General features: G+C 70.7%; 49 protein-coding genes, 2 tRNA genes and 2 pseudogenes (1 of these 53 running past the window's edge). 31 read left to right on the plus strand and 22 right to left on the minus strand.

Annotated features, from left to right (window positions below):
* The first annotated feature begins 80 nt into the window (after nt 1-80).
* A complete protein-coding gene (locus tag J7E89_RS05700) occupies nt 81-527 on the plus strand; it encodes a CBS domain-containing protein (protein WP_214969076.1) in 447 nt (148 codons plus the stop codon).
* 97 nt (nt 528-624) lie between these two features.
* Here J7E89_RS05700 and J7E89_RS05705 read toward each other — a convergent pair whose 3' ends face one another.
* The 4 genes from J7E89_RS05705 to J7E89_RS05720 form a co-directional block, all read right to left on the minus strand.
* Nucleotides 625-924 (minus strand): DUF3303 family protein, encoded by a 300-nt coding sequence (locus tag J7E89_RS05705; protein ID WP_214969078.1) that lies wholly within the window; start codon nt 922-924, stop codon nt 625-627.
* A 210-nt stretch (nt 925-1,134) separates the two neighbouring features.
* On the minus strand, nt 1,135-2,652 hold the full coding sequence (locus tag J7E89_RS05710) for a cellulose binding domain-containing protein (protein WP_214969080.1): 1,518 nt from the start codon (nt 2,650-2,652) through the stop codon (nt 1,135-1,137).
* A 219-nt stretch (nt 2,653-2,871) separates the two neighbouring features.
* Nucleotides 2,872-4,305 (minus strand): HAMP domain-containing sensor histidine kinase, encoded by a 1,434-nt coding sequence (locus J7E89_RS05715; protein ID WP_214969082.1) that lies wholly within the window; start codon nt 4,303-4,305, stop codon nt 2,872-2,874.
* On the minus strand, nt 4,302-4,991 hold the full coding sequence (locus J7E89_RS05720) for a response regulator transcription factor (RefSeq protein ID WP_214969084.1): 690 nt from the start codon (nt 4,989-4,991) through the stop codon (nt 4,302-4,304). The genes J7E89_RS05715 and J7E89_RS05720 overlap by 4 nt, the downstream gene beginning before the upstream one ends.
* Nucleotides 4,992-5,059: 68 nt before the next feature.
* Here J7E89_RS05720 and J7E89_RS05725 point away from each other — a divergent pair, with 68 nt between their 5' ends.
* Nucleotides 5,060-5,656, plus strand: coding sequence for a hypothetical protein (locus tag J7E89_RS05725; protein ID WP_214969086.1), 597 nt, complete (start codon nt 5,060-5,062; stop codon nt 5,654-5,656).
* A 47-nt stretch (nt 5,657-5,703) separates the two neighbouring features.
* Here J7E89_RS05725 and J7E89_RS05730 read toward each other — a convergent pair whose 3' ends face one another.
* On the minus strand, nt 5,704-6,576 hold the full coding sequence (locus tag J7E89_RS05730; RefSeq protein WP_214969088.1) for a spermidine synthase: 873 nt from the start codon (nt 6,574-6,576) through the stop codon (nt 5,704-5,706).
* A 60-nt stretch (nt 6,577-6,636) separates the two neighbouring features.
* The gene (locus J7E89_RS05735; RefSeq protein WP_214969474.1) at nt 6,637-7,152 is read right to left on the minus strand and encodes a hypothetical protein; all 516 of its coding nucleotides are present in this window, start codon (nt 7,150-7,152) and stop codon (nt 6,637-6,639) included.
* Nucleotides 7,153-7,390: 238 nt separating this feature from the next.
* On the opposite strand from J7E89_RS05735, the gene J7E89_RS05740 reads away from it, so the two are divergent.
* Nucleotides 7,391-8,764 (plus strand): hypothetical protein, encoded by a 1,374-nt coding sequence (locus J7E89_RS05740; protein ID WP_214969090.1) that lies wholly within the window; start codon nt 7,391-7,393, stop codon nt 8,762-8,764.
* An 85-nt stretch (nt 8,765-8,849) separates the two neighbouring features.
* Here the strand turns inward: J7E89_RS05740 and J7E89_RS05745 are convergent, their stop codons facing one another.
* Together J7E89_RS05745 and J7E89_RS40605 are read right to left on the minus strand one after the other, a co-directional pair.
* Entirely contained in the window at nt 8,850-9,299 is a 450-nt protein-coding gene (locus J7E89_RS05745) for an AfsR/SARP family transcriptional regulator (protein WP_251060149.1), read from the minus strand.
* A gap of 134 nt (nt 9,300-9,433) precedes the next feature.
* Nucleotides 9,434-9,760, minus strand: a pseudogene (locus J7E89_RS40605) (winged helix-turn-helix domain-containing protein); the annotation flags it as partial.
* Between the two features lie 259 nt (nt 9,761-10,019).
* Between J7E89_RS40605 and J7E89_RS05755 the strand changes: the two are divergent.
* The 9 genes from J7E89_RS05755 to J7E89_RS05790 all read left to right on the plus strand — a co-directional run bounded on the left by J7E89_RS05755 (nt 10,020) and on the right by J7E89_RS05790 (nt 21,690).
* Nucleotides 10,020-11,003: a ScbA/BarX family gamma-butyrolactone biosynthesis protein gene (locus J7E89_RS05755; RefSeq protein ID WP_214969102.1), complete on the plus strand. Its 984-nt coding sequence runs from the start codon at nt 10,020-10,022 to the stop codon at nt 11,001-11,003.
* Nucleotides 11,000-11,674 (plus strand): HAD family phosphatase, encoded by a 675-nt coding sequence (locus tag J7E89_RS05760; RefSeq protein ID WP_214969104.1) that lies wholly within the window; start codon nt 11,000-11,002, stop codon nt 11,672-11,674. The genes J7E89_RS05755 and J7E89_RS05760 overlap by 4 nt, the downstream gene beginning before the upstream one ends.
* Entirely contained in the window at nt 11,671-12,249 is a 579-nt protein-coding gene (locus J7E89_RS40610; RefSeq protein WP_251060150.1) for an NAD(P)/FAD-dependent oxidoreductase, read from the plus strand. Before J7E89_RS05760 ends, J7E89_RS40610 begins: the two co-directional genes overlap by 4 nt.
* Nucleotides 12,250-12,310: 61 nt before the next feature.
* Nucleotides 12,311-13,363, plus strand: coding sequence for an FAD-dependent monooxygenase (locus tag J7E89_RS41750; RefSeq protein WP_308315348.1), 1,053 nt, complete (start codon nt 12,311-12,313; stop codon nt 13,361-13,363).
* Nucleotides 13,360-15,675: an MMPL family transporter gene (locus J7E89_RS05770; protein ID WP_214969106.1), complete on the plus strand. Its 2,316-nt coding sequence runs from the start codon at nt 13,360-13,362 to the stop codon at nt 15,673-15,675. The genes J7E89_RS41750 and J7E89_RS05770 overlap by 4 nt, the downstream gene beginning before the upstream one ends.
* Nucleotides 15,650-16,771, plus strand: a complete 1,122-nt coding sequence (locus J7E89_RS05775; RefSeq protein ID WP_214969108.1) for an NAD-dependent epimerase/dehydratase family protein — start codon at nt 15,650-15,652, stop codon at nt 16,769-16,771. The genes J7E89_RS05770 and J7E89_RS05775 overlap by 26 nt, the downstream gene beginning before the upstream one ends.
* Nucleotides 16,768-17,958, plus strand: a complete 1,191-nt coding sequence (locus tag J7E89_RS05780; protein ID WP_214969110.1) for an alpha/beta hydrolase — start codon at nt 16,768-16,770, stop codon at nt 17,956-17,958. The genes J7E89_RS05775 and J7E89_RS05780 overlap by 4 nt, the downstream gene beginning before the upstream one ends.
* A gap of 156 nt (nt 17,959-18,114) precedes the next feature.
* A complete protein-coding gene (locus J7E89_RS05785) occupies nt 18,115-20,349 on the plus strand; it encodes an MMPL family transporter (protein ID WP_308315349.1) in 2,235 nt (744 codons plus the stop codon).
* Between the two features lie 33 nt (nt 20,350-20,382).
* Entirely contained in the window at nt 20,383-21,690 is a 1,308-nt protein-coding gene (locus J7E89_RS05790; protein ID WP_214969114.1) for a metallophosphoesterase, read from the plus strand.
* A gap of 82 nt (nt 21,691-21,772) precedes the next feature.
* Here the strand turns inward: J7E89_RS05790 and J7E89_RS05795 are convergent, their stop codons facing one another.
* Nucleotides 21,773-22,369, minus strand: a complete 597-nt coding sequence (locus J7E89_RS05795; protein ID WP_214969116.1) for a histidine phosphatase family protein — start codon at nt 22,367-22,369, stop codon at nt 21,773-21,775.
* Between the two features lie 206 nt (nt 22,370-22,575).
* Between J7E89_RS05795 and J7E89_RS05800 the strand changes: the two genes are divergently transcribed.
* From J7E89_RS05800 to J7E89_RS05830, 7 genes are all read left to right on the plus strand, one after another.
* Nucleotides 22,576-23,523, plus strand: a complete 948-nt coding sequence (locus J7E89_RS05800; protein WP_214969119.1) for a phosphatase PAP2 family protein — start codon at nt 22,576-22,578, stop codon at nt 23,521-23,523.
* Nucleotides 23,441-24,607, plus strand: coding sequence for a hypothetical protein (locus J7E89_RS05805; protein ID WP_374196791.1), 1,167 nt, complete (start codon nt 23,441-23,443; stop codon nt 24,605-24,607). The genes J7E89_RS05800 and J7E89_RS05805 overlap by 83 nt, the downstream gene beginning before the upstream one ends.
* 130 nt (nt 24,608-24,737) lie before the next feature.
* Nucleotides 24,738-26,333, plus strand: coding sequence for a hypothetical protein (locus tag J7E89_RS05810; protein ID WP_214969121.1), 1,596 nt, complete (start codon nt 24,738-24,740; stop codon nt 26,331-26,333).
* Entirely contained in the window at nt 26,330-27,691 is a 1,362-nt protein-coding gene (locus J7E89_RS05815; protein ID WP_214969123.1) for an AAA family ATPase, read from the plus strand. The genes J7E89_RS05810 and J7E89_RS05815 overlap by 4 nt, the downstream gene beginning before the upstream one ends.
* Before the next feature lie 160 nt (nt 27,692-27,851).
* The gene (locus J7E89_RS05820) at nt 27,852-28,193 is read left to right on the plus strand and encodes a hypothetical protein (RefSeq protein WP_214969125.1); all 342 of its coding nucleotides are present in this window, start codon (nt 27,852-27,854) and stop codon (nt 28,191-28,193) included.
* Between the two features lie 138 nt (nt 28,194-28,331).
* On the plus strand, nt 28,332-28,985 hold the full coding sequence (locus tag J7E89_RS05825) for a bifunctional DNA primase/polymerase (RefSeq protein ID WP_214969128.1): 654 nt from the start codon (nt 28,332-28,334) through the stop codon (nt 28,983-28,985).
* Nucleotides 28,976-29,049, plus strand: a tRNA-Lys gene (locus J7E89_RS05830). Before J7E89_RS05825 ends, J7E89_RS05830 begins: the two co-directional genes overlap by 10 nt.
* Before the next feature lie 51 nt (nt 29,050-29,100).
* On the opposite strand, the gene J7E89_RS05835 is transcribed toward J7E89_RS05830, so the two are convergent.
* Complete coding sequence (locus J7E89_RS05835) at nt 29,101-30,417, minus strand: M6 family metalloprotease domain-containing protein (protein WP_214969130.1); 1,317 nt, start codon at nt 30,415-30,417, stop codon at nt 29,101-29,103.
* 339 nt (nt 30,418-30,756) lie between these two features.
* Between J7E89_RS05835 and J7E89_RS05840 the strand changes: the two genes are divergently transcribed.
* Nucleotides 30,757-32,577: an EAL domain-containing protein gene (locus tag J7E89_RS05840; protein ID WP_214969133.1), complete on the plus strand. Its 1,821-nt coding sequence runs from the start codon at nt 30,757-30,759 to the stop codon at nt 32,575-32,577.
* Between the two features lie 24 nt (nt 32,578-32,601).
* On the opposite strand, the gene J7E89_RS05845 is transcribed toward J7E89_RS05840, so the two are convergent.
* From J7E89_RS05845 to J7E89_RS05860, 4 genes are all read right to left on the minus strand, one after another.
* Nucleotides 32,602-33,663: an LLM class flavin-dependent oxidoreductase gene (locus J7E89_RS05845; protein ID WP_214969135.1), complete on the minus strand. Its 1,062-nt coding sequence runs from the start codon at nt 33,661-33,663 to the stop codon at nt 32,602-32,604.
* Between the two features lie 468 nt (nt 33,664-34,131).
* Nucleotides 34,132-34,854 carry an aspartate/glutamate racemase family protein gene (locus J7E89_RS05850; protein WP_214969137.1) on the minus strand — a complete coding sequence of 241 codons (723 nt, stop codon included), beginning with the start codon at nt 34,852-34,854 and terminating at the stop codon, nt 34,132-34,134.
* Nucleotides 34,851-35,666, minus strand: a complete 816-nt coding sequence (locus J7E89_RS05855; protein ID WP_214969139.1) for a decarboxylase — start codon at nt 35,664-35,666, stop codon at nt 34,851-34,853. Before J7E89_RS05855 ends, J7E89_RS05850 begins: the two co-directional genes overlap by 4 nt.
* 71 nt (nt 35,667-35,737) lie before the next feature.
* Nucleotides 35,738-37,021: a transposase gene (locus tag J7E89_RS05860; protein WP_308315350.1), complete on the minus strand. Its 1,284-nt coding sequence runs from the start codon at nt 37,019-37,021 to the stop codon at nt 35,738-35,740.
* A 242-nt stretch (nt 37,022-37,263) separates the two neighbouring features.
* Here J7E89_RS05860 and J7E89_RS05865 point away from each other — a divergent pair, with 242 nt between their 5' ends.
* Nucleotides 37,264-38,214 (plus strand): D-2-hydroxyacid dehydrogenase, encoded by a 951-nt coding sequence (locus J7E89_RS05865; protein ID WP_214969143.1) that lies wholly within the window; start codon nt 37,264-37,266, stop codon nt 38,212-38,214.
* Entirely contained in the window at nt 38,207-39,610 is a 1,404-nt protein-coding gene (locus J7E89_RS05870; RefSeq protein ID WP_214969145.1) for an amidase, read from the plus strand. Before J7E89_RS05865 ends, J7E89_RS05870 begins: the two co-directional genes overlap by 8 nt.
* A gap of 8 nt (nt 39,611-39,618) precedes the next feature.
* Here the strand turns inward: J7E89_RS05870 and J7E89_RS05875 are convergent, their stop codons facing one another.
* Together J7E89_RS05875 and J7E89_RS05880 are read right to left on the minus strand one after the other, a co-directional pair.
* Nucleotides 39,619-40,590, minus strand: a complete 972-nt coding sequence (locus tag J7E89_RS05875; RefSeq protein WP_214969147.1) for a helix-turn-helix domain-containing protein — start codon at nt 40,588-40,590, stop codon at nt 39,619-39,621.
* 280 nt (nt 40,591-40,870) lie between these two features.
* The gene (locus J7E89_RS05880; RefSeq protein ID WP_308315351.1) at nt 40,871-42,175 is read right to left on the minus strand and encodes a helix-turn-helix transcriptional regulator; all 1,305 of its coding nucleotides are present in this window, start codon (nt 42,173-42,175) and stop codon (nt 40,871-40,873) included.
* A gap of 170 nt (nt 42,176-42,345) precedes the next feature.
* Between J7E89_RS05880 and J7E89_RS05885 the strand changes: the two genes are divergently transcribed.
* Together J7E89_RS05885 and J7E89_RS05890 are read left to right on the plus strand one after the other, a co-directional pair.
* Nucleotides 42,346-42,558, plus strand: a complete 213-nt coding sequence (locus J7E89_RS05885; RefSeq protein WP_251060151.1) for a hypothetical protein — start codon at nt 42,346-42,348, stop codon at nt 42,556-42,558.
* Nucleotides 42,559-42,653: 95 nt separating this feature from the next.
* Nucleotides 42,654-43,754 carry an NAD-dependent epimerase/dehydratase family protein gene (locus J7E89_RS05890; protein WP_308315352.1) on the plus strand — a complete coding sequence of 367 codons (1,101 nt, stop codon included), beginning with the start codon at nt 42,654-42,656 and terminating at the stop codon, nt 43,752-43,754.
* Here J7E89_RS05890 and J7E89_RS05895 read toward each other — a convergent pair.
* The gene (locus tag J7E89_RS05895) at nt 43,751-44,611 is read right to left on the minus strand and encodes a glycosyltransferase family 2 protein (RefSeq protein ID WP_374196792.1); all 861 of its coding nucleotides are present in this window, start codon (nt 44,609-44,611) and stop codon (nt 43,751-43,753) included. The two genes, J7E89_RS05890 and J7E89_RS05895, sit on opposite strands and share 4 nt — an antisense overlap.
* Nucleotides 44,612-44,713: 102 nt before the next feature.
* Between J7E89_RS05895 and J7E89_RS05900 the strand changes: the two genes are divergently transcribed.
* The gene (locus J7E89_RS05900; RefSeq protein WP_214969151.1) at nt 44,714-45,412 is read left to right on the plus strand and encodes a transferase; all 699 of its coding nucleotides are present in this window, start codon (nt 44,714-44,716) and stop codon (nt 45,410-45,412) included.
* A gap of 34 nt (nt 45,413-45,446) precedes the next feature.
* On the opposite strand, the gene J7E89_RS05905 is transcribed toward J7E89_RS05900, so the two are convergent.
* Nucleotides 45,447-45,947: a DUF3830 family protein gene (locus tag J7E89_RS05905; protein WP_214969153.1), complete on the minus strand. Its 501-nt coding sequence runs from the start codon at nt 45,945-45,947 to the stop codon at nt 45,447-45,449.
* A 96-nt stretch (nt 45,948-46,043) separates the two neighbouring features.
* Between J7E89_RS05905 and ehuB the strand changes: the two genes are divergently transcribed.
* The 6 genes and pseudogenes from ehuB (at nt 46,044) to J7E89_RS05935 (ending at nt 50,092) form a co-directional block, all read left to right on the plus strand.
* Complete coding sequence (ehuB, locus tag J7E89_RS05910; RefSeq protein ID WP_214969156.1) at nt 46,044-46,949, plus strand: ectoine/hydroxyectoine ABC transporter substrate-binding protein EhuB; 906 nt, start codon at nt 46,044-46,046, stop codon at nt 46,947-46,949.
* Nucleotides 46,946-47,620, plus strand: a complete 675-nt coding sequence (gene ehuC / locus J7E89_RS05915; RefSeq protein ID WP_214969158.1) for an ectoine/hydroxyectoine ABC transporter permease subunit EhuC — start codon at nt 46,946-46,948, stop codon at nt 47,618-47,620. Before ehuB ends, ehuC begins: the two co-directional genes overlap by 4 nt.
* On the plus strand, nt 47,617-48,267 hold the full coding sequence (gene ehuD, locus J7E89_RS05920; RefSeq protein WP_214969160.1) for an ectoine/hydroxyectoine ABC transporter permease subunit EhuD: 651 nt from the start codon (nt 47,617-47,619) through the stop codon (nt 48,265-48,267). Before ehuC ends, ehuD begins: the two co-directional genes overlap by 4 nt.
* On the plus strand, nt 48,257-49,030 hold the full coding sequence (gene ehuA / locus J7E89_RS05925) for an ectoine/hydroxyectoine ABC transporter ATP-binding protein EhuA (RefSeq protein WP_214969162.1): 774 nt from the start codon (nt 48,257-48,259) through the stop codon (nt 49,028-49,030). Before ehuD ends, ehuA begins: the two co-directional genes overlap by 11 nt.
* A 166-nt stretch (nt 49,031-49,196) precedes the next feature.
* Nucleotides 49,197-49,950: pseudogene (locus tag J7E89_RS05930) on the plus strand (IclR family transcriptional regulator).
* Nucleotides 49,951-50,018: 68 nt separating this feature from the next.
* Nucleotides 50,019-50,092, plus strand: a tRNA-Lys gene (locus J7E89_RS05935).
* A 56-nt stretch (nt 50,093-50,148) separates the two neighbouring features.
* Here J7E89_RS05935 and J7E89_RS05940 read toward each other — a convergent pair.
* From J7E89_RS05940 to J7E89_RS05955, 4 genes are all read right to left on the minus strand, one after another.
* A complete protein-coding gene (locus tag J7E89_RS05940) occupies nt 50,149-53,322 on the minus strand; it encodes an amidohydrolase family protein (RefSeq protein ID WP_214969482.1) in 3,174 nt (1,057 codons plus the stop codon).
* 285 nt (nt 53,323-53,607) lie between these two features.
* A complete protein-coding gene (locus tag J7E89_RS05945; protein ID WP_214969164.1) occupies nt 53,608-54,198 on the minus strand; it encodes a lytic polysaccharide monooxygenase in 591 nt (196 codons plus the stop codon).
* A 119-nt stretch (nt 54,199-54,317) separates the two neighbouring features.
* Complete coding sequence (locus tag J7E89_RS05950) at nt 54,318-55,547, minus strand: SPFH domain-containing protein (protein ID WP_214969166.1); 1,230 nt, start codon at nt 55,545-55,547, stop codon at nt 54,318-54,320.
* A 10-nt stretch (nt 55,548-55,557) separates the two neighbouring features.
* Nucleotides 55,558-56,816: the 3' portion of a peptidoglycan-binding protein gene (locus tag J7E89_RS05955; RefSeq protein WP_214969168.1), read on the minus strand. 118 nt of this gene lie beyond the right edge of the window; 1,259 of the gene's 1,377 nt are visible here — the last part of the coding sequence; its start codon lies beyond the right edge, outside the window — the gene reads right to left on this strand; it ends in the stop codon at nt 55,558-55,560.

Here is a 56,816-nt window from a genome sequence, read left to right on the forward strand (position 1 = left end):
CAAGGGGCGGCGGTAAGCCATCCGTGTTGTCATCGATGGAGGAGAAAACAACGTCCCGAATGCGGGAGGATCCAGAAATCATGGCTACGAACAAGCAGCTCAAGGCCCGCGACATCATGACCAGCGGAGTTCAGTGTGTCGGTGCGCACCAGTCGCTGTACGACGCGGCGCAGATGATGCGCGACCTGAACGTCGGCTGTCTGCCCATCTGCGGCGACGACAACAGGCTCACCGGCCTGATCACCGACCGCGACATCGTCGTCCAGTGCTGCGCCGAAGGCATCGACCCGGCAACGGTGCAGGCCGGCACCCTGGGCGGGCCCGTGCACTGGATCGACGCCGACGCGGACGCCAACGAGGCTCTGCAGACGATGGAGACGCACCAGATCAAGCGCGTCCCCGTCATCGACGTCGCAGGCGGCCACCAGCTGGTCGGAATGATCACGGAAGCCAACCTCGCCAAGAACCTCAGCGACGAACAGATCGCGGAGTTCGCGACGCGCGTCTACGCGAACGTCGCAGGATAGCTGCGCTCGCCGCCCCGTGGCGGCGAGCCTTCCGCCGGCCGTCGCCGGGGCCGGGGCCGTCGCCGGGGCCGGGGCCGTCGCCGGGGCGTCATCACCTTTACCTCTGGGACTGCAAGGCTTGCAGGCCCTTCTTGAGGTCGTCGTGGTTCATCACCGGTACGACCTCGACATCCGCACCGAGTTCCATGAAGAACGTCTCCGCAGCCTTGGGCAACTGGGAACTGTCCTGCATGTCGAAGACGAGCATGCAGGACCGCCTGCCCATGCTGGGGAAGAAGTAGGCCGCCTCTGGCTTGAGCTCCTGGATCACCGAGTCCAGCATCTGCGGCATCGTGCCCTTTCGGATCGCCTCGTTTCCGGCCTCCGTGTCGACATGGGCGTGCAGCATGACCCTCATGGAATTCGCTCCTTCGGCACACCACGGCCGGCACGGTCTCATCCGCGCCCACTGAAGCCCGGTGGCGTCGTCCCGCTCAGCCTCGATGCGGGTGATGGGAGCGGCAACATCTCTTCCACCGTCCGAGCACACGCGTACCCCGACCGGGTGTGGGGAACTCCGGCCGGGGCGCGCGCCTGCGGGGGGTCTCAGAGGCTCAGGGGTTACTGATCACTTGTACGTCGCGAACGCCCTCGTGAACGCCAGCGGCTCCTGCACGATCGAACTGCACGTGGCGTCGGCCGAGCCCTGCGCCCCGCCCGGGCACTCCTTGTCGCGCGTCGACGACCACATCGACAGCCAGCCGAGCCCCTTCTCCCGGGCGAACTTCACCAGCTGTGTCGCGTCGTCCACCTTGAAGATCTCCGTGGTCACATCATTGACGCCGATCATCGGGGTGACGGCGACCGTCTTCCACGCCGCCGCGTCCGACAGCCCGAGTACGCCCTTGAGCTGGGCCTGCGTCGCCGTCGCCGCCTGGACGGCGTACGTACCCATGTCGCCGCTGTACGACGGTCCGTAGTCCATCGCCATGATGTTGACCGCGTTGATCTTCACGCCGTTCTTCCTGGCGTCGGCGATCAGGTCGACGCCCGGCTGCGTCAGCCCCTCGGGCATCACCGGCAGCGTGAAGGACACATCCAGCCCCGGGTGCTTCTTCTGAAGCTGGGCTATCGCCTGCGCGCGACGCGTGTTCGCGGCGGTGTCCGGGAGCGCCGCCCCCTCGACGTCGAAGTCCACCTTCGTGAGCTTGTACGCGTCCACGACCTTGCCGTACGCCGCCGCCAGCTCGTCGGCCGAGGAGCAGTTCAGCGCGAGCTCCCTGCCGGCCGCGCCGCCGAAGGAAACCCGTACATCCCCGCCCTTCGCGCGCAGCGCGCCGATCTGGCCGGCCACCTTGTCGCTCGCCAGGCCGGTCACGCCGCCCCACAGCGGCGCGCAGCTGCCTCCCGAGGTGATGAAGGCCAGGTTGAACTCCTTCACGCCGGTCTTGGTGGCGGTGTCCACCAGGTCGTACGCCGGGTAGAGGGACGTATCGACGTACGGAGCGAACTTCGCGCCCGCGGCCGCCGGCGGTGCGGTCGTGGGAGGCGCACTCGCTGTGGGCTCACTCGTCGCAGGAGCGCTCGTAGGACGGGCAGTCGTCGGAGTCGAGGCCGTCGGAGTCGGCTTCCCAGAAGGAGTCGCCGAGCCGGTCGGCTTCGGGGCCTGCGTCGGGCGCCCGCTCGGCTGCGGCGTGGCGCCCGCGTCGACCGAGCACTTCACCTCGTTGATCAGGCAGCCGGTCGGGTCGCCGGCTGTGCCCCGCCCCTCGGCCGAGGTGACGAAGCCGACCGTCACGGACGCGCCCGGCGCCAGCTCACTCGCCCAGCTCGCGGGCTTGACCGTCACGTGCCGGCCGTCGACCTTGTGCTCGGCGTTCCACAGGGAGCCGATCTTCGTACCCTTCGGCAGGTCGAATTCGAGCGTCCAGTCCGACTGGGCCTTGCCGGTGTCGTTCGTGACGACGTACTGGCCGGCGTAACCACCGCCCCAGCCACTGGTCTTGGTGTACGCCGCGCCGACCGCGGCGGCCTGCGCCGTTCCGGTGAACGCGAACGCCGCGCCACCGATCACCGCCGCGGCGACAACCGCGCCGAGCGCCTTGGTCCTGCCGCTCGTTGTGCGCCGGTGCGTCGTACTGCTCATCGCGTGCCTGCCTCTGCGTTACGGGAAACCCCGGGGGGACGGCCCCGGGGGTACGGCGCGGGGGATACGCCGTAGGGGTGCGGCAGCACGCTAGCGAGCCAGAAACGGACAAAAGCCAGGTTAGGTACGGGGCTTGAGGATCTTAGGGCGCAGTTAAGGAAGCCATGGGAGCCCGTTAAAGCTTCCCGTCCGTCACGCCGTCCGCGCTCTTCCCGCCCCTCACGCCCGCAGGCCGCTCCCCCGCCGCGCCCCCGCAGGCCGCTTGCGCCGCCCCAGCCGGTGGCCGTTCTGGCCGCCCGCCGTACGCCGCCCGTCGAGCCCCAGCCCGATCCAGATACGGACCTCCGTACCGCCGAGCACCGAGTGCCCGATGCGTACGTCGCCGCCCGTCGACTCCGCGACCCGCCGCACGATGTCCAGTCCGAGGCCCGTGGACCCGTCCCGGTCACCGCTGTTGCCGCGCACCAGCGCCGCCTTCGGATCCGAGATGCCGGGGCCGGCATCCGACACCAGGACGATCACGGCGTCGTCGCCGTTGTGCACGTCCACGGAGAAGGCCGTTCCCACGGGCGTGTGCCGGAAGACGTTCCCCAGCAGCGCGTCCAGTGCCGCCGCCAGCTCCGGCCGGGCGACCGGGATACGTACCGGACGCTCGACGCCCGCCAGCCGCACCTTCCTGCCCTCGTCCTCCGCGAGCGCCGACCAGAAGTCCATCCGCTCGCGCACGACGTCGGACACGTCACACCCCGCACCAGGACCGGCGCCGCCGACTCCCTGCGCCTGCGCCTGCGACCGCTGTTCGCGGGCCGTACGGATGATCGTGTCGACCTCGCGCTCCAGCTGCTCGACGGCCGACCTGGTCTGCTCGGCGGCCGGGCCCTCCCCCAGCGAGGCGGCGTTCAGGCGCAGCACGGTCAACGGGGTCCGCAGCCGGTGCGACAGATCAGCGGCCAGCTCACGCTCGTTCGCCAGAAGCTGGACCACCTGGTCCGCCATGGAGTTGAACGCGACGGCGGCCGACCGCAGTTCGGTCGGCCCCTCCTCGGGCACGCGTACGCCGAGCCTGCCCTCCCCCAGGTCGTGCGCGGCGCCCGCGAGCCGCTGGGCGGGCTGGACCATGCGTACGCCCAGCCGGTCCGCGACCGCCACCGAGCCCACGATCAGGGCGATCCCGACGCCCGCCAGCACGAGCCAGGCCGTCGCCACGCCATTGCTGACGTCGTCCTCCGGCACGAAGACCTCCACCACGGCGATCTGCCCGCTCGCGATCGCGGTCGGCTGGAGCAGCGCGAAGCCGCCCGTCACCTCCGAGATCGAAGCCCGCCCGATCCGTCGCGTCGTCTCCAGGTCCTGCTGAGCCGCCCGTCGCCGCCCGATCTCCAGCGGCAGACTGCCCGGCTCGTCGGCGACCGGGGGGATGTGGACCGCCATGCGTCCCTCGATACCGACCTCCGTCGTCTGGACGGCGCGGTTGAGCGAGTCGCGGTCGGTGGTGATGGAGAGGGTGGGGCCGATGGTGGCGGCCCAGCGTTCGGCGTTGGAGAAGGCCCGGTCCCTGGCCATCTCCTTGATGACGAGCCCAAGCGGTATGGCGAAAGCGACCACCACCATCACCGTCACCGCCAGGCTCACCTTGACCAGTGCCCACCTCATCGCGGCGGCTCCAGCTTCACGCCGACGCCGCGCAGGGTGTGCAGATAGCGCGGGCTGGCCGCCGTCTCGCCGAGCTTGCGCCGCAGCCAGGACAGGTGGACGTCGATGGTCTGGTCGTCGCCGTAACTCTGCTGCCAGACCTCGGCGAGCAGCTCCTTGCGCGGTACGACGACTCCCGGCCGCCCCGCGAGGAAGGCCAGCAGGTCGAACTCACGGCGGGTCAGGTCGAGCCGCGCGCCGTCCAGCTCGGCCTGCCTCCTCAGCGGATCGATCGACAGCCCTCCCACCTGGATCACCCGGGACGGCGGCTCGGCGCCCGCGACGGCGCGGGAGCGGCGCAGTACGGCGGCCATGCGGGCGGACAGGTGTTCGACCGAGAAAGGCTTGACGAGGTAGTCGTCGGCGCCGTCGTTGAGCAGCCGTACGATCTCCGCCTCGTCGTCGCGCGCAGTGGCGATAATCACGGGTACGTCGGTGATCCCGCGCAGCATCTTCAGCGCCTCCGACCCGTCCAGATCGGGCAGACCGAGGTCCAGAATGACCACGTCGAAGCTGAAATGGGCGACCTCGCGCAACGCCTCAAGTGCCGTACCGACGCTGCGCACCGTGTGGGTGGCTTCGGTCAGGTGCCGGATGAGGGCGGAACGTACGAACTGGTCGTCCTCGACCACGAGCACACTTGCCATGGGCGGCACCGTACGCCATTCCGGGGATGCGGGTCCCCCCTGGGACGGGGTGGTGCGGGTGGTGCAGTATGGCCCCGATGCAACGAGGATTCGTACACGCCATCGCGTGGTCGCTCGCCACGGGCGCGGCGGTCACGCTGTCGTGGTGGGGCGTGCACACGGTCATGGCGGGTACGGCGTACGACCCTCCGCAGGCACTCCCGATCCCCGCCGACCTGCCCGCGCAACGCGGCACCGCGCAGGATGCGAAGCCGCAGTCGAAGGCGTCGTCGACGCGCCGGCCGGAGTCAAAAAGCCCGTCCAGGACGCCGGAGAGCCCCAAGTCGCCCTCGCGTACCCCGGCCGACCGGAACACCTCGCGGCCGAGCCGTACGCCGAGCAGTCCCGCCGGCCCGTCGGACCCGGGCTCCCGGGCGCCGTCGAGTCCGCCGGCGACCGCGAACGGCCAGGTGAAGAGCTACAGCACCGATGGCGGCCGGGTCACCTTCGACATCGGGAAGACCTCCGCCAAGCTGGTGTCGGCCACTCCGGCGACGGGCTGGTCGATGCAGGTGTGGAAGCAGCCGACGTGGATCCGGGTGGAGTTCACGGCCGGCTCGGCGAGCGTGTCGGTCTTCTGCACCTGGCACGACCACGAGCCGACGGTCGAGATCGTGGAGTCCTGAGGTCCTGACGTCCTGACGTCTTGAGGTCCTGAGCGCGCGCCCGCGGCCTACTTGAAAGCGGACGCCGGCGGTTCCGGTGACGGCCGCGCGCTCGTGTCCGTGACCACGGCCGCGCCGCCCGTGAAGTCGGCCAGCTCCCGGCCGTGTTCCACCCGCCCGGGATGCGGGTCGGTCGCGATGCGGCGGGTCCATTCGGCGATGGGCAGCGTGCGGTCCGACGCGAGCAGCACCGCGTTGCCAAAGCGGCGGCCGCGCAGCACGGCCGGGTCGGCGGCCAGGGCGAGGTCGGGCCAGACGGTGGCCGCGGTGACGATCTGGCCGCGCAGGTACGCGAGCGGCGGGCCGTCGGCGAGATTGGCGGCGTAGAAGCCCCCGGGCTTCAGCACCCTGCGTACGTCGGCGAGGAATTCGGTGCTCGTGAGGTGTCCGGGTGTACGGGCGCCGCTGAACACGTCCGCGATCACCAGGTCCGCCCAGCCGTCCGCGACCTTGCCGAGCCCGGCGCGGGCGTCGACGGAGCGGACGCGGATACGGGCCTGGGCGTCCAGCGGGAGTTCCTTGCGCACCAGTTGCACGAGCGCCGCGTCCACCTCCACGATCTGCTGCGTGGAGCGGGGCCGCGTGGCGGCGACGTAACGGGCGAGGGAGAAGGCGCCGCCGCCCAGATGCAGGACGTGTACGGGCTGTCCCTGCGGGGCGGTGAGATCGGCGATGTGGCCGAGCCTGCGCTGGTACGCGAAGTCGAGGTAGGACGGTTCGTCGAGGTCCACGTGGGACTGCGGGGCGCCGTCGATGAGCAGGGTCCAGCCGCGCGGGCGGTCCCGGTCGGGTATCAGCTCGGCGAGTCCGCCGTCGACGTGCTCGACGACCGGCTCGGGGGCGGCGCGCTCGCGCCGCTTGTTCTTTGCGTTCTTTGCCACGCAGCCAGTATCGGCTCCGGCAGCGTGATCGGTCCGATCGGCCGGATCGGCCGGATCGGTTCAGCGGACGCGGTCGGCCGCTTCGATCAGCCGGGCCGCCTCGCCGAGCGCGGCCCTGAGCACGGCCGGGTCGGTGACCGGGCCCGTGTCGGTGGGCGGCAGCAGCCAGCCACTCCCGGTGACGGGGGGCTCGGGGACCAGGGGCGGGGCGTCCGCCCCGATGTCGCCGGCCAGGACGGCCGGGATACGCAGGCCGCGTCCGGAGGTCTGCGTACAGGCGCTGCCCGGCATGTCCCAGCCGTCGGCGGTGCCGGGGGGCACGAGAAAGCCGAGGGTCGCGCAGGAGCCGTCGTGCAGGACGGGACCGACGGCGGGCGCGGAGGCACGGCGGATAATGTCCACCGCTTCGAGACCCTGGCGCACCGGGACCGTCACCAGGTCGCACGGCTCGGCGCCAGGGATCCCCGCCACCGACGGAACGGCGCTGGATTCCTGGCTGGGCCTGTGCTTGGCCGTCGACCGTGAGCCTGACAGTGGACCTGACAGTGAGCCTGATCGTGAGCCGCTGATCTCCATGCCGGCCTCCAACAAGGGAACCCCTCCTCGCTCGAGTGGGAGCCGCGCTCCCTCTCCTCATGGTTCAACGCGCGACGCTGTCAACAGCTACGGCGCCGCGCCGCCGCAAAGGATGGCAGTTCATGGCAAATCGTGGGTGAGATATCCCGTTTGTAGCGAAACCCCGCGTGTTCGACTCGTCACAGCCGGTACGTTTTTGCTCCGCCGGAGCACGCGAACCTTGCGGGAGGGCTTGGCCATGCCGAACAACGACTTCCGCCGACTGCGAGGGTCTCGTTCGCCGGCCGAGTTCGCCGCAGCCGTGCGCCGGGCGGCGCGTGAGATCGGTGAACAGGTCGCATGCGACGCCCGCTACATCGGGCGCGTCGAGGCCGGCGAAATCCGCTGTCCCAACTACGCGTACGAGCGGGTCTTCCTGCACATGTTCCCCGGCCTGACGCTGTCGGACCTGGGCTTCTCGGCCCGCGAAACGGTACGTGGCAGGGGGGCACGCGCCACCACGACCCGCGCCACCACCACCCATGTCACCACGACCCAGAGCAACATCGACGAGGAGAGCGACGTGCTGCGTCGCGCGTTCATGACGAGCGGCACCGCCACCATGGCGGCCGCATCCCTGGGGCTCGGCACCGCGCCGAGTGCCTCAGCATCCAGTACGTACGTCGCCTTCGACACGCCCGCGCCGACCGCGCACCGCCGGGTCGGCGAGGCCGAGGTCAGCGCCGTGGAGGACGCGGTGCGCCAGATCCGGCTGCTCGACGACCGGCACGGCGCCGACGGCCTCTACAAGCGCGCCGCACAGCCCCTGCGTACCGCCTACGCCCTGCTCGACGCGAGTACGACGTCCCGCAGATCCATGGCCGACCGGCTGCACACCGGCGCGGGCGAACTCGCCCTCTCGGTGGGCTGGCTCGCGCACGACTCCGGCCGCTTCGACGACGCCCGTTCGCACTACGCGGAGGCGCTGGCGACGGCCCGGGTGGCCGGCGACCCGGCGCTGGAGGCCCACGCGTTCAGCAACTCGGCGTTTCTCGCGCGGGACACGGGGCGGCCGCGCGAGGCGGTACGGGCGGCCCAGGCGGGGCAGCGCGCGGCCCGGCAGGTGGCTTCGCCGCGGCTGCTGTCGCTGCTCACCCTGCGCGAGGCCGGCGGCTGGGCGGGGCTCGGCGACCGTGCGGGCTGCGAACAGTCGCTCGCCCGCGCCAAGACTCTCTTCGAGCGCGGTACGGCGCAGGCCGACCCGGAGTGGATGAGCTTCTTCGGGGAGGCGGAGCTGGAAGGGCTGGAGGCGCAGTGCTGGTCGGCGCTGGGCGACTGGTCGCGCGCGGCCCGGCACGCCCGGCGTGCGGCGGCTCTCCAGGACACCCACTTCACCCGGAACCTGGCCCTCTACCGCGCGGAGCTCGCTGACGACCTGGCCCGTGCCGGGGCGCCGGACGAGGCGGCGGCGGTAGGACAGGGCGTACTGGATCTCCTGGAGGAGGTGCAGTCGTCCCGGGTGCAGACGATGCTCTCGGAGACGACCCGCGTCCTGCTGCCGCACCGCCGCTCGCCGTCGGTGGCCCCTTTCCTGGCCCGCCACGCGGCGGTCGAGCCCCGGGTCCGCGGCTGAACGCCGGCCGTACGGACCGGGGCCGGAAGCAGGGCGAAAGGCAGGGCCGTAAGCACCGGGGCCGGGCCCGACGGCCGCGCTCGCTCTATCGCAGCGGGCTCTGGCGGGCGAGCGGGGACTCCGGGAAGGGCGTCGGAGGGCCCCCGGCCGCCCCGCTGTCCTGCCTCAGCGTGGACAGCACCATCAACTGCGGGTCCTGGAGCAGCAGTCGCCCCTGGAGCGCCCGCAGGGCCTGGCCCGGTTCGGCGCCCAGTTCGCGCACGACGCGGCTTCGGTGGTCGGCGTACACCGTCAGTGCCTCGTTACCGCGGTCCGACCGGTAGAGCGCGAGCATCAGCAGCCATACGAACCGTTCCCGCAGCGGATATTTGTGCACCGCGTAGTACAGGTACGGCACTGCGTTGCGGTGCCCGCCCAGCTCCAGTTCCAGCTCGGCACGTACCTCCATGTCCGCCAGGAAGCGCTCCTGGCGATACAGCCGTTCACGCTCCAGCATGGGCCCCTCCAGCCCTTCGGCGAGCGGTCCGACGGACATCTCGTGCGCGCCCTCTCCAGCAGCCGTACGCCTTTCAGGATCTCGCCCTCGCGGGCCGCCAGGATGCCGGCCGAGGCAAGCCGTTCGTACACGTACAGGTCCACTTCGGCATTGCCGACATCCAGCCGGTAGCCGCTGCCGGACCACTCCAGCGAGACACCCCGGCCGTCCGGCTCGCCGTCCGCCAGCAGGCCGCGCAGGCCGGAGATGGACTTCTGGATCAGGTTTTTCGCGTACGCCGGGTAGTCCTCGCCCCACAGTGACTCGATCAGCTGATCCACGCCGGTCTCGATGCCCGGCTTGAGGAGCAGTACCGCCAACAGGGCCCGCTGCTTGGGCGGGCCGAGCTCGATCATCGTGGGGCCGTAGGTGACTTGGAGCGGACCGAGAAGACGGAATCGCAGCTGCGACGGACCTTCCTGGTCCTTGAAACCACGGTCGCGCAATAACACACCAGACATGAATTCCCCCCGGAAACGTTGTTCGCAAGACTAAGTATTACCGGCCAGTTTCAGCCGACCGAAGATCAAGTGAGACCGAGATCACGCTGCGCGACATCTTGACTCCGCCCTGCGCGTGTGGGGACTCCTGGGCTTCCGTGAAAGGGCAGCCGAAGGCGGCCAAGGGGCAGTCAGCGGATCTTCCAACGACTTGACCAGCGTTTGGTCAAACCCCTTCCTCCAAGGTGGTGCGGTCCCCGCCCTCTTGCTTGGAGAAACGATGACCGGCCCAGCGCAGCAGGACCAGATCCGTTCCGCACTGAGATACGACAGCACCGTTCCGCGTGCCATGGTGCACCGCGCCGCGATCGCCGAGGTGTTCCTCACCGACTCGCGGCGTACGACGGACCAGCCCGACACGTACGAGGTGGCGGCCCAGCTGCCGCGCGCGCACATCATGGGCGAGAACTCCGGCACGCACGACTTCCTCCTGCTGGTGGAAGTGCTGCGGCAGGGCGGGGTGTTCCTCGCCCACGCCTACGAGAATGTGGGCCTGGACGAGTCCTTCATCTTCCGCAGTCTGCGGATGCAGATGCTGGATCTGTCCGCCGTACGCACCGACGACCGGCCGTCCCGCGCGGTCGTGACGTTCACCGTCGATCCGCAGCGCAAGCGGAACGGCAGGGTGCAGGCCCTGGACTTCACCGGATCGTTCAGCATCGAGGGCAAAACCGCTCTGCGCTTCAGCGGCGGGCTGGCCTTCTTCACGCGCAGCGTCTACCGCGCGCTGCGCGCCCGCCGCCGCGACGCCCTGGTCGGCTCCATCGGCGTGCTGCCCACCCATGTGGCGGCCGACCCGGCCTCCGTGGGCCGGCGCGATCCGTACAACGTGGTGATCACGCAGGCGATTGGGGCCGGCGACAGCACCCTGTCCGCCACCGTGCTGTCCGACACGACGCACCCTCACCTCTTCGACCACCGCCTCGACCACATTCCCGGCAACCTCCTGCTGGAGGCGGCCCGGCAGCTGGCCGCGGCCTCCGTTTCGTCGCTCCACTCCATATCGGCCACCGGTCTTCAGGTGACCTCGCTGGACGCGACCTTCCAGGAGTTCGCCGAACTGGACCTGCACGCCCGGGCGGTGGCGCGGGTCGAGCAGTTCCGGCTGGACGAGTCGCTGGGCACCCTGGTCGTGCCCGTCGTGGTCGACATCGTGCAGCAGGAACGCGTCGTCGCCTCGTTCCGCCTGGAGGTGGCGCAGTGACCTCCCCGCAGATCACCACTGTCGTGGTCGACTACGGGGGTGTACTGACCAATCCGCTGCACGAGACCTTCGCGGCCTTCGCCGCGACGGTGGGCGTACCGGTCGACGAGCTGCGGGACGCGTTCGCAGCGGCCACCGCGCGATACGGCCGCAGCCCGATGGCCGACCTGGAGACCGCCCGGTGCACCGAGGCCGAGATGGTCGAGAGGGTCCTCGCCGAGCTGCCGGACGGCAAGGGCCAGGGTCTGCTCGGCGGACAGGAGTTCGGCGAACTGTGGTTCCGCGCCAGGACCGTCAATGAGGACCTGGTGTCGTTCCTGCGCGGGCTGCGCCGGCTGGGCTACACCACCGCCCTGCTCACGAACAACGTCGTGGAGTGGGGTCCTCGCTGGCGGGCCCAGCTCCCCGTGGACGAGCTCTTCGACGCCGTCGTCGATTCGTCGGCCGAGGGGGTGCGCAAGCCCGACCCGTTGATCTACCGGCGGCTGCTGGAGCGGCTGCCCGCGGCGCCGCACGAGTGCCTCTTCCTCGACGACTTGGAGGAGAACTGCGCCGCCGCCTCGGACGTCGGCATGCTCGCCGTCAATTTCACCACCACCGACGAGGCGATCGACCAGGTTGTCGCCCTGCTCCGCTCCCGCGGTGCCTTCCACGTCAGGAGCCAGGTATGACGAAGGAAGACACCGTACTGATCGTGGGGGCCGGCCCCACCGGACTCACGACCGCCTGCACACTGCTCCAGCACGGCGTGAAGTGCCGGATCATCGACCGGCGCAAGGGCCCGGCAGGCAACCCCAAGGCGCTGATCCTGTGGAGCGGCGCCCTTGAAGTGCTGCAACGCGTCGATGTCGCGGACTGCCTCGTGAAGCGCTCGCTGCCGCTCTCCGGAGCGTCGTACTGGTCGAACGGCAAGCGCGCCGGGCGGGTGCGCTTCGGTTCGCTGGCCGACACCGCGTTTCCGCACCCGCTGTGCGTACCGCAATCGGTCACCGAGAGCGTGCTGTACGAGCGGCTGCTGCGGCTCGGGGGCGATGTCGAGTGGAACACCGAGCTCGTCGACGCCAGGCTCATCTCCGGCCCCGCCGGACCGGTCTGCGCCACGATCGCGGTCCCCGGCCCCAATTCGCCTTCCGTGGTGTCACCGCGCTGGCTGGTGGGCGCGGACGGTACGCAGAGCAAGGTCCGCAAGGCCGCCGGGATCGCCTTCGAAGGCAGCACCTACGCACGCGACTTCCTGCTGGGGTGACGGTGAGTTCAGCGGGGATCTGCCGGAGGACGAGGCCCAGTACCACCTGACGCCCGAGGGCGTGCTGGTTGTCGTGCCGCTGCCCGGGGGCGGACACCGGGTCTTCTTCGACCGCGATGTCACCGGCGACGTACAGCCGCTGTCCGACGAGGATCTCCAAGAGCTGCTGACCGCCCGCGGCCCGCAGGGCTGGAAGGTCGGCTCCACCTGGTGGCGCAGCATCTTCCGCGTCCACACGAAGGTCGCCGACGCGTTCCGGGCGGGCCCGCTCTTCCTGGCCGGGGACGCCGCCCACTGCCACAGCCCGGCCGGCGGTCAGGGCCTCAACACCGGTGTGCAGGACGGCTTCAACCTGGGCTGGAAGCTGGCCGCTGTGAGCCACGGCGCGGACCCGGCACTGCTCGACAGCTACGAGGCGGAGCGGCGGCCCGCGGCCCTGCGGGCGCTGCGCAACTCCGACCGTCAGACCCAGCTGTGGATGCTGCGCGCAGGCCCCAAGCGGGTGCTGCGCGACACCCTGCTGAGGGTGGCGTCCGCCACCGGAGCGCTCGACCGCAAGCTGGTTCCCGAACTCGCCCAGCTCGACCCGGGTCTGGAGTCGAGCCCGGCAGTGCCGGGCCGGCTCCCGGTGTCCCGCGCCAAGAACGCGAAGAGCACCAGGAGTGCCAGGAGCGGGAAGGCCGCCCTTCGGCCCGGGGTGCGGCTGCCCGACACCTCGTGGCGGCCGCTGTCCAAAACAGTGGCGGCGTCCCTGCACGCGCACCTCGCCGCCGGCCGGCACACCCTGCTGGTCCTCCAGGACGGCGCGCAGACAGCGGACGGCGAGCACGCGGCGCAGGCGGCGGCCGGGATCGTGGCCCGCTCCACTGTGAGCGGTCAGACGGATGTCGTGCTGGTGACCAGCGCGGAGTCCCGGGGCGGCGGGGCGAGCGACCTGTCGTACCTGCGGGCCGTGGACGCCTCCAGGAAGCTGACAGGCCTGGCCGAGGAAGGCCCGCTGGTGATCTATGTACGGCCGGACGGCGCGGTCGGCGCCTGGTCCTCGCACCGCGAGCTGGCGCGACTGGCGGCGGGGGTGTCGGTGCTCGGCGCCGCCATGGGACGTGCGGCGTGATACTGAAGTCCCTCGGTTCACACGTCGTCCGCAGACCGTGGCTGTTCCTGGTAGCGGCCGTCGTGCTGATCCTGGACGCCGTACTCCTCGGCGCGGACCTGCCCGAACGGCTGAGCAACGGCGGTACGACGGACCCCTCTTCGGAGTCGGCGCGCGTACAGCGCGTGCTGGAGGAGCACTACCCGGAGCAACAGCCCAATCTGGTTCTGCTGGTGTCGGTCCCCGAAGCCGCCCAGGTCGACGACCGGCAGCTCGCCCAGCAGGGTGCGCGGCTGGCCGAGCGGCTTGCGTTCGAGCAGTCGGTCGTCGGTGTCGTGTCGTACTGGCAGACCGGCCTCGAAGAGCTGCGCTCCCGCGACGGCAGGCAGGCCGTGATCGCCGCACGGATCGAGGGCGGCGACGACCTGGCCCGGGACCAACTGGAGCGGCTGGCACCGCGTTACCGTGGCGACCAGGGTGAGCTGAACGTACGGATCTCCGGCGCACTCGCCGTGCAGAACGAGATCGAGAGCACCGTCGCCGAGGACCTGACCCGCTCCGAACTGATCGCTCTGCCGCTCACCCTGGCCGTCCTGGTGTGGGTTTTCGGCGGTGTGGTCGCCGCGGCCCTCCCCGTGCTGGTGGGCCTGACCACCGTCCTCGGTACGGGCGCTGCGCTGCGCCTGGTCACCGGGTTCACCGAGGTGTCCGTATTCGCCCAGAACCTCACCACCGCGCTCGGCCTCGGGCTCGCGATCGACTACGCGCTGCTGATCGTGCGCAGATTCCGCGAGGAGATCGACGCCAGGGCGGTCCCCTCGGACGCCGTGCTGCGCACAGTTCGTACCGCGGGCCGTACCGTCCTGTTCTCCGCACTGACCGTCGCGGTCTCCCTCGCGGCGATGCTCGTCTTCCCGCTGTATTTCCTGCGCTCCCTCGCCTATGCGGGCATCAGCGTGGTGCTGATCGCCGCGCTCACCGCGCTGACGGTGCTGCCCGCCGTGCTGGTGCTGCTCGGACACCGGGTGGACGCGCTGCAGGTACGCCGCCGACGCACCGGCCGGGCGCAGGACCCCTCGGACCGCTCGGCCCGCTCCAGGGGGCGGCTGACCGACGAGGTGATGCGCCGCGCTCCGCTGGTGACCGTGGTGGTGACCGGGCTCCTGCTGATGCTGGGACTGCCGTTCCTGGGCGCCCGTTTCGGGACCGCCGACCACCGGCAGCTGCCCGCCGCGAGCGAGCCCCGGGCCGTCCAGGAGAGCCTGCGCGACGACTTCGACAGCTCACCCGAGGGCTCGGTTCCCGTTCTTCTGCGGGCCGCCGGAGCCTCCGCCGAGGAGGCACGGTCCACCGCCGGGCGGCTCGCCGGCAAGCTGTCCCGGCTCGACGGGGTCACCCGGGTCGAGTCCTCGGCGGGCACCTACCGTGACGGTCGCCGCTCGGACCTCCCGACGCCCGCCGACTCCTCCCGCCGCACCGGCGGCCACAACCTGGTGACGGTGGTCGCAGAAGACGACACGGCCGCGACGTCGGCCTCCCGCCAGGCGCTGGTGGAAGCCGCGCGAAAGGCGTCCGCGCCCGAAGGGGCGTGGGTGGGCGGCCCTGCGGCGGCCTTGGTGGACAGCAAGGCGGCGATCGGCCGTGGCCTGGCCCCGGCGCTCGCCTTCGTGCTCGGTGCGACGCTGCTGCTGGTCTTCCTGCTCACCGGAAGCGTGGTGATGCCCCTGCTGACAGTCGGGCTCAACGCGCTGAGCCTGACCGCCATGTTCGGTGCGGTGGTGTGGGTGTTCCAGGACGGTCATATGTCCGGGCTGCTGGGCTTCACCGCGACCGCAGACGTGGAGACGACCCTGCCCGTCCTGATGTTCTGCGTCGCCTTCGGCCTGTCCATGGACTACGGCGTCTTCCTGGTCGCCCGTATCAAGGAGGACTTCGACCGTACGGGCGACCACCGGGCGGCGGTGGTACGCGGCATGCGGACCACCGGCGGGCTGATCACCGCGGCCGCCGTGGTCCTCAGCGTGGTGTTCGTCTCCATCGGACTGTCGCGGATCACCAACACCAAGATGCTCGGCTTCGGCGTCGCGCTGGCCGTGCTGGTGGACGCCCTTGTCGTACGGACCTTGCTGGTGCCGGCCGCGCTCAGGCTGCTGGGCCACCGGGCCTGGTGGGCGCCCGGCCCGCTGCGCCGCGTACACCGCCGTCTCGGGCTGCGCGAAGAGCCGGGCCCGGCACCCGGCGACACCCCTGACATTCCGCAGGACTCCCAAACCGCCGAACCCGCCGAACCCGCCGAAAGGAAGTCGCATGAGCGACACTCCGCCACCCGCTGACCACACCGGCGCGGGGAAGCCCTCCCGTCCCGGGCCGGGTGCCGTGCTGGTCACCGGGGCCACCGGTCTGCTCGGCCACGCCGTCGTCACCAGGCTGCTCGCCGCCGGTACGCAGGTCACGGCAGTCGTACGCAACGCCGAGCGCGCCCGCACCCAGCTGCCGCACCATCCCGCCCTGCGGCTCGTCACCGGGGACGTCACCGACATCGGAAGTTACAAGGGCGCACTGCCCGGGATGGACGCGGTGATCCACACGGCCGCGTACTTCCGCGAGTACTACCAGCCGGGTCACGACCTGAAGCTGCTGTACCGCACCAACGTGGACGCGGTGGAGGATCTGCTGAAGGCGGCGGTGGACGCCCAGGTGCCCTCCGTCGTACAGACCAGCTCCATCGCCGTACTGGGCGGCGGCGACGCCCAGTCGCCCGGCGACGAGGACACCCCCAACGGCCGCCCGGACCGGGGCAACCACTACCGGTCCAGCAAGATCCGGGCCGAGCGGATGATCGCCGGGTTCGACGAGAAGTTCGGCAGGACGTACGGACTGCGCGTGCCGCTTGTCCTGCCGGGCTGGATGTGGGGTCCCGGCGATGCGGGTCCCACTTCGGCCGGACGGCTCTTCCTGGCGGTGGCGCGAGGCGAGTTGAAGGCGCTGCCCACGGCGGGCAACCACGTCGTGGACGCCCGCGACGTGGCCGCCGCCTGTGTCGCCGCCGCGGAGCGCGGCGGCGCCGGCCGCCGCTACATCGCGGCGGGCGGCTGGTATCCGCTGCACGAGATCTGCGCGGCCGTGGTCCGGGCGGCCGGCACCGGGGAGGTGCCGCGCAAGCTGCCCCCGCAGGCCGCCATGGCGCTCGCCTCGGCCCTGGAGTGGCAGGCGAAGGTACGCGGCAGGACGCCCGTTGCCACCCGTACCGGCATGCGCGCGCTGCTCGAAGGACACCACCGCAGGGTCTCCTCGGCACGGGCCGCCCATGAACTCGACGTCACCTTCCGTCCGCTGGAACAGACCCTCGCCGACCAGGCCGCATGGCACCGCGCACACCAACAGCTGCCTGCCCTTCGGGCGGCAGGACGAGAGGCGAGGACCGCATGAGCGTCATCAAGCGGATCGCCGTACTGAGCGCGGCCCTCGCGCTGCTGGCGAGCCCTGTCGCGGCGGCCATGACGGCGGCGGCCGACTCCCCGGCGGCGTCGGAGAAGACAACCGGAACGTCCGTCTCGTCTGTCACGTCCGTGCCCACCCCGGCCGAAGCGGCAGCCGCCGCCAGGGCGACCGCCGCGCGTATGGCCGCGCAGGACATCGTGGATGTCCCGGTTTCCTTCACCGTACGCAATGACAACCGCAGCAAGACCGGTTGCCGCGCGGACGGCGGGAAGTACCGCGTTCGCGGACACCTGACCGCGCCCGCGAGCGTGCTGTCCGGCAAGAAGCGGGCGGTCACGCTCTACCAGCACGGGATCGCGGCCGGCGAGTGGTACTGGCGTCTCGACGTACCCGGCTATCACTACGCCGAGGAGCTCGCCAAGCGCGGGCACGCCTCCGTCACCATCGACCGGCTCGGCTACGGCGACAGCGACCGCCCCAACGGCTTCGACACCTGCATCGGCGCCGAGGCGGACATCGCCCACCAGATCGTCCGCCAGCTGCGCGACGGCGGTTACACCGTCGACGGCAAGCCCGCCGAGGGCCCGGCCGCCACCGTGACGAGTTTCGACAAGGTGACCCTGGCCGGGCAGTCCAACGGCGGGCAGGTCGTCCAGATCGCGGCGTACTCCTTCGGCGGGATCGACGGGCTGATGATCATGGACTGGACCGACCGAGGGCTGACCCCGGAGGCCAACACCCGTTTCTTCAGCGCACTGCAGAGCTGCATGGCCGGCGGGCAGCCGAGCCGCAAGCCCTCGGACCCGAGCGGCTATGTGTACTACGACCTGGGCCCCGACCAGTTCCGGCGCGGCAACTTCCACGACACCGAGCAGCGCGTCATGGCCGCCGCCACCCCGCACCAGAACCGGCACCCCTGCGGTGACATGACCTCACAGCTCGACTCCGTCTTCACAGATCTGGAACACGTGGGATCGATCAAGGTCCCGGTGCTGCTGGTGTACGGCGACGACGACGCCCGGGTCACCGGCGGCGCCGCCCACCGGCGGCTGTTCACCGGGGCCGACACCGCGCTCATTGACATTCCGGGGGCCGGGCACTACGCCACGATGGCCCGCTCGGCGCCCCGCACCTTCGACCGGATCGACGCGTGGCTCGACGCCCGCGGTCTGTGATTCATCACCCCGGCCCACGCCCCCAAAGCCCCCCGAAATTCCCCTGAAATCCCCCCCGAAATCCCCCATCCCGGAGAGTGGAAAGTGCCGACTACACGTCAATTCGCCGCCAACAGCCCCGAAGAGAGTCCGCCGGCCCTGCGACGGTGGGGGCGGGTGGCCGCAGGCCGGTCCCGGCTCGTGATCTGGGTCAGTGTCCTGCTGACCGTGATCGGCCTGGCGCTCGCCGCCGGCGCCATGGACCGCCTGGTGCTCAGCCGCTTCGAGAGTCCCGGATCCGAGTCGCTGGGCACCCGGGCCGTCCTGGAGAGGGAGTTCGAAGCGGGCACGCCCAGCGTGCTGCTGATGGTCACGGCCAAGCAGGGCACTGTGGACGACGCCGCGATCGCCGCCGAGGGCCGCAAGCTGGAGAAGGAGCTGGCCGGGCAGAAGGGCGTGGCCGAGGCCTCGTCGTACTGGTCCCGGGGCAACTCGCCGGCCATGCGCGGCACCGATGGCAAGCAGGCCCTGATCATCGCCCGGATGGCGGGCACGGTGACCGAGGCCCGTACCGCACTCGGCGAGTTCTCCCCGGGCTTCACCCGGGAAAGCGAGCTGGTGAACGTCCGGGTCGGCGGCGGTGACGAGGTGTTCCGGCAGGCCGCCGAGCAGTCCCGGCAGGACTTCCTGCGCGCCGAGATGATCGTGTTCCCGCTGGTGCTGCTGCTGCTGTTCGCCATCTACCGCCGGTTCTCGGCCGCCGTCCTCACCCTCGGCATGGGCCTCTTCTCCGTCATCACCACGCTGGCGCTGATGCACATCGTCACGTACTTCACCGATGTCTCGACGTTCGCCGCCAACCTCGCCCTGGTGATGGGCATCGGACTGGGCGTCGACTACAGCCTCTTCGTCATCAACCGGTTCCGCGAGGAACTGCGGGCCGGGCGGGCCGTCCCCGACGCCGTCGAGCACGCGGTCGCCAGCGCCGGCCGCACCGTCGCCTTCAGCGGTCTCACCGTCATGGTGTCGCTGGCCTGCCTGCTGCTGTTCCCGTTCCCCTTCCTGCGTTCGTTCGCGTACGCCGGCATCGGCACCGTCCTCACCTCGGTCTTCGCCGCGCTGGTGATCCTGCCGGCCTCGCTGGCCCGCCTCGGACACCGCGTCGTCCGCAAGAACGCGAACGACGCCCGGTCCGACGAGGGCTGGTGGCACACCACGGCGCTGCGCATGATGCGCAGGCCGCTGCTGTGGGGCATCCCGGCGCTGGTGGTCCTGCTGGGCCTCGCCTCGCCGGCGCTGGGTCTCACCTTCGGCGTACCGGACGAGCGGGTACTGCCCAAGGACGTGTCCAGCCGGGTGGTGCAGCAGCAGATCCGTGACAACTTCGCCGCGGAGGAGATGGACGCCATTCAGGTCCTGCACCGGGGCCAAGCGGGCGAGGAAGCGAATCGTGCCGCCATCGAGGCGACGGCCGTCTCGCTGTCCCGCATCTCCGACATTCACCAGGTCGACGCGCTCACCGGTTCGTACGCCGAGGGCCGGAAGATCGCCGAGCCCAACGACTCCTCCGGCAGGTTCGCGCACGAGCAGGACACCTGGTACTCGGTCGTCGCGACCCACCACGGCCTCGACCAGGACATCGACCGGGTCCTCTCCGACATCCGCACCACCGTGGCGGCCGATGTGAGGATCGGCGGCTATCCGGCCGAACTGAGCGACTTCCGTGGCGAGTTGGTCGACCGGCTGCCGCTGGTGTTCGGACTGATCCTGGTGGTCACCTTTGTGATCCTGTTCCTGATGACCGGCAGTGTGCTGCTTGCGGCGAAGGCGATGGTGCTCAACACCCTCAGCATGGCGGTGATGTTCGGCGCCCTCGTGTGGATCTTCCAGGACGGAAATCTGTCCGGGCTGCTGGGCTTCACACCGAGCGGCTCGATCGAGCCCAGCATTCCCATCCTGATGTTCTGCACCGCGTTCGGCCTCTCGATGGACTACGAGGTCTTCATGCTGTCGCGGATCAAGGAGGAGTACGACCGCACCGGCGACAACGTCAGCGCGGTGGCCGTCGGCCTGGAGCGCAGTGGCCCGCTGATCACCTCGGCGGCAGTAATTCTCGCGGCCTCGTTCGCCACGTACGCCTCTTCCGGGATCGTCTTCCTCAAGATGCTGGGCATCGGCATGGTGGTGGTGATCCTGGTCGACGCCACACTGATCAGGGCGGTGCTCGTGCCGGTCTTCATGCGGCTGGCCGGAAAGGCCAACTGGTGGGCCCCGGCTCCGCTGCGTGCGCTGCACGACCGGTTCGGCATCTCGGAGTCGGACCCGTCGGAGCCTGTCACCGCCCGGACTGCCCGGAGTGACGCCACGTCCGCCGTCGGCGCGTCAACCGGCGCGTCCGGCCCCCGCTCCTGATTCCGCTTCCGCCAAGATCCCCGAGGAGAGACGATGCTGGGAATCGGAGTATGGGCGCTCATGCTGGTGGGCTCCGGCGCCATCCACTATTACCTGTGGATACGCCTGGTCCGTGACACCACCAGCCGCGCGACCCGCGCACGACGGCTGGCGACGGGGGCCGTGGTGGCCTCGGCGCTGGCCGCCCCCGGGGCCCGGATCGCCACCCCGCTGTTCGATCCGTCGGACGGTGGCGGCGGACGGTGGGTGGCGTGGCCCGGCTACACCTTGATCGGGGTACTGCTCTACCTGCTGCTGGCGCTCGTCGTACTTGAAGTGCCCCGGGCGCTGCTGGTGCGCGGATGGCGGCGTACCGAGCGGGAATCCGCGCCGGTTCGGGCTGCCGAACCGGAGCCGGCGGTGCTGGTGACGTCCGGCCCCGCACCGACTCCTGAGACTCCGGAGCCTCGCTCCACTCCTGCGGCCACTCCTGCGGCGAGCGACCTCCTGGTCGGCCGCCGGCTGTTCCTCGGCCGGGCCGTGGGCACCCTCGCCGGTGCCGCCGCCCTGGGCACCGTCGGCTACGGCATGTCCGTGGCCCTGGGCGACCCGCTGATCAAACGCGTACCGGTGGCCCTCTCCAAGGTCAACACCCGCCTGGCCGGACTCCGTATCGCCGTGGTCAGTGACATCCACCTGGGGCCCATGCTCGGGCGTTCCCACACCGAGCGGATCGTCCGGATGATCAATGGGCTCCAGGCGGACCTGGTGACGATCGTCGGCGACCTGGCCGACGGAACCGCCTCCCAGCTGGGACCCGCCGCTCGCCCCCTGAAAGGGCTGGAATCGCGGTACGGCAGCTACTTCGTCACCGGAAACCATGAGTACCTCTACGACGGCGTGGAGGACTGGCTGGACGAGATGCGCGACGTCGGCGTCCGGCCGCTGGTCAACGAGCGCGTGGAGATCGAGCACAACGGCGCCTTCCTCGACCTGGCCGGGGTCGAAGATCTCGCCGGTGAGGAGACCGGCCGTGGCCCGGACCTCGGGCGAGCACTGGCCGGGCGGGACACGTCACGTCCCGTCGTACTGCTGGCCCATCAGCCGGTGTTCGCCGAGGAGGCCGCCCGCCACGGGGTCGACCTCCAGGTTTCCGGACACACGCACGGCGGGCAGATGTTCCCGCTGACCGCGGTGACGGCGCTGTCCAATCCGGTCAGCGCCGGGCTCGGCAGGGTCGACGACACGGCGCTGTATGTGACGAGCGGGGCGGGCTTCTTCGGTCCGCCGGTCCGGGTCGGCGCCCCGGCGGACATCACCCTGCTCGAACTCCGCGCCCCCCGGACGTTGTCCGGCCGCTGAAGCAGTACGCAGCCGGCTCGACGAAGCGATGCTTCGTCGAGCCGGCTGCGTCGTACGGCGTCAGGCCATGAGCGACGTCGGGTCAGCCGCCCAGATGCCCGACGTCGTTCCAGCGCTCGATCGCCGGGTCGCCGTACGCCCAGCCGAGGACCGACAGGGACGTCGGGTCCAGTCGGATGCGGGCGGCGAACGATACGTCCAGGCCCAGCCAGCGGGCGCCGATGGCGCGCAGGATGTGGCCGTGCGCGAAGACGAGCGCGTCGCGGTCGGCCGAGTGGGCCCAGGCGATGACCTCGTCCGCGCGGTCGGAGAGCTGCGCGAGCGTCTCGCCGCCCGGCACCCCGTCGCGCCAGATGAACCAGTCGGGCCGCTCCGCCTTGATCTGGGTGGGCGTCATGCCTTCGTACGCCCCGTAGTCCCACTCCATCAGCGCGTCCCACTCCTGCGCGCGTTCGCCGAACCCGGCGATCGCGCAGGTCTCGCTCGCCCGCCGGAGCGGGCTCGTGCGCACCTCGGCGTCCGGGAGGCCGTCGAGCGGCGCGCGGTTCAGGCGCTCGCCGAGCAGCTTCGCGCCGCGGCGGCCCTCGTCGAGCAGGGGGATGTCCGTCCTGCCGGTGTGCTTCCCCAGCAGGGACCATTCCGTCTGTCCGTGCCGGGCCAGCAGGATGCGCGGTGCCATGACGATGTCTCCCTGGACGGTGCGAAGGGCGGCCCACCATCATCGCGCACCGGGCGGAGGGGCAACCTCCGGGGGGATTTCCACGTCCACCTACTCGCGTACCGCTCGCGTACCCGGTGCGTGTACGCGTTCCCATACACCGTACGGTTGAAAGGGTGGCCAGTCAGCCCGTAGGCCGCACATGCAGACAAATGGAGATTGCCCGGATGCAGGACACCGCGCCCCGCCCAAGGCCCCGCTGGTGGACCGAGCTGCTGCTCATCGTGGTCGTCTACGCCGCGTACACCGGCGGCCGGCTGCTCGTACGCGGCGGCGAGGCGACTGCCGTGGAGCACGGTCTGGCGATACTGCGCGTCGAAAAGCTCCTGTATCTCAACGCCGAGCATCCCCTCAACCGGCTGTTCACCGCACACTCCTGGCTCGGGATACCCGCCGACTTCGCGTACGCGTCGCTGCACTACGTCGTCACCCCCGCGATCCTCGTCTGGCTCTTCCGGCGGCGCACGGTCCGCTACCGGGCCGCGCGGACCTGGCTGATGCTGTCGACCCTCCTCGGCCTGATCGGCTTCACGCTCATGCCGACCTGCCCGCCCCGCCTCCTCGAAGCGGGGCACGGTTTCGTCGACACGATGGCGCAGTACAGCGCGTACGGCTGGTGGGGCGCCGAGGCGAGCGCGCCGCGCGGGCTGGGCGGGTTCACCAACCAGTACGCGGCGATGCCGAGCCTGCATGTGGGCTGGGCGCTGTGGTGCGGGGTGATGCTGTGGCGGCACGGGCGTACGCCGCTGATGAAGTCGCTCGGTGTCGCGTACCCGCTGCTGACCACTTTCGTGGTCATGGGGACGGCCAACCACTACTTCCTCGACGCGGTGGCGGGCGCCGCCGTGATGGGCGTCGGACTGGGACTGACCAGGCCTTTCATGCGTTTGGCCAATCAGGTGCGGGACCGTTTCTTCCCGCAGTCGGGCGGGGTGAAATCCCTCGTTGCGGGCGGCGTTGTCAGTGCCGGATGCGAGACTTCCGAGGGTGAGCGAATCCCTGGGCAGCGGACCCGAACCAGCACCTCCGCGGGTGCCTCCGCAGGCGACGGCGGCAGCGGCAGCGAAAGCGCCGACGCGGGCGCCGGCGACGGCACTCCGGCAGCGGCTCGCTGAGCTGCGCGGCCCGTCCGTCGCACCGCTGCCCCTGGACGCGCGTGCGCTGGCGGCGCTCGCCGCCAACCCCGGCTGCAAGCGCCGCGCGCTGCTCGACGGCGCGGGGGTGAACAAGGCCGCGCTCGCCGCGGCGCTCGGATCCCCTTCCGCCTTCGGCCAGTCACAGTTCGCGTTCATGCGGGGCAATGCCTTCGAGGCCCGGGTCAAGGCCGACGGCGGCACGGAACTGATGCGGCTGCTGTACGAACGGATGGGCGCCACCACCGGCTGCGAGGCTCCCGTGCCCGGCGAGACGCACGTACCCGACCTGGCGGCGGCGGGCCCCGAGGGCCGGGCGGCGCGTACGGCGCTGGCGCTGCGCGCGGCCACGGCCGCCGGGGCCTGGGCGTTGCTCGACCACCCGATGCTGGCCCTGGAGGTGGCGGGTTCCCCCGCGTACCTGGAGCCCGACGCGGTGGTGGTGCACCCCGACGGCCACTGGACGGTCGTCGAGATCAAGTCCTTCCCCATGCTCGACGGCTCGGCGGACGCGGCGAAGGTGGGCGCGGCGGCGCGCCAGGCCGCCGTGTACGTCCTGGCGCTGGAGCGGGTCGCGGCAAAGGTGACGGGGGCCGAGGTGCGGCACTCGGTGCTGCTGGTCTGCCCCAAGGACTTCTCGAACCTGCCTGCGGCGTCGGTCGTCGACGTACGCAAGCAGCGATCGGTGACCCGGCGCCAGCTGGACCGCCTGACGCGCATCGAGGACTTGACCGCCGCGCTCCCTCCTGGCACGACGTTCGACGTCGACAGCCCGGCGGAGGACCTGGCAGCGGCGGTGGAGTCGGTCGACGCGGCGTACGCCCCGGAGTGCCTGGCCGCGTGCGAACTGGCCTTCCACTGCCGGGCGAAGGCGCGGGCGGCCGGCGCTGTGGAGGCGCTGGGCCGCAGTGTGCGCGGTGAGCTCGGCGGCCTGACGACGATCGGCGAGGTCCTGGCAGCGGCGGAGGGCGAGTCCGGCGACCCGGCCGACCCGACGGTGGCGGCGCTGCGCCGGGCGGCGACGCTGCGGTCGGAGGCGCTGGCGGTGTCGGAGGTCCGGTGCTGACGCCGGCCCAGGTCCCCCTGCTTCCATTTTCAGCCCCTCCGGCGTTTGAGGAGCGGGGTCTGGGGCGGAGCCCCAGCTTCGGGAAGGGGCGGGTGGGGGAACTTGCCCGCCGCCCACAGAAAGGCGCCACATGTCGCTGATCAGTACCCTCGCCCGGCTCGACGCCGTACGCAGCGGCCGCGCACAGACCCTGGCCACCGTCCGCCACCGGCACCTGTCCGAGCGCCCGATGGTCTTCGTGCCGCTGACCACCGCGGGCGAGGCCGGCGCGCCGCTCGGCGCGCTCGTCGGCACCGACCGGGAGGCCCCGCGGCTGCTCGCCGTGACGCAGCCCCGCGACCGCGACCTGCGGTTCGCGTTTCTCGCGGAGCTGGCCGAGACAGTCCTGCCGTACATCGACGGGTACGCCGACGACGTCGAGGCGGCGGAGCGCAACGAGACCGATCCCGAGACCGGGAAGCGGGTCAAGGTCGAGGTCGAACTGTGCGCGGACGCACCGCAATTGATCGTGCCGAGCCGGGCGGGCATCGAGTACGTACGGCTCCTCGGGCGTTCGATGCGATTCCGGCGTACGGTCGAGCAAGATCCGGACACCCCCTACCCCGCGCCGCCGCACATCCCGCTGCTCGGCCGCTGGCTGACGCACTACGGCGAGCGCGCCCGGGTGCCCGGGTCCTCTCTCCTCCTCGCGGCGACCGATCTGCTGGGCCGCCACTGGGCGACCGGGCAGTCCAACTTGGAGGACCAGCATCTGGGTGCGCTGCTGGCCTGGATCGACCCGGAGAATTCGGAGTGCGAGTCCGGCGCCGACGCGGCGCTGCGCGCGGAGCTGGAGCGCGACGCGGAAGGGCAGTTGGTGTGCCCGCCGGCCGGCCCCGCGACCGACCCGGCGTTCGACAACAAGCTGCTGGCCCCCGCGATCGACCGCTACGACCGGGCCCGCAAGGCGCTCGCCGCCGCCGAGGACGGCCTCGCGGCGGACGCGCACCTGGGTGAACTCGCCGCCGCCGAACGGCACATCCGTGAGCTGCTCCGGGCTCAGATGCTGCCCACCTGGAACGCCGTGTGGCGCGGGCTCGACCTGCTGCGGGAGCTGCCGGAGGGGACGCGGGCCGCGGACCGCTGGACGCGCGACCGCTGGTCGTACACCGGCCACCGCGACCGCGTACGGGCCGGGGAGCCGCCGCAGCCCCGGCGCGACGACGCGGTGACCGCCGCGCAGAAGCTCGCCTCCCGCGAGACCGCGCAGGCGCAGCTGGAGGCACAGGAGGCGCTCGACGATCCGCTGGTGATGGCCGGGCGGCGGCTCGCCGGCGAGGCGTTCACCAGCGAGGTCCTGGACGTGGTGATGACCATGAGCGAGGGCAAGCGGCCGAGCCCCCGCCCCCTGGTCACCGTCCGCACGGACGACGCCCCGCACCTGGGCGAGCGTACGAAGGTCTACCGCTCGCTGGACGGCAGGCCGCAGACCGCGGAGTTCGTACGGTACGAGGACGAGACCGGCGTCCTGGTGCTGCGGGTGACCGACAAGATGGGCCGCGGCAAGGAGCCGGCGCCGGGGTCCGTGCCGGAGAAGGGCGAGCGGATCTGCTGGACGCTCTTCGAGCACGACCAGCGCGGCGGCCCCCAGCTGCCCGATCCGGAAGCGACCCCCTGGACGCACGGCGGCCCGCCCGGCGCGGCTGCTGAGCACCCCGACCCCGTGACCCCGGAGGACCAGCTGTGAACCATCCCCTCTCCACCGGGGCCGGGGCTTCGCGCTTCGACCCCGGCGCCGAGGCCGGCCGCGCGACCGCGGCGATCCTCCACGACACGCTGCACGGCGCGCACCGCGGCGTTGTCGTGGACTCGCCGCCCGGTGCGGGCAAGTCGACGCTGGTGGTGCGGGCCGCGCTCGAACTGGCCGCCGCGGGACGCCCCTTGATGGTGATCGCGCAGACGAACGCCCAGGTCGACGACCTGGTGCTGCGACTGGCGGAGAAGGAACCGGGCCTCCCGGTCGGCCGCCTCCACAGCAATGACACCGACCCGTACGACAAGGCCCTGGACGACCTGGCGAACGTACGGAAGTCCGCGAAGGCGGGCGATCTGGCGGGCCTGGGCATCGTCATCTCGACGGCCGCGAAGTGGGCGCACGTGAAGACCACGGACCCGTGGACGCACGCGATCGTCGACGAGGCGTACCAGATGCGTTCGGACGCGCTGCTCGCCGTGGCCGGGCTCTTCGAGCGGGCGCTGTTCGTCGGCGATCCCGGTCAGCTGGACCCGTTCTCCATCGTTGGCGCCGAGCAGTGGGCGGGGCTGTCGTACGACCCGTCGGCCAGCGCGGTCTCGACCCTGCTGGCCCACAATCCCGAGCTGCCGCAGCACCGGCTGCCCGTGTCCTGGCGGCTTCCGGCGTCGGCCGCGCCGCTGGTTTCGGACGCGTTCTATCCGTACACCCCCTTCCGCAGCGGTACGGGCCACGGCGACCGGCGGCTCAGTTTCGGGGTTGCCTCCGACGGCTCCGGGCCCGACCGGGTGCTGGACGAAGCGGCCGCTTCGGGCTGGGGCCTGCTGGAACTTCCCGCCCGGCACACCCCGCGTACGGACCCGGAGGCGGTGCGGGCGGTGGCTCAGGTCGTACGCCGCCTCCTGGACCGCGGCGGCGCGGCGGTCAGCGAGCGTTCCCCCGACCCGGTCCCGGTGACGGCGGACCGCGTCGCGGTCGGGACGGCCCACCGCGACCAGGCGGCGGCGGTCCGGGCGGCGCTGGCCGACCTCGGCGTGGTGGGCGTCGCGGTCGATACGGCGAACCGGCTCCAGGGGCGAGAGTTCGACGTAACGGTGGTGCTGCACCCGCTGTCGGGGCGGCCGGACGCGACGGCGTTCCATCTGGAGACGGGGCGGCTGTGCGTGCTGGCTTCACGGCATCGGCACGCGTGCGTGGTGGTGTGCCGGGAGGGGGTGGCGGATCTGCTCGACGAGCATCCGTCGACGGAGCCGGTGCAGCTTGGCGTCACGGCCAAGTTCCCGGACGGGTGGGAGGCGAATCACGCGGTGCTGGCGCACTTGGCGGAACACCGGGTGCGGTACCGGGGGTGAGGAACTGGGGCTCTGCCCCGGACCCCGCTCCTCAAGCGCGGAGGGGCTGGGGGGAAAGCCCGCCGCAGGCGACGCCGTCGAGCCGAGGCGTACTTGCACGGTCCGGGACAATGGACGGTGGCCATCGAGCACGCATGGCCACGAGAGGGAAGGAAAACCCATGGCGGAACCCGAGCGCACCGAGCGGCGACTGCGCCCCGCGCCGCTGCTCTTCGAGCCTTCGGAGGCAGCCGCCGATCCCGAGCACTTCTTCGACCTGGAGTCGATGGAGGACCCCGGTGAGCTGCTGGAACGTGCCACGGAGCTGACGCTCGCGTTCCGGACCGCGGCCGACCGGGCCACCGAGTACCAGGCCATCGCGGCCGCCCAGCTGGCCGATCCCAAGCGCTTCGACCGGCTGTCCGCGGCGGACATCGCACAACGCGCCGACTGGACCGAGGACTACGCCAAGAAGATGGTCGAGTTCGGCCGCGACCTGCTGCGCGGCCCGAAGCATCCGTAACGGCAAGCATCCAATAACCGCGCCGCCAAAGGCTTGTGGCATATGCCGGGCCGCAAGATACCCCCTACCGCCCCGCCCTGTCCCGATTTCCAGCAACTCGCCGAAACGGAACGGCTACTCCCGGTAGATCTAGGCGCCATGACCGCCTGCAAGCAAAACGACGTCGCCCCGCACGCCTCGTACGCGCACTCCAACACCCCCGCCCACGTCACCGCCGCCGGAGCGGCCTGGCTCGCCTCCGCCGCCGCGTATCCGCGCAGCACGCTCTCGCTCTGGGAGACCCACCCCACCGACCCGTGCGTCCTGCCCTGCGGTTCCACGTTCGACGTCGTGAGCGTTCCCTCGGTCTTCGGCCGGCGCATGCTGGACCGGTTATGGGCGGACGGGCCCGGCTCCGGCCCGGTCGCCACCCACCGCGGCCGGATGCTGCTCTTCACCTGCCCCGGTACCGCCCACCGGCTCCCGTCGCTGCTCACCTGGGAGGAGTGGGGACGTACGGGGAACACCGCGGACGGCGGCGCGAAAGGCGCCGTGCCGCCTCCGGTCCTGTGTCACGGCTCGGGCGACGCCGTGACCGTCCCCCCGCTCAGCGAACCGGCCGCCTCCGCCGGCGCGGGACCGCGCTGGCTGGTCGCTCCCGACGTGCGCCATCCGTGGCTGCCGGGCCCCGAGGCGATGCTCTGGGCGTGCGTACGGGCGGCCCGCCCCGGCCCCGCCACCGAGGCCCGGATATCGATTTTTCCTCCCGCCGAACAGGGTGCTAATGTCTACGACGTCAGCAGGCGCCGCTAGCTCAGTTGGTTAGAGCAGCTGACTCTTAATCAGCGGGTCCGGGGTTCGAGTCCCTGGCGGCGCACAGACGGGAAAAGCCCCTCGCGAGAGTGAGGGGCTTTTTCGTTTCCCCGGGTCAGACGCCAGGTGTGATCCGTACCGTCCACCCGCCCGACCGCGTACGGTCCGCCACCTCCACCCGGGTCCCCTCCCCCGGCACCGTGAACGTCTCGCCCTCCCCCACCGGCGCGTCCGCCAGCGGCGGGTACACCGAGCGGTCCCAGCACGCGTCGGTCTCCGGGTGGGCGTCCACCACCTCGATCGGCCCGCCCCCGGAGGCCGCTCCGTTGCGTACCCGGTAGATCAGCACGCCCTCCGTGCACAGCGACTCATCGTTTCCGGCGCCACTGCGCGCCTCGACGGCCAGGACGCTGCCCTTCCCGGTCCGTACGACCGCGAGCCGCGTACCGCCCGTCGCGCCGCGGGGCAGCTTCGCCGCCAGCGGCTCCAGCGTGAGCCGGGTCGGGCCGGTCCCCTCCACGCAGGCCACCTGCCGCCGGTCCAGCCAGCCGAGCTTCCACTTGTGCCAGCCGAAGAGTTCCGGGGCGAGCCCGAACTGACTTCCCATGACGTCCCAGTCGCCGACGTACGTGTCCCAGTCGCCCTTGCCGTCCACCGGCCGGTGGTAGAGATCGGGGAGGTCGAAGACGTGACCCGTCTCGTGGGCCAGCACATTGCGGTCCGGCGGATGCTGTTCGAAGACGGTGACGATGCGCCTGATGTCCCGGCCGTCCGCGTGCAGCGGCTTGTCGAAGTTGACGACCTTGGTCGCGTCGGAGTCGACGCCGGGCGCGTCCGGGTCGGCGACGAGATAGACGATGTCGTACTGGGTGAAGTCGACCTGGTCTTCCGCCGCCGCCACCGCGTCGCGCAGGTACGCCGAGCGCCGCCCGGCGTCCCAGTCGCGCTCTATCCCGTACGCCGTGGAGTCCTGCGGCATCTCGACCCAATCGCGCTGCGGGTGCGCCCGCAGCGCGAATTTCCCGTACGAGGCGCGCCGGAAGAAGTCGCTGGTGCCCGGGAAGTAGTCGGCCGCGAGCTCGTCCGGGGAGGTCATGGGGGCCGAGTCGGGGAAGGCCAGGAAGATCATGACCGCGTTGAGGGTGCGTATGGGGCGCGGGTAGGCCGGGTTCCAGGTGTCGAGGCCAAGCGAGTGGTGCGCCGCGGTGCGCGTCAGCACGCACGGCCCGTCGCCCCGCGCCGCCACCGCGGGGCGCGCGACGAGCGAGGTGGCGGCGAGCGCCGTGAGGGAGGTGAACACGGCGGCCGTACTGCGCAGGCGCTCCCGCCGGCATCGGCGGGACGGGGCGGCTCGGGGGTCGGCTCCCCCGGGTGTCTGCTGGCGGACCACGTCGACCTCCGGGTACGGAAATACGGGACACGCCACCCACATTGTTGGGTTTTCGTGTGATACGCCCTGTTCCACTGCCCCACACGGGTGACCAGCACCTCCGGCGGCCATCGGGGCGCCGACACCCCGACGGGCTCACGGAAAGTCACAATCGATCACGCAGGAACACTGCAAGGCGCACCTGTGCAGAAACGATCGCCCGCGGCCCTCCCGTGCTCGGGGTCACGGCGGCGTAGCTGGATCGGCCGTCCCGGCAGCCTCTATGATCGGCACACTTTCCTGCGTGGAATCCGCCCCGTGCGGTGGTCCCCCACCCCGCCGACGACTCCGACGACCTCTGTAAGCGACCAAAAAGTGATCGATGCCCTGCGGGAGCGAGCGGTGAGCGGAACCTCCGAAGGACCCGGTTCAGCACCCGATACGATCCGGCCAACCGTCACACAGAGTAACGGCGCCGGTCGCTCGGCGTCCGAGCTGCGCGACTACCGGGCGGCCTGGAACGCGGCACAGCTCGCCATGGCTGTCGTGGACCGCGATGGCCTCGTTGTCACCGCCAATCCCGCCCTCGCGGGGCTCCTCGGCACGGAAACCCTCCAGCTGCGTGAACAGTCCGCCGCGGACCTCCTCGACCTGGCATCCGACGCCCGCAGCTTCCACGCCTACCTCGAAGTCCTCGCCGGCCGACGCGCCCGATTCCGCTGCACGCGCAGGCTCAAACACCCGGACGGCCGCTCGCTGTGGGCCGAGGTCACCATCACGCCCGTACCGGACAACGGCACCGTCCTGCTGTCGGTCGCGGACACCAGCGACCGGCGCGAGCTCCAGGCCAGGCTGCGCCATCTCCAGATGCACGACCCGGTGACCCGGCTCCCGAACCGCACGCTCTTCTTCGAGCGCCTCACCTCCGCGCTGGAGAATTCGGCATACGGCGACGGGGGTGACGGTGGTGACGGGCGCACCGGCCGGATCGGCGTCTGCTATCTCGACCTCGACGGGTTCAAGGCCGTCAACGACACGCTCGGCCACCGCGTCGGCGACCGGCTGCTGACCGCCGTGGCCTCGCGGCTGGCCAGGTGCGCCGACCAGTACGGCTACGCGCGGGCCGGCAGCCATCTGGTCGCGCGGCTCGGCGGCGACGAGTTCGCGCTGCTCGTCGAGGACTCCACCGGTACGGAACAGCTCGCCGACCTCGCGCAGGCCGTACTGACCGCCCTTCAGCAGCCCTTCGACCTCGGAGGGCAGCGGCTGGCGGTGTCCGCCTCCATCGGGGTCGTGGAGCGGCTGGCGGCCGGGACCACCGCGACCTGTCTGATGCAGGCCGCCGACACGACGCTGTACTGGGCGAAGGCGGACGGCAAGGCGCGCTGGACGCTCTTCGACCCCGAGCGCAACGCGCACCGCATGACCCGCCAGGCCCTGTCGAGCACGCTTCGCCCGGCCGTCGAGCGCGGCGAGTTCACGCTGGAGTACCAGCCGCTGGTGGACCTGGAGGGCGGCGGCGTACGCGGGGTGGAGGCGCTGGTCCGCTGGGAACATCCGCAGTTCGGGACGCTGGCGCCGAATCGGTTCATCTCGATTGCCGAGGAGGACGGGTCGATCGTCCAGCTCGGCCGGTGGGTACTGCGGACCGCGTGCCGGCAGGCCCGGCAGTGGCAGATCGCGCACCCCGGCACCCCGCCGATCTTCGTCAGCGTCAATGTCGCCGTACGCCAGGTGTGGGATTCGGATCTGGTGGCCGATGTCGCCGAGATCCTCGCCGAGACGGGGCTCGCGCCGCATCTGCTGCAACTGGAGCTGACCGAGTCCGCGGTCATGGGCTCGGCCGGACGGCCGCTGCAGGCCTTGCAGGCGCTGAGCGACATGGGCGTACACATCGCGATCGACGACTTCGGGACCGGCTACTCGAATCTCGCGTATCTGAGCCGGCTGCCTGTCTCGGTGCTCAAGCTGGACGGGTCTTTCGTGCGCGGCTTCCAGGACGAGGCCCACGCCAACCCGGCTGACGAAACGATTGTCGAGGCGCTGGTGCAGCTCGCGCACCGGCTGGGGCTGACGGTCACGGCGGAGTGCGTGGAGACGTCCGGGCAGGCGGCGCGGCTGCGGCGGATCGGGTGCGACACGGGGCAGGGGTGGCTGTACTCGCGCGCGGTGACGCCGGAGCGTATCGCCGCGATGATCGCCGTCATTCCGCAGCGGGTCTGACGGCGACCGCCGCGAGGTTACGCGTTACGTCCGGGGCAGGCCGTACGCGTCCGCGATGAGCTCGTACGAGCGCAGGCGGGCGTCGCCGCCGTGGGCGTTGGCCGTGATCATCAGCTCGTCCGCGCCGGTGCGCTTGGCCAGGTCGTCGAGGCCGGTGCGGACCTCGTCGGGGGTGCCGTGGATGACGTTGCCCAGCCAGCTGTCGACGAACTCGCGCTCCATGGAGCTGAAGTTGTACGCCGCAGCCTCGTCGGGTGTCGGGATCAGTCCGGGGCGGCCGGTGCGCAGGCGGACCATCGACAAGGCGCCGGTGAGGACCTGGCGGCGGGCCTCCTTCTCGTCGTCCGAGGCGAGCGCCGAAACGCCGATGAGGGCGTACGGGGCGTCGAGGACGGCCGAGGGGCGGAACGACTCGCGGTAGAGGTCGAGCGCCGGGATGGTGTTCTGCGCCGAGAAGTGGTGGGCGAAGGCGAAGGGCAGGCCGAGGGTGGCTGCGAGGCGGGCACTGAAGCCGGAGGATCCGAGCAGCCAGATCGGGGGGCGGGCGGCGGGGCCCTGGACCGGGCCGGGGACCGCGTGGATGCGGGCGTAGGGGTGGCCGTCGGGGAAGTCGTCGTCGAGGAAGCGGGTCAGCTCGGCGAGCTGCTGCGGGAAGTCGTCGGCGCCTTCGCGGAGGCTTTCGGTGCGGCGGAGGGCGGCTGCGGTGGCGCCGTCGGTGCCGGGGGCTCGGCCGAGGCCCAGGTCGACGCGGCCGGGTGCGAATGCTTCGAGCGTGCCGAACTGTTCGGCGATGACCAGCGGTGCGTGGTTGGGCAGCATGACGCCGCCGGAGCCGAGGCGGATGCGGTCGGTGTGGGCGGCGATGTGGGCCAGGATCACTGCCGGGGAGGAGCTGGCGACGCCGGGCATGGAGTGGTGCTCGGCGACCCAGTAGCGGTGGAAGCCGCGGGTCTCGGCCTGGCGGGCGATGGCGACGCTGGTGCGCAGGGCGTCGGTGGCGGTGGTGCCGCGGCCGACTGTGGCCAGGTCGAGTACGGAAAGGGGTACTGGCGCGCTTCCGCTCGCCGTGCCTCGGATCGCGTCCACCGGTGTTTCCTCCTGGGGTGTGGTGTGGTGCGGGTGCGGTGCGGTGCGTGCACCGAGTGCGCCAACAGGAGGGGGGCTCCGGTTATTCCCCCGGGGTGGGGCGCCGGTACGCTTGCGGCGGGCCTTTCCCCACCCCGCCCCTTCCCGAACTGGGGCAAGCCCCAGCCCCCAGACCACACAGACGCCCTGCGGGCGTGTCCTCAAGCGCCGGACGGGCTGGATTTTGCTGAGCTGGAGTCCCAGGGCGCGGCAATTTCACGGAGCACGGCAATTGCGCGGAGCGCGGCGACCTCGAGCTGGGGCGAAGCCCTCAGCTCGGATGAGCCCCTGGGCAACTCCAGCCCCTCCGGCGTTTGAGGAGCAGGGTCTGGGGCGGAGCCCCAGCAACGTACCCCGGCGACACCTCAGCCCCTCCGGCGTTTGAGGACCGGGGCCTGGGGCAGCGCCCCACAGGCCCGCCGCAGGCGGCTACTCGCGGGTTGCGAACAGCGTGCCCAGCCGCTTGGAGCGGACCCGGCGGCCCGCCAGCCGCAAGCCCTCCCACACCGTGACCTGGTTCGCCGTGAGGACCGGCTTGCCCAGCGTCTCCTCCAGCTCCGGGATGTACGCCGCCGTATGCAGCGCCGTATCCGGCAGCAGCACCGCCTCCGCGTCCGGATGGTCACCCGCGCGGGCCAGCTCCAGGACCTCCTCCCGGCCCCAGGTGCCCACCTCCGCGGCCGTGATGATGCCGCTGCCGCGCTCCGCGACCACCTCGATGTCCGCCGCCTTGAGAAAGTCGGTGAAGTACGCCGCCACGTCGTCGGGGTACGTCGCCGCGACCGCGACCCGGGCCGCGCCCACCTCCCGTACCGCGTGGGCGAACGCGAACGACGTACTGGACGCGGGCAGGCCGGCCGCGCGCGCCAGGGACCGGACCTGTTCGTGCGCGCCGTCCCAGCCGAAGACGAAGCTGCCGCTCGTGCAGGCCCACACCACCGCCTCCGCGCCCGCCAGCCGCAGTTCCTCCACCTTGGCCGCAAGACGCGCCGGCGAGCCCATCTCCAGCAGGGCGTCGACGCGGTGCGCGTCCTCGCCGATGTCGGTGTGGACGACGTACAGCCGCACATCGCTGTCCAGCAGCAGCATCTCGATCCGCGGGTAATCGTCCTCCGCGGAGTGACCTGGGTAGAGAAACCCGACCGCTGTCATGACCATCCTTCCTGTTGCTGGGGCCGCTGGGGCTCCTGGGGCTGCTCCAGCGGCTGCGCCTGCGACCGCGTCCGCGCCGCCTCGTCGATCAGCAGCTGCTGGTACGGCCCCACGGCGCACGCCCCGATCCGCCGCAGCGCGGACCACATCGTGACCTGGTTCGCGGAGAGCACCGGCATCCGCAGCTCCGCCTCCAGCTGCGGAATCACGTCGTACGTCGGAAGATTCGTACAGCTGATGAAGAGGCAGTCGGCCGCCCCCACCACCGCCTGTCGGGCCATGTCGACCACATCCCGGTAGGGGACTTTCCAGATGTGACTGGTCAGTCCGAGGAAAGCGCGTCCCGTGACCGCTATCCCCGCCTGCGCGAGATATTCCTCCAAAGAGCGCGTCACTGATTCGGTGTACGGGGTGACGAGCGCGATCCGCCGCGCGCCCATCTCGCCGAGCGCGTCGAGCAGCGCGCCCGACGTGGTGACCGCGGGCAGCTCGCCGGCCTGGGCCATCGCCGCGCACATGGCCCGTTCGCCGGCCACTCCGCCGACGAAGCTCCCCGACGTACAGGCGTACGCGACGACTTCGGGCGCCACCGCGGTCAGCGCCCGCACCGCCTCGCGCAGCGTCTGGTGTTCGCTGACCAGGCGGGCCAGATCGAGGCTGACCTCGACGGGAACGAAGGGGGTCCGGGTGAGATGCAGCGAGATTTCGTCGGGGACCCAGCGCCACAGCTCCCGGTCCAGCGCGAAGTCGAAGGGGGCCACGACGCCTACGCCGCGTTGTGGCCTTGGTCCGCCGAGGAAGGAGATGTCCAATGCGGCCCCCAGGGGGTGCGTGTGTTGACGACCTTGAAGTGCTCTCCGGGCCGAAGCCGGGAGATTCCTGCCTACCTTGCGGTGGCGGGCTTGACGCGACGTGCGCGCCTGGCGACTGCCCTCCCGGCAGCCGGGACGAGCGCGAGGCCCGCCCGGTACAGGTGCAAGATGTTCCGGCCTGCGTTGTGGTCGGCATTGCCCACCCAGCCGCAGTCGGGGTTCTTGCACACGAACACGGCCTGGGACTCCCGGCTGCCCGGTGTGGTCAAGCCACACTCGGAGCAGCGTCGGGATGTGCCCGGGGTGGGGACCTTGTGCAGAGTGCCGCCCTCGCGGGCGCTCTTGTACGTCAGCATCGTCACGGCCCGGCCCCACGCTTCTTGGCTGATGGAGCGGTTCAGGCCGGATTTCTGGGCGACGTTCTTCCCCGGCTGCTCATGGGTTCCCTTGCCGGATTTGACCATGTTCGTGATGCTGAGTGCTTCCACCACGACCGTGCCATATGTCTTGGCGATGTGGGTGGTGGTCTTGTGCTGCCAGTCGACGGCCCTGCGCTTGGCTTTCGCGCAGAGCCGACCAATCTGGTCATAGGTACGGTGCAGCCGCCTGGAGGTGGACCTGGCGGCCTTGCGGTGTGTCTTGCGCCGCGCGGCGCGTTGCTCCAGGCGCAGGAGTTTGGCCTGCTCGGACTGGGTGAGCCACGGGTCGTGGTCGTAGGTGGTGCCGTCTGAGAGGGCGAGGGGCACGGTGACGCCGACGTCGATGCCGACTTCTGGGCCGGTGTGGTTGTCCGGCCGGGGTTCCACCGTCTGAAGGCGGAAGGCGATGTGCCAGCCGAGCGCGTCTTTGACCAGGCGGGCCCCGGTGATCCGGTTGTCCGCGTTGGCCCGCTTGCCGACGGGTAGGTCCTTGGTCCAGCGGAACCGGACCCTTCCGACCTTGGGAATGTTCACCTGGCCCCAGCGGCGGTGCACACGGCTGATGTTCAGATCCCGGCCCTGCGGAATGTCCACGGACATCACCGACCGAAAACGCCCCTTGAAGTTGGGGGCCTCCGCACGCCCGTCCCAGCAATTCTTCCACGCCTGGAAGTACGTCTTCAAGACCGCCTGCGCGGCCTGCGCCGGGAGCACGGCGAGGAAATCGATGTCACCCCGGGCCTGGCGGATCGCGGCATCCGCGTTGGCCAGGGTCCGCTTGCCCTTCGGCATCATCTGCCACCACGCGTGCAGCAGATTCCACATCGTGCGCGCCGCATGAGCCTGCTCATCCGCCCTGGCCACAAGCACCGGAGACAACGCCAGACGGGCACGATGCCCGAACTGCCGCTTCCCATACACACGTTCCGTGCTCACACGATCACCGTATCGCCTCATACAGGCCACCACATGCTCGAATCCGAACCCCGCCCTACACAGCGGTCACTCCATGCGCAACACCCACAAAGAACACCTCCTGTCGCCATCTCGGGCAGGAGTAAGGATGCGTTTTCCCTCCCCCGTAAACACAGGGGTGCCCAGCGCAGGATCAGAGGTAAATTCGGGTGCGAGCGTGGTCGATCCGCATATCTCAGACGTGTCGAAGGGGTTTTACCTCCATGTCCGAAGAGACCCTTCTTGTGCTCGACGCCGATCCGCCGCCCCGCCTGGGCCGGCTGACCGGACGCGCCCGCATTCTGCACGGTGACGAGTCCACGCTCGCCCGTCAACTGCCGCTCGCCGATGTGCTTCTGGTCTGGGACTTCACCTCCGATGCGGTACGCCGCGCCTGGCCGGGCGACGGGCCTCGGCCGCGCTGGGTGCACACCGCCAGCGCCGGGGTCGACCATCTGCTCTGTCCCGAGCTGGTGGCGTCCGACACGGTGGTGACCAACGCCCGCGGAATCTTCGATCTGCCGATCGCCGAGTACGTATCCGGCCTGGTCATCGCCATGGCGAAGGACCTGCCCGGCACGCTGGAGCTCCAGCGGCAGCGGCGCTGGCGCCACCGGGAGACCCTGCGCGTGGCGGGGAGCAGAGCGGTGATCGTCGGTTCCGGGCCCATCGGGCGGGAAATCGCGCGCCTCCTCCAGGCTATCGGGGTTGTCACCGCTCTGGTCGGTCGGACCGCGCGCCCCGGCGTGCACGGCGCGCAGGAGCTGACCCCATTGCTCTCACGCGCCGACTGGGTGGTGTGCGCGGCGCCGCTAACCGACGCGACGCGCGGGATGTTCGACGCGGCGGCATTCGGCGTAATGCCACCGTCGGCCCGCTTCATCAATGTGGGGCGCGGCCCGCTCGTCGTCGAGGACGATCTCGTCGCGGCCCTCCAGAAGCGGTGGATCGCGGGCGCGGCGCTCGACGTGTTCGGCGCGGAACCGCTGCCGCCGGGGAGCCCTTTGTGGGACGTCCCGGGCCTGACCGTGTCCCCGCACATGAGCGGCGACACGGTCGGCTGGCGCGACGAGCTTGGCGCGCAATTCGTTGAATTGTATGAACTTTGGGCCGCCGGAAGCCCTCTGCCGAACGTGGTGGACAAGAAACGTGGGTACGTCCCCATGCATGACTGACCTGAGCGCACTGACCGCCCGACAACTGCTGGCCGGGTACGACAAGGGTGAGTTCTCCCCCGTCGATGCGACCCGCGCCGCCCTGGCCCGGATCGAAGCCGTGCAGCCGCTCGTCAACGCCTTCGTCCGGGTCGACGCAGACGACGCACTCGCACAGGCGGAGGCGTCCGCCGCGCGGTGGAGGAGGAAGGAGCCGCAAGGTCTGGTCGACGGGGTGCCGGTGTCGGTGAAGGATCTGCTGCTGATGCGGGGCGGGCCGACGCTGCGGGGCTCAAGGACGACGCGGGCGCAGGGCAGCTGGGACGAGGATGCGCCGTCGGTCGCGCGGCTGCGGGAGCACGGCGCGGTGTTCCTCGGCAAGACGACCACGCCCGAGTTCGGGTGGAAGGGCGTGACCGACTCGCCCCTGAGTGGCGTGACCGGCAATCCGTACGATCCGTCGCGCACGGCGGGCGGCTCCAGCGGCGGCAGCGCGGCGGCCGTGGCGCTCGGGGCGGGCCCGCTGTCGCTCGGCACGGACGGCGGAGGTTCGGTCCGCATCCCGGCGTCCTTCTGCGGGATCTTCGGTCTGAAGCCGACGTACGGACGGGTGCCCCTTTACCCCTCCAGCCCCTTCGGGACGCTCGCGCACGTGGGCCCGATGACACGGGACGCGGCGGACGCGGCGCTGCTGATGGACGTCATCAGCGGGCCCGACTGGCGCGACTGGTCGCAGCTGGCGCCCGGTGGGAGCATGACCGCGGCCCTGGAGGGTGGCGTGAAGGGGCTTCGGGTGGCGTACTCGGCGTCCTTCGGCGGGCAGGTGGCGGTACGGCCGGAGGTGGCGGCGGCGGTGCGTGCGGGGGTGGGGGCGCTGGCCGAGGCGGGAGCGTACGTCGAAGAGGCGGACCCGGACTTCGCCGACCCGGTGGAGGCCTTCCACACGCTGTGGTTCAGCGGGGCGGCGCGGCTGGTGCAGCACTTCGGCAAGGAGCAGCGGGAGCTGCTGGATCCGGGCCTGCGCGAGATTGCGGGGATGGGGGCGCGGTACAGCGCGCTGGACTATCTGGCGGCCGTCGATGTCCGCATGGATCTCGGCCGGCGCATGGGGCGCCTCCACTCGGCGTACGACCTGCTGGTCACGCCGACCCTGCCGATCACCGCCTTCGGGGCGGGGGACGAGGTGCCCAAGGGCTCGGGCCACCGCCGCTGGACCGGCTGGACCCCGTTCACGTACCCCTTCAACCTCACCCAGCAGCCCGCGGCGACGGTGCCCTGCGGCCTGGACGCGGGCGGCCTGCCCATCGGTCTGCAACTTGTGGCCGCACGCCACCGGGACGACCTGGTAATGCGCGCGGCACACGCGCTGTACGGGACGGGGGTAGCCGCGGGCACGGGCGCCCCGCCACTGCCGTAGGCGCCCCGCTAGGCGGCGAGGGCGGTCGCGAGTACGGGTCGGATCCGGACCTCGTCGTCGGCCTCGACGCGGCACTCGCGGCACTTCGCACCGCGTACGTGGGACCGGAAGGCGCGTTCACAGCCGTCGCAAGTCTGGAGGGGGGCGCGGGTGACGGATGGCGGCGCGTAGAGGGAGCAGCCCGGCGGGGCGGAGACCGGAAGAGGTGGCGGCAGGAGTACGGCCAGCCGGTGAGCAACGAGCCCGGCGGGACGGTGGATGGGTTCGTCGGGCAACCGCGTAAGCAGCGCGCGGCGTACGTCGGTGACGCTGAGGTCCCGCTCCAGCCAGGCGGCCACGGCGGGCACGAGCCGATCGATGTCCCCCTCGGCGAGCCTGAGCCGGGAGTCGAGGCCACGGAGTCCCGCGAGGAGGTCGCCGGCGGTGCGGCGGATCTCGGGCGTGGGCTCGGACATGGGCAAGGGAAGCGGTAGTCGGGGCTTCACTGTTGCCGTAGGCACGTCCACGACGCTCGACTTCGACGGAGCCACAGCCTCCGACTCGGACGGCGGCACGGCCGCCGCCACCTCCGCCCCACTCGGCACCTCCGGCGCACCGACGAGGTCCGCGAAGACGGCCCGCACACCGGCCGCCGGGTTTTCGTAGAAGACCGTGCGGGTCACGACTTTCCCGCAGGCAGTCCGCTCCTTGGACCGCACAAGGTAACCGTGCGCCTCCAACTCCCTCAACGCGGAGGCGATCCGCCCCTCGCCCTCGGCGAACTTCTTCGCCAGCTCCTTGATGCCGATCCGGAAGCCGTCGGGCAGCGACTGGATGTACGCGGCGAGGCCGATCGCGGTCAGCGACAGGTCGGGGTGCTGCGTGAGGTGGTTGCCGAGCACGGTGAAGCGTTCCGTGTGCCGGAACTTGATGTGCCGGACACCGGCGGCGGAACCGCCGGACCGCGAGCGCGCGGGCGCGCTAAGGTTCTTCTCAGCCATGGGGAAGGGTTTGCTTCCTGCGTGGTGAGGCCCCGGTCGGGATGCCCGTCCCGGCCAGGGGCCGTCAAAGTTTGTGGAGTTGTCTGCTGCGGCAGCACATTAGCCCGCCAACTCCCGCACGCCGCACCCGAATTCCCTCAATCACCCGTGTGGGTGACGAAAGACGGGGTGGGGTGGGAAGGATTCCTTTCTCCCAAGTTGTTAAGTGTTTTTGCGTCGCGGACGGCCGGGTCGCGGTTCACCAGGTCGCGGCAGCCACGATCCGGCCGAAGCGGGCATTTCACAGCGCCAGCCGTGCGGCTTGCTCCCGAAGTTCCTGGGCTTCAGCGACGCTCTCGTATCGCCCGAGGCGGGCGTGCATGTCCTGGGCGGCATCGTGGACCTTGACCGACTTGATCCCCTCCGCACAGTCCACGAATTCGCCCCAGGTGGCAAAGGCGGCGTCCGGGTCGCCCTGGCGGAGCTGGACCTGGCCGAGGTCGGCCAGGACGATCGCGCGACTGCGGCGACGGTCGAGGCCGTGGATTTCGAGGGCCTGGTGCAGGTGCTCGGATGCTCCGTCGAAGTCCCCGAGCCGGGCCAGGATCATCCCCGAGTGGTGGGCCCACCGGCCGATGTCGAAGTGGGAGGCCCACGACTCGCCCGGTACAAGGCTTGAGCGTTCGATGGCGGTCTGAGAGGCGCCGAGAGCCCGGGCGGCGGTGGCGCGGTCGCCGTCGTGGGCGGCGGCGTCCGCCAACGTGGTCTGGTAGTACGAGACGGCCCGCGGATCGGACAGGTGCCTGGCTTGTTCGACGCACTTCTCCGCCAGCCGTACGGCGACCGCCCGATATCCGAGGTCGATGGCTTGCACCGCCAGCCCGCGCAGGGCGGTCGCGGACAGTTCGGGGTCACCGGCTTCGGCTGCCAGCTTGTGAGCGTGAACGTAATACTGCTGGGCCCGGCCCTGGTTGCCTTCGTCCTGGGCCATCCACCCGGCCAGATGTGCGAGTTGGGACGTGGCGGCGAACAGTTCGCTGCCGACTGCGGCGGTGAATCTGCCGTTGAGCCAGCCCGCCACATCTTCGGTCAGGTAGCGCACGACTAGGTGGCGGGCGTGGCCACCCCCGTGTTCTGCTGCCGCATCGCCCAAGACCCGAGCCATCTGCCGCACAGCCTGGACCTCACCCACCCCGACCCGTACAGCTCCGGCACGGGCAGTACGGGTGCGGCGTTCGATGGCCGCCAGATCCGGCAGCGCGAGCGCGCTCAGGGCATATGCACTGGACCCGGCCAGGAAATCCCGGCGTTGCACATCGCTCCTTCCCACGTCAATGACTGACGCCACGGTATCCACGACGGCGTCGATCGGCTCGGCGTTATCGCCGACCTGGAGGCTTTCCAGGTCAAGGACTTGCACGAGGTACAGCCGCCAGTAATCGGGCTCGCGTTCTCCAGCCATCCACTTGCGGACGTACTGGCGGCTGAGCCCGTCAGGTCCCCGGCCTTCCGCGATGCCCAACTCGCGGGCCAGTTTCGCCGGCCCCCATCCGCGCGCTTCGCACGCCGGCCGGATCAGGTGTCCGATCGGCTCGTCGTCTCGCACGTCGCGCCCCTCCCTGCATGGGTTACGCGGGACTACACGGGATTACAGCCTGGCACCTCTACGAGGGCCTTACCCGTCTGTTGACTGAACTTCACGCACCTCGGCGAACGGGTGCTGTTCGGCGACCAGTTCGGACGCCACCACCGTCCACGGACACAAAGGAGCCAGTAGTGATCAGCCACGTGACACCGATCCAGCGCGATGTGACCTATGACCATCGCGCCCAGCAGATGGCGATGCCCGTCGCAGTCCACCACCACTCCGGCAGCAAGGAGGAATCGATCCTCGTCCTCACCTCTGACGAAGTGGAGCTGTATTCCGCTCAGTTCGACAGGGTGATTCGGCAGCGCGCGACGGCCAGGGGCGAGGGGCCGGCCAGGTGACCCGGCAACTTATGCCCTCGGAGGCGAACCCTTCGGCCAGGCCAACGTACCCCCCGGGGTGTCCTTGCCTGACACCGTCGTTTCGAGGAGGCACCGTGCACGACCGCAGCTCTCCCCTCTCCCAGCTTTCCGGCCGCACCGTCCTGATCACTGGCGGAGGCGGTCTCATCGGCAGCCGCATCGCCAAACGGTTGCGGGAACTGAGGGCCCGCCCCATCAGCCTGTGCACGCTGGACGCCTACCCGTCCTTCGTCTACAAGGAGCTGTTCGGGATCGACCCCACCGATCCCGACGTCATCGTCAGCGACGTACGGGACAGGGAGGCGGTCGGCCGGATCCTGCCCGAGTGCGACTACGTTGTCCATGCTGCCGCCCTGGCAGACGTCGCCGCCTGCACCCGCAACCCGCTCGCGGCGATCCAGGCGAACATCATCGGCACACAGGTGCTACTCGACGCCGTGGCCGCTACCGATCGCATCCAGCGCTTCGTCCACGTTTCCTCGGCCAGCGTCTACGGCAACGGGAACCCCGACGAGACACACAACGTGGACCTTCTGTCCATGCGACAGATCCTCGAGTCCGTGTACGGCCGCATCCCGCCCCAGTTCAACGAAGCCGCCTCGCCCGTACGACCGATGTCGGTGTACGCCAACACCAAGGCCTGGGGTGAGACCCAGACCGCGCTCACACTCGGCGCGGTGGGCACTTCGTACACCGTGGTCCGATACTTCTCAGTCTACGGGGAGCCGCAGACCATCAAGCCGGGAAGTCACTCGTGGGTGGTGGCCTGGTTCGCCACCAGGGCGGCGCTCGGCCTGCCGTTGCACCTGCACGGTGGCGGCCATCAGATCCGCGACTTGGTCCACGTCGACGACATCGCGGAAGGCACACTGCGGGCGCTGGTCGCCCCGCAGGCACACACCGAGGCCCTGAACATCGGCACCGGCACCCCCACGAGCGTCCGAGCCGTGGCCGAACAGGTCCGCGAGCACTTCCCGAATGCCCAGTGCATGAACACCCCCATGCCGCCCGGCGACCCGCTCGGCGGCTTCGCGTCCACGCGACGGATGGAGGACATGCTCGGCTGGCGGCCACAGGTCACGGTGCCTGAGGGGGTGGACCGCTACGTGAAGTGGATGAAGAAGACCCCGGCGGCTGTGCCGGACTGGCTTCGGGAAACGAGCCAAGCCGGTTAGATCACCGGCGGCCGGCCCAGGCGGCCCATGCGCCACACCGTGCGCCAGTGCATGGGGCGCCGCTCGCCACACGGCGTACGCACACCCTCGACGAACCCGCCGAACCAGGCCCGCAGGCCCGCCACAGACCGCATGCGGGCCAACGTGAGGGCGACCCACGTCCCGAGGTAGACGGGCACCAGGAGGGCGGGCAGGTGACGGCGGGCCATCCAGACCCGGTTCCGGGCGGTCATGCGGTAGAACACCGCGTGCCGGGCCGGTGACGTATGCGGGTGCTGGAGCACCAGCTCCGGCTCGTAGAGGATCTTCCAGCCGCCATCCAGGGCACGCCAGGCGAGATCAGTTTCCTCGTGAGTGAAGAAGAAGGCGTCAGGCCACCCGCCGATCTGATCCAGCATCGGCATCGACAACGCGTGTCCGCCACCGAGAAAAGTCGTCACCAGGCCCCGGCGCATCGGATCACCGGCTCGCAGGCGGGGCACATGCCGTCGCTGCGTTTGTCCGGTCTCGTCCGCGATCCGAAAGCTGACGATGCCCAGCTTCGGGTCGGAGGCGTACAGATCCGCGATGCGGCGAACCACGTCGGCCGCGATCAAAAGGCCGTCGTCGTCCAGGTCGACCAGGACGTCGACATCCCCGAATTCCCGCAGTCGCTCCATCGCCACATTACGGCCGCCGGACACCCCCAAATTCTCGTCCACCTCGACGCCGGTCAACCATTTCGGCAGCTCAGGCAGGGGAGACCCATTGCCGACCACCACCACGTGGGCGGCGGGCTCGTCCTGTTTGGCCACCGAGTCGAGCAGAGCCCGCAGCTCGGCCGGGCGATTGCCCAGGGTCAGCACTGCCACACCCACACACGGTCGGGACACGTCCAGATCTCCAGCTCTCGGCGATGACGTAAGCGGCGAGCTTAGCGGCCGCCGTCATCTACCAGACATACGGGAGGAACCCCAGCCATGCCGTCCATTCACCTTGGCGACTACGTCGGCGGCGCCACCATGGGCCCGATCAGCACAACCGCTTATGGACACCTGGAACGGTACGAGCTGGCCGCATTCCTGACAGCCTGGCCCGGACTGCATCGGGAAGCCCTCGCCCGGGTCCCTGAACGCATCCACCCCACCGCGTTCGTCCACCCGCTGGCGATCGTGGGCGAGGACGTCATCATCGGCCCCGATGTGCGGATCCACGAGTTCTCCACCGTACGCAAGGGTTCCGTACTGTGCGCCGGTGCGTCGGTAGGCTTCAACTGCGAAGTAACAGCCTGCGTCGTGGGCGAAGGAGCGGTGCTGGGCCACCGCATCAGCATCAACCGCACGATCGTCGGCACAGAAGCCCACCTGTCGGCAGGTGTCACCGTCGCCGCGATCCACCTGTGCGAGGACATGCGCGCCCCGGACAGAGAGGTCATCGTGCGGGTCCCGGACGGGCTCTACCGTTGCGGTACGACGCAGTTCGGCGCGCTGATCGGGGACGGCGTCCAGACAGGCAGCGTCATCAGTCTTGGCCCAGGAGTGGTCATCGGTCGCAGCTGCCGGATCTCCAGCGGTGTCACTCTGGCCAGCCGGGCCGTCACCGCCCAGAGCGTCGTCAGTGCTCCGCACACCGCTGACGCCCACGTACGGCAACGGCAGGCCCGGTCGCCGCACCGGTGAGGTCCCTGCGGTGTGCCAACCCGGCGCGAGCCGGTCAGGCCCGGCGGAAGGTGAGGGTTTCTCCGACCGCGCCTGACCGCCACAGGTCCTGGCAGGCCTCGGCCATTCGGTCCAAGCCGTCCACCACCGTGCCCCAGACGATGCCCGGAACCCAGCCCGTATCGCCGTTGAGCAACAGGTTGTTGCGTTCGTAGAAGAGGGCGAGGTCCACTACGCCGTGGCCGGCCCGCAGCGTGGGCTGCGGGCCGTAGCCGTGGGAGGCCGTACCCAGCTGGGTGTCGGAGAAGGAGAAATAGCAGAGGTCACCGGGGATGGGGGTGACCGTGGGATTCTCCAGCGGCGGCTCCTGCGCGGCGAAGGGAGCGACCAGGGCGTAGATCTCATTACGCGCGTACTTCGCGTGATAGACATCCCCGCCCAGCGGAAGCGCCTGCCACACCGCCTCGCAGGTGGCAGGCGCCAGGTCGTCCAGGAGTTTCGCGGTGCAGCGCACACCGCGCTTGTCGAGCGATACGTCCACGAATCGGTCGGTCATGTCCTCATGGTCCCCAGCGGGTCAAGGGCGCACCCACCGCAGCAGGGGCCGGAATTCATCGGCATACCTGGCCTGGAGTCGGGTAGCCGCGCGCCCATGGCTCCACCACCAGGGAATGACTCAGGAAGCGCGACAAGACACTCCTCCATACGCCGGCGCTCGCTCCTGCTCGGCACGGCCGCACTGGGTGCCGCGGGGGCGCTCGGCGCGGCCGGCTGCAGCAAGGTCCCGTCCGGCGACACCCTCGCCCGGCTGAAGTCGCAGGGCACGGTGCGGCTCGGCATCGCGGGCGAGGCTCCGTACGGATACATCGACGAGCAGGGCGCATTCACCGGCGAGGCGGTGGAGCTCGCGAAGGTGATCTTCAAGCGGCTCGGCGTGCCCCGCGTCCAGCCCTCCCCCACCGACTTCTCCTCTCTCATCCCGGGCCTTCAGTCGCAGCAGTTCGACGTGGTCTCCGCCGGGATGTACATCAACAAGGAACGCTGCGCCCAAGTCCTCTTCGCCGACCCCGAGTACCAGATGCTCGACTCGTTCATCGTGCGCAAGGGCAACCCGAAGAAGCTCCTTTCGTACCAGGACGTCGTCGAGGCCAAGGCGAAGATCGCCACCGGCGCCGGGTACGCCGAGATCGACTACGCGGTCGCCGCCGGCATCCCGCGCAAGGAAATAGCCATCTACCAGGACCCCGTCGCGGGCCTGAACGCCGTGGAGTCCGGCCGGGTCGACGTCTTCGCTGGCACCGCGCTGACCGGCCGCGGCGTGGTGAAGAAGAGCACCAGGGCCGAGGCGACGAAGCCCTTCGCGCCGCTCGTGGACGGCAAGAAGAAGGTCGACGGCGGGGGCTTCGCCTTCCGACTCGGCGACGCCGAACTGCGCGACGCCTTCAACGTGGAGATCCACAAGATGAAGAAGAGCGGTGAACTCTTCCGGATCCTCCAGCCGTTCGGCTTCACCAAGGCGGAGATGACCACGATGACCGCAGAGGAGCTGTGCAAATGACAGCCGGACTGTGGACCCACTGGATTCTCCCCGGCATCTGGATCACCATCCAGCTGACCGTGTACAGCGCCGCCCTCGCGGCCGTCGTGGCCTTCGGCATCGGCATCGCCCGCACCCACCACTCGCGCGTCGTCCGCTTCCTGGCGGGCTTCTACACCGAGGTCTTCCGCGGCACGTCCGCGCTGGTGCTGATGTTCTGGCTGTTCTTCGTGATGCCGGGACTCTTCGGCTGGGCGCTCGTCCCGATGTGGGCGGCCGTCCTGGCGCTGGGACTCTCATACGGGGCGTACGGCGCCGAGGTCGTGCGCGGCGCGCTGAACTCGGTGACCCCGGCGCAGCGCGAGGCGGGGGTGGCGCTCAGCTTCACCCCCTGGCAGCGGATGCGGCTGATCCTGCTGCCGCAGGCGGTGCCCGAGATGATCCCGCCCTTCAACAACCTGCTGATCGAACTGCTCAAGGGCACGGCGCTGGTGTCGCTTCTCGGCGTGGCCGACACGTCGTTCTCCGCGTACCTGGTGCGCCTGGCGACCCAGGAGAGCGTGGAGATCTACTCGGTGACCCTGGTGATCTACTTCGTGATCGCCTTCGTCCTCACCCGCGGCATGCGGGTGCTTGAGCGCAAGACCAAGGCCGGTATCGGGATCACCGCCGCAGCCGGAGGGACGCGATGAACAACTGGGACTGGTCCGCCGTTTCGGACTTCATGCCGGCGTTCTGGGACGGGCTGCTCGTCACGCTCCAGGCCCTCGTGCTCGGCTCGCTGCTCTCGTTCTCGCTCGGCCTGGTCTGGGCGATCGGATACCGCGGGCCGCGCTGGGTCCGCTGGCCGGTGAACATCGTCACCGAGTTCATCCGCAACACCCCGCTGCTGGTGCAGCTGTTCTTTTTCTTCTTCGTCCTGCCGGAGTGGGGCGTGCAGTTCTCGGCGGAGGCCACCGGCACGCTCGCGATCGGGCTGCACTACTCGACGTACACGGCGCAGGTCTACCGGGCCGGCATCGACGCGGTTCCGGTCGGGCAGTGGGAGGCGGCCACGGCGCTCAGCCTGCCGGCCTCGCGCACCTGGTTCGCGGTGATCCTGCCGCAGGCGATCCGCCGGATCGTGCCCGCGCTGGGCAACTACGTCATCTCGATGCTGAAGGACACTCCGCTGCTCATGGCCATCGGCGTACTGGAGATGCTCCAGCAGGCCAGGCTGGCGAGCGCGCAGAGCTTCCAGTACGCCGAGCCGCTGACCGTCGTCGGCGTCGCCTTCATCCTCATCGCCTACCCGGCTTCTCTTCTCTTGCGAGCCCTGGAGCGTCGTCTTGTCCGCTGACTCGACCCCCTCGAACCCGTCGACCCCCAACGAATTGATCCGTTTCGACAACGTCACCAAGAGATTCGGCGACAACACCGTCCTGGACAATCTCTGTTTCTCGGTCCAGAGCGGAAAGCACGTGACACTCATCGGGCCGTCCGGATCGGGCAAGACCACGATCCTGCGGCTGCTGATGACTCTGGTGAAGCCCGACGAGGGCGTAATCCGGGTGAACGGCGGGCAGCTCTTCCCAGCGGGCGAGAAGGAAGTCCGCGAGGTGCGCAAGAACATCGGCATGGTGTTCCAGCAGTTCAATCTCTTTCCGAATATGAACGTCCTGCGCAATGTCACCGAGGCGCCGGTACGGGTTCTCGGCATGTCGAAGGACGAGGCCGCCGAGCGCGCCAAGGGCCTGCTGGATCTGGTCGGGCTCGCCGACAAGCAGGACGCGAAGCCCACGCAGCTCTCCGGCGGCCAGCAGCAGCGGGTCGCCATCGCGCGGGCGCTGGCGATGCGTCCGCAGGTGCTGCTGTTGGACGAGGTGACGTCGGCGCTGGACCCGGAGCTGGTGGCGGGCGTGCTCGACGTACTGCGCGACATCGCCCGTACGACCGACATCACCATGCTCTGCGTGACGCACGAGATGAACTTCGCACGGGACATCTCGGACGACGTGTTGATGTTCGACTCGGGGCGGGTCATCGAGTCCGGATCCCCCGAGAAGATCTTCAACAATCCGGAGCACGAACGTACCCGCGAGTTCCTCGGCGCGGTGCTCTGACTTCTTCATCCAGGTCGAAATCCTGCCTCTGGCATATGCCAGAGTGGCGCGCCCCAGCTTACGAAGCCGGGGCGCGCCACAATGTCGTCAACACCTGCCCCGTAAGCGGGTCTTGGCGGCTACTGTGGAACAGATGCAAACGGTCACAACCTGGTAGGGGGAAACCGTGGCGCTGAAGCCGGAGCCGACAGCACCGTTCCACTCGGTGCAGTACGCCCTGCGTGTACTGGAGACGGTCTCCAGGCACGGGAGCGGTGTGACCGATGTACAGATCGCCCGCGAGACCGGACTCCCGACTGCCCACCTGACCTCCTTGCTGCTGATGCTGCGCCGCGAGGGATACGTCGAACAGGTGATGGACGGCGCGTACGTCGTCGGCGACTCGCTCGCTCGGGTCGGGGTCCACCCGGCGCGAGGCACTCCAGGCCAAGCTGCAGCAGACGCTCGACCACCTGCGCGACACGGTGGGCGCGGCGATCTACATCAGCAGGTACATCGACGGCGAGATCAAGGTCATGCAGGTCGCCGAGGGACCGCGTACGCCCAAGGTCAACGAGTGGGTGGACTTCAGGTCGGCCGCCCACGCGAGCGCGATCGGCAAGTGCCTGCTCACCCAGCTCGACCAGAACGGACGCCGCGATCACCTGTCCCGTCACAAGACCGCCCGGCTCACCTCAAAGACGATCACCAACGAGCGGGTGCTGTTCTCCAAGCTGGACAGCCAGCCGCCCACGGTTCCGGTCCTCGACCTCCAGGAGTACGCGGTGGGCACGGTCTGCGCGGCAGTGCCGCTCACGGCCGGCTCCTCGGTGGGCTGCCTGGCGCTGTCCCTGCCGCTGGAACACGCCCACCGCCTGCGCTCGGCAGCGGACACGCTGAACCGCAGGGCGGCGCCCGTGGTGCTGTCGCTGGCGCTGTGACGGGGCCGGCCCGGCACCCGGGCGTGGTCCTGGGCACCCCTGCGGACCAGGTACTATTTACGAGTCAAGCGCCGCTAGCTCAGTTGGTTAGAGCAGCTGACTCTTAATCAGCGGGTCCGGGGTTCGAGTCCCTGGCGGCGCACAGACGAAAGACCCTCGCGGAAGCGGGGGTCTTTTTCGTGTGTCTCCTCACACTCCTCAGCAGCAGCCGCCGCGGCGCATCTGGTCGCTTACTGCCGCCCAGCCGCCGGACGCCGGGGTCGTGCGGGTGGCCGGCTTTGTGTACGTACGCTCCAGGGCTGCCCGCTCATGGGCGCGGCCCGCGATCAGCACCTTGTCCGTCTTCGTCAGGTCGTCGAAGTCCGTGAACGGGTCGCCGTCGATGATCGTCAGGTCCGCGAGCCTGCCCGGTTGGATCGTGCCGAGGTCCTGGGCCGCGCCGAAGACCGCCGCCGGGACAGCGGTCGCCGTGAGCAGTGCCTCGGAAGGGGAGAAGCCGTGGCGGACCAGGGCGCGCAGGGCCAGGTGCAGGAAGAGGCCTACGGGTGTGATCGGTGAGTCCGTGCCCAGGGCCACCTGGCCGCCGCCCTTGATGACGGTACGTACGGTCGCCATTTCGCGGCGCAGGGCGAGGCGCTCGCTCGCGGCGGGTGTTCTTGCCGCCAGCGCGCGGACTCCCTCGGCGTCCCACGGGGGCATCATCGCCGTCACCCTCGGGTCGTCGGCGAGCTCCGGGCTGTCGGCGAGGAGGTGGCTCGCGGTGAAGGGGGTCTCGATCAGGCTCAGGCCGCCGCGCGTGTAGTTCTCGACGGTGTCCTGGTGGGTGACGCCACCGGCGGTCGCGCCGTGCCCGTGGTCGGCGCGTTCGGTGGCGACGAGGTGGGTGGTCAGGTCCTGGCCGGTCTGGATGCCCTGCGAGCAGAGGTGGGAACCGGACGGTACGCCGAGCCGTTCGTGGCCGAAGCGGGCCGCCTCCTCCATCACCCAGCCCGGGGCGCGGACGTACGTCTTCACGAAGTCCCAGGCGAGAGCCTCGCCCCGGGACAGCGAGCGGCGCAGCCCGGCGCGGGTGGTGTGCGCGCGGCCCATGCTGTACGCCACGCGGGAGCCGTCGAGGAGTTCGCCGGTGGTGAGCAGACGGGGTCCGGCGAGGCGGCCGGAGGTGATGTCTTCCCGGAGGCGGGCCTGCTCGTAACTGAAACCGGCGAAGGAGACGGTGGTCGTGATGCCGTACGCCAGATTCAGCGCGGGCTGGCGGGCGCCGTACGTGTACTGCCAGGGGTGGGTGTGCGTATCCCACAGGCCCGGGAGCACCGTCCGGGCGGACGCGTCGACGCGGCGGGTGGCGCGGCGGCCGGGGCGGTGGGGTTCGACGGCGGTGATACGGCCGGCGCGGATGAGGATGTCGACGTCCTCGCGGACCGGGCCGCCGGTCGTGCCCGTCCCGTCCCAGAGGCGGCCGGCGTGGACGACCGTGTCGATGGGGGTCTGGCGGCGGTAGGTGAGGCGGACCGGGACGGTGCGGGGGCGGCCGTCGCCGTCGCTGTCGCCGAGCGGGTGGAGGCGCAGGCGGGTGCCGGAGAGGTAGAGGAGCGTACGGGAGTCGGCGGACCAGGAGGGGTGGTCGGCGGGCTCGTCGTCGGCGGTGAGGCGGTGGGCTTCGCCGTCGGGCGTACCGTCCGGGCGGACCGGGAGCAGCCACAGGGCCGACTCGCTGACGCAGGCCATGGAGCGGCCGTCCGGGGACCAGACGGGGCCGGACGCGTATCGGTCGGAGAGCGAGACGTGCGGGGCGAGGGGGTGGAGACGGGAGGCGCCGGTGGTCGTGTCGACGACGCGGATGAGGTTGTAGCCCTCGCGGTGGCGGCGGTTGAGGCGGTTGCGGTCGCAGTACGCGAGGTAGCGGCCGTCCGGCGAGAAGCTGGGACGGCCGGGCAGTCCGCCGCCGCCGAGCGGGGCGGCGAGGGTCTGCTCGGCGCCGGTGGCGAGGTCGCGGACGATCAGGTTTCCGGCCAGGTCGAGTGCGGCGAGGCGCTTGCCGTCCGTGGAGAGGGCGGCGTGGACGCGGCCGGGCCCGGTGAGTGCTGTGTCCTTGCCGGTGGTCAGGTCGTGGCGGCGTACGGCGTTGAGCCCGGCGTCGCGGTCGTCGACGTACAGCAGCGCCTGGCCGTCGGGGGTCCAGACGGGGCCCTGGAGGTAGGTGGTGGGGGCGGCTTGGACCAGTTTGCGCAGGGCGGTCGAGGCGCCTGAAGTGGGCGCGACCCACAGTGCGTTGAGCGCGGCGAAGGCGACGGAGGCGCCGTCCGGGGAGAGCGCGGGGAGGTGGATGCCGCGCACGGGGCGGGCGCGGTCCGGCTCGAAGTCGTGCGTCTTGGTGCGGTACCTGGGGCGTGCGACGGGCAGCGTCGCCTCGAACGGGACGGTCTCGGCGGGGGCGTCTCGGTGCGGGCGGACGATGCGGAACCGGCCGTCGACGGTGAGCAGCAGCCGCTCGTCGTCGAGCCAGCGGGGCGGGGCGGTGGCGATCTCGCCGTCCACGGGGGCCAGCTTGCCGTCCACGACGAGGGTGACCTGCTCGTAGCGGCCGGGCGCGGGGGCGAGGGTGCTGAGCCAGGCGCGGCGGCCGGCCGGGGAGAGGGCGGGGGTGAGGAGATTCCCCGGGCCGGGGTCGGCGTGTTCGACGGTGACGGGTCCGGCGGTGCTGGCCGGGGTGGCGGCGAGGGTTCGGGACTTGAGTGCGGCGCCGTCGAAGGTGCCTCTGATGAAGAGGATCGTGGCACCGTCCGGCGACCACACCGGGTCGAAATCCTCCCAGGCGGCCCCTTGCCCCGGCCCCTGCTGGCCGGGCAGGCCGGTGTGCTGGGTCAGCTTTCCGGTGCGTACGTCGACGGACCAGATCCGGTACGGGCTGCCCTTGACGGGGTCGCCGCCGCGCTCGGAGGAGAAGGCGATGCGGGTTCCGTCCGGGGACCAGGCGGGGGCGCGGTCGTCCCACGGGCCGTCGGCGGTGAGAGGACGCGCGCCGGAGCCGTCCCTGGCCATGACCCAGATGTGGAACTGGCCGCCCTTGAAGCAGGCGGCGGCGATGTGCCGGCCGTCGGGGGAGCAGGTGGGGCGGCTCGGTTCGAGGTCGGGCGGGGTGAGTGCGGTGGCGGGCGAACCGTCGCGCGGGACTGCCCAGAGGATGTTCTGGACCTCGGCGACGAGTGGGCCGGTGGGGGTGGTGGGGGTGGCTGCGCCGTTGGTGGCGGCGGTGAGGTGGAGGGGGGTGGCGGCTCCGGCTGCCGAAGCCTCTGCCGGGGGCAGGCCCCCGATCGCTCCGGCCGCGATGGCGGTTCCGGCGGCGGACTGCAGGAACTGCCTGCGCGGCATGGACGTCACATCTGCCCCCTAGGACTCGTAAGCCACGCAATCCTTCCCACTCCCGCCGCTGCGCAAGCGCTGTGACATTTGCGGCTCCGCCGCGTGGGGCTCCGCCCCAGACCCGCTCCTCAAACGCCGGAGGGGCTGAAGTTGCCCAGGGGGCAAAGTCCAGCCCGTCCGGAGCTTGAGGACGCGCCCGTAGGGCGCCCCCAGCGCTGCCGGCAACGGCGGCCCCCGTGAGGGCCGCCGCGCTGTGGCACAGCGGGGATACGGCGCCGGTTGACTGATCCAGGGTCAGAACCGCACGTCCGAGCACGCGTAGAACGCGTTCGTCGTGTCCGCGACGTTCCAGACCGCCAGGATGATGTGCCGCCCCGTCTTCTGGGTGGGAATCGTGCCCTGGTGGGTCAGCGTGGACGGCGGCTGCTGACCGCCGTACGGGACCGTCATGAACGGCTGCGATTCCAGGGCCGCCCGGGTGAGCGGCCTGCTGGAGTCCCAGCCGTTCTTGGTGATGTAGTACCTGAAGTCACTCGTCGCGTGCCTGGCGGTGAACTGCCAGCGGAAGCCGTAGCCCTGACCGGCGGTGAGCTTGGTGGCGGGCCAGGCTCCTCCGCGAGGGTCGTCGAGCTGGGCGAACTGGCTGTTGCCGCCGGCGCAGATCTTGCCGTCGGCCGGACCGGAGGTGGGGAATCCCTTCGGCCCTTCGACGCTCTGCGGTTCCCATTGGATGTTGCCGCAGCCGGTCACCGTGCCGTTGGCACAGAGTTTCTGCCGGCTGATCGGGGAGTCCGTGTAGCCGTGGCTGCTCGCGCTGCCGGTGCCCATGAGGGACACCCCGGCTATCGCGAGGCCGACCACGGCCGCACCTGTCTTGATTCGCATGCTGGCTCCTGAACGTGGGGGCAGTTCTGTGAGCTGTGCTGCGCGCGTGTCGTGCGGTCTAGACCAAGTCTCAATGTATTAACGGCAATTGAACATGTCCAGACCAATCGTGGATGCGTTCACGAACCCTCCCCACGCCCCGTGTAGAAGGCGACCGTCAGGTCCTTCACGAGCACCTTGCGCTCGTAGTCGTCCAGCTCGACGAGCCCGCGCGAGGTCAGCCGCGTCACCGTGTCGTCCACCGCGTCCACCACCGACGACAGCACACTGTCCCGGTGCTGCGCGTCGAGCGCCGCTACCCGCCTGCGCCGCATCGCCGCCGCCACCTCGGGGGCGTACTCGATCCGCGTCGGCTGCACCGAGAAGACGTCGATGCCCACCGGCGCCGCCTCTGCCGACAGCATCCGGGTCAGTGCGTCGCCGACCGACTCCGCGTCGCGCAGCGTCGGCGCGGTGTCGTGGAAGGCGTCGGCGGGCAACTGCGAGAGCACCCGAGCCATCGCCGCCTCCACCTGCTCCCGCAAGTACTGGACGTGGTCCTCGACAGCGAGCATCGCCCGCGCGGTGTCCCTGATCCGCCACACCACCAGGACCACGACCTGCAGCGCGACGCCGCGCGCGTCCACGGCCGGCATCGGCTCGCTGCGCCAATGCCGCAGCCGTACGTCGACCCGACGGCGCAGCAGCATCGGGCTCACCCACACCAGGCCGCTGCGCCGCACGGTCCCCCGGTAGTCGCCGAACAGCGAGAGCACCCACGCGTATCCGACCCGCCCCCGGGCCAGACCGCCGAACGCGAAGAGGACCAAAATCACCAGCGCGGCCAGCACCGCCCATGTCCCGAGCGCGATTCCGTCGTACGGGCGAAGGGGCAGCCCGAGCAGTACGGCGACCGGCGGCGGCACCGCCCCGGTCCACCACACCACCGCCGCGCCCACCGCGAGCGCGCCCGCCCCCACGCCGACCGCGCACCAGCCGGGCAGCACGGGGCCGGGCCGCTCCGCGAGCCCGGGGTCGGCGGGCACTGCGGGCCGGGGGGACCGGACTGGTCCAGGTGCGGAGGCGGAGGCAGGCGCGGGCGTCGGCGCCCCGCGGCCCTCGACGCGCGGCTGCTCGCCCGTGCCCTTCCTGCGGCTGATCACCGAGGCGCCCGGCGGCAGCGTCAGCGCGGTCGGGCCGATGTCGTCGCGGAAGAGGAGATGCACCGGGATCTCGACGGTGGACTCGTTCCTGATGACCGGGGCCCTCGGCGTGGCCTCGGCGCCCGGCCGCCCGGAGGCGGCCGGTGCGGAGGCCGCCACCGAGGATGAACCGTCGGGCTCGGATGTCTCTGATGTCGTCGTGCTCATCGTTCCTCCGTCATGCGAAGAGCCGCCGCCAGGTCTGCGGGCCGGGGTAGCCGTCGGCCGCCGCACCGCGCCAGCCCTGCGCACGCTGGAACGCCTCGACGTTGCGCCGGTCCGCCTCGGTCCAGCGCGGGCTGGGCCCCGACACGTAGTGCTTGCCGTAGCCCTTCTTCACCAGTTGTCTGCCGAGCTGGTCGACGTACTCGTTCGACTGACCGGGCCTGAAGTACTGACGGCCGGGGAACTTCACGCCACCGGTCGTGGCGCCCGTTCCCGTGCCCGCACCCGTCGTCGTACCGCCGGAACCGCTGCCGGAGCCCTGGCCGCCGCCGTCCGCGGCCGGGATGTCGTTGCCCTGGTTCGAGACCAGCAGCCGCCAGGTGTGCGGCCCCGGCGTGCCGTCGGCCTCCGAGCCCGTCCAGCCCTGGGCGCGCTGGAACGCCTCGGTGGCGCGCCGGTCGGCCTCGGCCCAGGCCGGCCCGGGGCCCACGCTGTAGAACCGCTTGCCGCCCCGGGCGACGAGCATCTTGCCGAGCTGGGTGACGTACCTGTTGTTCGCGCCCGGTCCGAAAAACTTCCGGCCGGGATAGGCCGTTGCGGTGGAAGCGCCGCCGCCGGTGCCGCCGCTGAGTCCGTTGTAGCGGTACCCGAGATAGCGCGAGGAGTTGTTCCAGTAGGCGTACGGGGTGGCCTGCTTGCGGGTGTGCGGGCGGGTCTGCTCGTACGCGATGTAGTGGGTCTGCGTGGAGTCGGTCCAGCCGCCGAAGATCGTGACGTGCGAGCCCTTGTTCGGGTCGGCCGGGTTGTGGAAGAGGAGGATGTCGCCGGGCTCCAGCTGCTCCCGGTTTATACGCGTGCCGTACTCGGCGAGGCTCCCCGTCCATTCGTTGCCGTCAAGGTTCCAGGCCATCGAGACGTACCCCGAGCAGTCCTGCCGGTATCCGTCGCTCCAGTACTTCTCCATGCTGTACGGGACCTTGGCGTCCAGCCAGCGCTTGGCGCGGGTAATGATCTCGGCCCGGGTGGTGATCCTCAGGGCGGGCCGGGTGGCCGTCGGCGTCGCGTGCGCGCTCTCGCCCGTCTGGCCGCTCTGCGGCCGGCCGCCGTGCAGCGGACCGGGGCCGCCCTGCGGGGTCTCCGGGTCGTGGTCGGCTCCCGTCCTGGCGGGCGCGTGCCCGGGAGCGGCGGCGGTCGCCGCGCCGCCGGCGCCGCCGCCGAGGACCACGCCCGCGGCGGTGGCGAGCACCAGCGCGCGGCGGGCTCCGTGGGCGG

Source organism: Streptomyces sp. ISL-100 (assembly GCF_018614615.1).
In the GTDB taxonomy this organism is placed as follows: Bacteria; Actinomycetota; Actinomycetes; order Streptomycetales; family Streptomycetaceae; genus Streptomyces.

Excerpts from the sequence above, each read along its gene's own strand:
- J7E89_RS05700 (WP_214969076.1), top strand. The coding sequence starts at position 81 with ATGGCTACGAACAAGCAGCTCAAGGCCCGCGACATCATGACCAGCGGA.
- J7E89_RS05705 (WP_214969078.1), bottom strand. The coding sequence starts at position 924 with ATGAGGGTCATGCTGCACGCCCATGTCGACACGGAGGCCGGAAACGAG.
- J7E89_RS05710 (WP_214969080.1), bottom strand. The coding sequence starts at position 2,652 with ATGAGCAGTACGACGCACCGGCGCACAACGAGCGGCAGGACCAAGGCG.
- J7E89_RS05715 (WP_214969082.1), bottom strand. The coding sequence starts at position 4,305 with ATGAGGTGGGCACTGGTCAAGGTGAGCCTGGCGGTGACGGTGATGGTG.
- J7E89_RS05720 (WP_214969084.1), bottom strand. The coding sequence starts at position 4,991 with ATGGCAAGTGTGCTCGTGGTCGAGGACGACCAGTTCGTACGTTCCGCC.
- J7E89_RS05725 (WP_214969086.1), top strand. The coding sequence starts at position 5,060 with ATGGCCCCGATGCAACGAGGATTCGTACACGCCATCGCGTGGTCGCTC.
- J7E89_RS05735 (WP_214969474.1), bottom strand. The coding sequence starts at position 7,152 with ATGGAGATCAGCGGCTCACGATCAGGCTCACTGTCAGGTCCACTGTCA.
- J7E89_RS05740 (WP_214969090.1), top strand. The coding sequence starts at position 7,391 with ATGCCGAACAACGACTTCCGCCGACTGCGAGGGTCTCGTTCGCCGGCC.
- J7E89_RS05745 (WP_251060149.1), bottom strand. The coding sequence starts at position 9,299 with ATGTCCGTCGGACCGCTCGCCGAAGGGCTGGAGGGGCCCATGCTGGAG.
- J7E89_RS05755 (WP_214969102.1), top strand. The coding sequence starts at position 10,020 with ATGACCGGCCCAGCGCAGCAGGACCAGATCCGTTCCGCACTGAGATAC.
- J7E89_RS40610 (WP_251060150.1), top strand. The coding sequence starts at position 11,671 with ATGACGAAGGAAGACACCGTACTGATCGTGGGGGCCGGCCCCACCGGA.
- J7E89_RS05775 (WP_214969108.1), top strand. The coding sequence starts at position 15,650 with ATGAGCGACACTCCGCCACCCGCTGACCACACCGGCGCGGGGAAGCCC.
- J7E89_RS05780 (WP_214969110.1), top strand. The coding sequence starts at position 16,768 with ATGAGCGTCATCAAGCGGATCGCCGTACTGAGCGCGGCCCTCGCGCTG.
- J7E89_RS05790 (WP_214969114.1), top strand. The coding sequence starts at position 20,383 with ATGCTGGGAATCGGAGTATGGGCGCTCATGCTGGTGGGCTCCGGCGCC.
- J7E89_RS05795 (WP_214969116.1), bottom strand. The coding sequence starts at position 22,369 with ATGGCACCGCGCATCCTGCTGGCCCGGCACGGACAGACGGAATGGTCC.
- J7E89_RS05800 (WP_214969119.1), top strand. The coding sequence starts at position 22,576 with ATGCAGGACACCGCGCCCCGCCCAAGGCCCCGCTGGTGGACCGAGCTG.
- J7E89_RS05810 (WP_214969121.1), top strand. The coding sequence starts at position 24,738 with ATGTCGCTGATCAGTACCCTCGCCCGGCTCGACGCCGTACGCAGCGGC.
- J7E89_RS05820 (WP_214969125.1), top strand. The coding sequence starts at position 27,852 with ATGGCGGAACCCGAGCGCACCGAGCGGCGACTGCGCCCCGCGCCGCTG.
- J7E89_RS05825 (WP_214969128.1), top strand. The coding sequence starts at position 28,332 with ATGACCGCCTGCAAGCAAAACGACGTCGCCCCGCACGCCTCGTACGCG.
- J7E89_RS05835 (WP_214969130.1), bottom strand. The coding sequence starts at position 30,417 with ATGTGGGTGGCGTGTCCCGTATTTCCGTACCCGGAGGTCGACGTGGTC.
- J7E89_RS05850 (WP_214969137.1), bottom strand. The coding sequence starts at position 34,854 with ATGACAGCGGTCGGGTTTCTCTACCCAGGTCACTCCGCGGAGGACGAT.
- J7E89_RS05865 (WP_214969143.1), top strand. The coding sequence starts at position 37,264 with ATGTCCGAAGAGACCCTTCTTGTGCTCGACGCCGATCCGCCGCCCCGC.
- J7E89_RS05870 (WP_214969145.1), top strand. The coding sequence starts at position 38,207 with ATGACTGACCTGAGCGCACTGACCGCCCGACAACTGCTGGCCGGGTAC.
- J7E89_RS05875 (WP_214969147.1), bottom strand. The coding sequence starts at position 40,590 with ATGGCTGAGAAGAACCTTAGCGCGCCCGCGCGCTCGCGGTCCGGCGGT.
- J7E89_RS05900 (WP_214969151.1), top strand. The coding sequence starts at position 44,714 with ATGCCGTCCATTCACCTTGGCGACTACGTCGGCGGCGCCACCATGGGC.
- J7E89_RS05905 (WP_214969153.1), bottom strand. The coding sequence starts at position 45,947 with ATGACCGACCGATTCGTGGACGTATCGCTCGACAAGCGCGGTGTGCGC.
- ehuB (WP_214969156.1), top strand. The coding sequence starts at position 46,044 with ATGGCTCCACCACCAGGGAATGACTCAGGAAGCGCGACAAGACACTCC.
- ehuC (WP_214969158.1), top strand. The coding sequence starts at position 46,946 with ATGACAGCCGGACTGTGGACCCACTGGATTCTCCCCGGCATCTGGATC.
- ehuD (WP_214969160.1), top strand. The coding sequence starts at position 47,617 with ATGAACAACTGGGACTGGTCCGCCGTTTCGGACTTCATGCCGGCGTTC.
- J7E89_RS05940 (WP_214969482.1), bottom strand. The coding sequence starts at position 53,322 with ATGCCGCGCAGGCAGTTCCTGCAGTCCGCCGCCGGAACCGCCATCGCG.
- J7E89_RS05945 (WP_214969164.1), bottom strand. The coding sequence starts at position 54,198 with ATGCGAATCAAGACAGGTGCGGCCGTGGTCGGCCTCGCGATAGCCGGG.
- J7E89_RS05950 (WP_214969166.1), bottom strand. The coding sequence starts at position 55,547 with ATGAGCACGACGACATCAGAGACATCCGAGCCCGACGGTTCATCCTCG.